Origin of the sequence: Collinsella aerofaciens (genome assembly GCF_009876115.1) — a bacterium.
In the GTDB taxonomy this organism is placed as follows: Bacteria; Actinomycetota; Coriobacteriia; order Coriobacteriales; family Coriobacteriaceae; genus Collinsella; species Collinsella aerofaciens_N.
The window spans coordinates 1-57,671 of sequence record NZ_WWSY01000007.1; the positions used below are offsets into that span (position 1 = coordinate 1).

Sequence of the window (57,671 nt, forward strand, 5' to 3'; positions counted from 1 at the left end):
GCCTCTCGGCGGCCTTGCGAAAAACAAATCCAAGTTAGACCATTTCAAATGGTTCGATGTCTGCCCGGATGCGACACTGAATGTGTCCATCCTCGCAGTATCCGGTTCTCAAGGTGCACGCCTGGCGGCTGATCCGGTCCGACCGGGCCGCGCGGCAAGGAGATATATTGCCAGACCGGAGGGGCGCCGGGGGCGGGAATCGCGCACTCCATATTTTGTTCACAAATGAATAGGTCCCTCAGTCGCATCACTGAGGTTAAAACTGAAGCATTGGCTTCTGATATTGGCGATGACCAGCTGGTTTATAGGTGTTAAGGCATCGGTCATCTCTGGAGCGCCACTTTACTCCAAAAGCATCAGCTATTTGTTTCCCGTCGGTAAAAGGCAGGTTTTGTTCGCCAAGCGTTCTTATATATAGAGAAGTTCGGGTTCGAACCCGTGGCGCGGCAACAAAAAAGCGACCAGCCGGAGCCGATCGCTTTCTATTCTATGCTGGAGCATCCAGAGGGGTGCTTCCGAACTCATTTTCTCGCTGCCATTCATGCTTTCGAAGCATCTTTCTGCAGCCCTCGTTGTCTATCCTCGCATCTCTCAGGTCTTCCGGAAATTCACAAGCAGTCTTAGGGTCAGTTTGTTTCTGCTTTCAGAGACTTGTTTGAGAGTTATTAAAGACAGTTCAAAACAATAAGTGAGACGCCATAAAGCAGAGCAAGATGTGCCGGATAGAAAATGTAGAAGAAATATTTGAGCTTCAGCCCTCGCTTGCCATTATAAAGATTGATAAGCAGCAACGAAACGACCGCGGCAGCAACATCAGGATTAAATACATTAGCTGTAGCAAACTCAAATCCGCCGCCAACTATATGGCATGACGAAAGGAGCACTGCGCATACTGCAGCAAAGAGCATCTTGGCCTTGCTGTCGTGGAATAAATAGAATGCAGCCACAAGCAGAATGCCATACACGCCGCCATCTAGTTTAGTGTATTCAGCTGCCAGTGCTATCAAAACAATCAGAGCAAATTCTGCGATGTGCCTCTTCCATTTTGAAAGACTTTGTATCTTTTCCAGAATAATCAAAAAGACCAAGGAAAGCAGGAGCTCACACATAACATTTTGTTGCCGAAGGTCGAATAGTTGCCCGGTTTGAACGAAATCGTATATGGGCTCCGCAATGATTGCGAAGACAAGCATATTTCGCAGGTACTTCTTTATGTCATGAGTATGCAAAAATCCCTCAACTATCAAAAAGCAAAATAAGGGAAATGCAATTCTGCCAAGAACATGAAGCACATCCGAAGCCTCGCTTAGAATCGCCCACTGCTCGTCTGATATCTGATTGTACGATGTGTGAGTCATGATTCCATTGGTCAGGACGATCCTGCTTACATGATCGAGAACCATCGAAATGGCCGCTATTATCTTTAATGTGCTGCCGCTAATTCCGTATCTGTCTGTTTTCATTTCGTTTTCCTTTCTTTGGGTGGGCCGTCGGGGGTTCAGCCTGCTCCGCAGGCGGCCGCTGCGGCGCTCCGCGCCCCGACGGGTTCGAACCCGTGCACCGGCAACAAAAAAAGCGACCAACCGGAGTCGATCGCTTTCTATTCTATGGTGGGCCGTCAGGGGTTCGAACCCTGGACCTTGGGATTAAAAGTCCCCTGCTCTGCCAGCTGAGCTAACGGCCCGCGGGTGGCATTGTACCACGGTCTGGGACTATTCCCAACTCCATTGGCCGTTCTGGAAAATCACAACTTCACGTCCATCAGGCGTAATGCCCGTAATATCGATGTCGTCCGTGCCGATCATAAAATCGACGTGCGTGCTCGAGACGTTAACGCCATGCTCCAGGAGCTCCTCCTTGGACATGTCATACCCACCCTCGATGCATTCGGGGAAACCGACACCTAGCGCGAGATGGCAGCTAGCGTTCTCGTCATAGAGCGTATCGTAGAACAGAACACCACTTTCGCGGATCGGCGTGTTCTTGGAAATGAGCGCGACCTCTCCCAGGTGAGCAGCGCCCTCGTCAGTATCGATGATACTTGCGAGCGTTGCCTTGCCCACGCGGGCGTCGTAGTCCACCACGCGGCCGCCCTCGAACTTAATCCAAAAATCTTCGACCTTATTGCCGTGATGGATGAGCGGCATGGCCGAGTACACGATACCGTCGGCGCGCATGCGATCGGGCGAAGTGAAGACTTCCTCGGTGGGAATGTTGGGGAAGAAGGGGTGCCCATCGGGCGTCTTGCCCTTGCCGCCGGCCCACTCGTGACCTTTCGTCATGCCAATCGTCAGATCGGTTCCATTTGCCGCGTTGTAATGCAGGTAGTCGAAACGATTGTCGTTCAGGAAACGCAGGTTCTTTTCGAATGCGGCGTCATGGAGTTCCCAGTCGCTCTCTGGGTCCTGGCCATCGGCGCGCGCGGTGTGCAGAATCGCATTCCACAGCTTATAGATTGCAACCTCATCGGCGTCTCCCGGGAACACCTCGTGCGCCCAAGCCACGACCGGAGCGCCGGCGATGCACCACGGATTGATGTTGTAATCCAGTCCACGGCGGAAAACTTTGCACTGCGTATTCCTCGCCTTTGATGCCGCGGCCGGCTTGGCTGGATCGATGCCCTTGAGGGCCGCAGGATCCGCACCCTCGATAAAGACAAAGCAGGCACCATCCTGGGCCAAGGAATCCAGCTGCATGCGCTTCCACTCGGGCGTCTGCTCAAAATAGCTTTTCTCGACATGCTCGTACGTGAGCCTCGTCACGGCATCATCGGCCCAAATGACCGTCACGTGGCCGGCGCCGGCAGCATAGGCCTCCGCGACCACCACGCGCGCAAACGGCGCGCACTCGACCGGAGACTGAACGACGACCTCCTGGCCGGGCTTGACGTTTACGCCCTTGCGGACGACCAGGCGCGCGTAGTTTTTAATCTTGGGCTCCAGGGCCTTCATGCCCTCCAGAGCCTCTTCGACCGTCAGGGCAGCTCGAATCATGTGCCACTCCATCTATCTATAGAACAGTAAAAAGGCGCGCCGCAAAAACGACGCGCCTTATATCTTAGCGATAAGTATGTATGCAAACGCTACTTCTTCTTGGAGTCCTTCTTGTCCTCCTCGGCAGCCGCGCGCTCAATAAGAGCATTGAGCTTGTTCTCGGACATGCCCTCGGCCTGCGCGCGGTACATGTTGCGCAAGGGACGAATACGAGCGAAGTCATAGATAAAGTCGCCCAAAATGATGACGTAGGACAAAACAATGCCGACCATCTGGACAGGGCTGGACACCATGCCAGCGGGAGCGAAGTACAGCGAGGCCCAAATTGCCACGCCGAGCACCATGCCAATGGCGAGCACAATCCACCAGATGCGACGGCGCTTGGTGTAGTCCTCGTCCTGCTTGAGGAGGATATTCGACACCGTATAGATGCGGTCCTCCTTGGCGCGCTGCTTAGCCTTGCGGGCGCGCTTCTCCTCTTTAGAGAGGCCCTCGAGGTTCTCGCCCTTCTCGAGCTCTTTGCGGCGTGCCTTAGACGAAGCCGGCACGACGCGAACGGAGCTCGCTGCTTGGCGGGCGGGCTTAGCAGATGCGGCAGACTTGCGCGCAACCCCGGTAACTTCGTGGGATTGCGTGCGCTTGTTCGTGGCGCTACGGGTACTCACTTATGCGTTCTCCTTCATGCTTGTGAACTGGGAGCCCGTGATGATCTGGAAGGCCTCGCGATAGCGCTCGGACGTGCCATCGATGACCTCGGCGGGCAGGTGCGGGGTCTCCCCCGTCATATCCCAGTTGGCCTTGAGCCAATTGCGGACGAATTGCTTGTCGTAGCTAGGCTGGATCTTGCCCTCCTCGTAGCTGGCAGCAGGCCAGAAACGGCTGGAGTCGGGCGTGAGACACTCGTCGATCAGCGTGACCTTGCCATCAATAACACCAAACTCGAACTTGGTGTCGGCAATGATGATGCCACGGGTCGCGGCGTACTCGGCGGCAGCCTTGTAGATCTTGAGGGAAAGGTCACGAATCTGCGTGGCGATATCCTCGCCCACGATCTCGCAGCAACGCTCGAACGAGATGTTCTCGTCGTGGTCACCGATCTCGGCCTTCGTGGACGGCGTGAACAGCGGCTCGGGAAGCTTGGAAGCCTCGGTCAGGCCCTCAGGCAGCTGGATGCCGCAGACGGTGCCGTTCTCGTCGTAGGTCTTCTTGCCCGAACCGGTCAGATAGCCGCGGACGATGCACTCGATAGGAATCGTCTGGGCCTTCTTAACCAGCATGGCGCGGCCAGCGAGGTAGTCACGATACTCAGCAAACTCCTCGGGGAAATCCGCCGGGTCGATGGAAACGAGATGGTTGGGGACGATGTCGGCAAACTTATCGAACCAGAATGCCGAGATGCGATTGAGTACCTCTCCCTTAAACGGAATCTCGTCGGGAAGAATGAAGTCAAACGCAGAAATGCGGTCGGTGGCGACCATCAGCAGGTTTTCACCGGCATCATAGATATCACGAACCTTGCCACGGGAATCCGGACGACGCTCCATCGTTGTCACGTGAGTCACTCCTTACCTAAATACGACAGAAATGCGGGTTCTTTCCCGCATGTTTTCGCAAACTCGGAGCGGCAGGGACGCGGCCCCTCCTTCACCGAATAACGAAAAGCTAGTGCTCCATTGTAGTAGATGCCGCGTCTGCCGTGTGCTCGCGGGGCAGATGAATTGTAAAAGTCGTACCCTTTCCAAGCTCCGACTCCACGGATATGTAGCCATGGTGACGCTCGACGATCTGCTTGGTCACGGCGAGGCCAACGCCCAGGCCGCCAGCTTCGCGGGCGCGGCTGGCATCGGCGCGCCAAAACCGCCCGAAGATGCGCGACAAATCGTCCTTGGCAATACCGATGCCGGTATCAGAAACGGCAATGCTGACGTGCTTGCGGTCACTGAGCACCGACACCACGACCCAACCGCCCTCGGGGGTGTAGCGCATGGCGTTGCTCATGAGGTTGATAACACATTGCGTGATCATGTCGGGATCGGCCTCGACGACATCGTCGTGACCCTGGGTCTCGTCCGCAAAACGCAGGCGCAGATCGCGGTCGACAAACAGGCGCTCCTGGGCATTAACGATGGAACGCACGAAAGGAACCATGTCCACCGGCTCAAGGTTGAGCGGAGCCGTGCTGTTTTCCATGCGCGACAGGTCGAGCATCTGCTGCACCAGACGAGCCAGGCGACGCGTCTCGGAAGCAACGGTTTCCAAATGCTCATCGTCGGTGGGATACACGCCATCCTGCATGGCCTCGACCGTTGCGAGCATGGCCATAAGCGGCGTGCGAAGCTCGTGTGCAACGTCTGAGGTCAGGCGCTTCTCGTGTTTCATATCCTTCTCGAGCGAAGTGGCCATCTCATCGAAGGTCTCACCCAGCTGATCGATCTCGTCATCACCGCGCAGTCCCGTGCGAGCCGACAGGTCGCCGTCACGGATTTGCTTTGCGGTACTGGTGATGCGATGAATCGGCTTGGTGAGCATGCGCGACACGAGCGATCCGATAACGACCGAAATGCAGATTGCAACAACCGCGGCGAGGGCCATGGCGTTAAAGGTCTTCTCCCTAAACGCAGAGTCCGCCTTGGTGAGCAGAGCGTCGGAGCCGATGGCCCACAGCTTTACCTGTCCGACATGCTCGCCGGAAGACGTTACAATCTCGACGTTAGCAACGCTATCGGAGTCGGTTGGAGCAGACGAGACCGGGCTATGCGATGCCCTCTTGCCGCTCGTGTCGTCGGTCGTAGCCTGGTTTTCGCGTACATCGGCGGTGGCGCTTGCCGAGGGCCAGGAATCGTCATAAACGATCACGCCCTTTTTATTGACGACCTGCATGCCCAGATCGTCGGAAACCAAACTCGACGTTGCGACCGTGCGCAGTTCTCCCGCGGTCCAAGAGCCGTTTTCCTCATATGAGGTTGCCAACTTCTCGGCAGCGGAATTTGCGATTTCGACGATATTGGAGCGTGTGTAATCCGAAAAGACCGTGCCCCACACAACAGAGACAACGCCCACCAGCACCAATACTGTCATGAGCGATGTCAGAGCAAAAGCAAGTGCCATGCGCGAGGGATAGCTCATCGTTGGCCGTGAATCGGAGCGAGGCGTGTTCCAACTAGCCTTGGAACCCGCCTCGCTCTCCTGCTTGTGCTTTTGTCCGATTTCAAAGCGCGCAGGTGTCATATGTGATTTCCCTATTTCTCGTCCGACTTATCGGTCTTGGCCGGAGCCTCGAAGCGATAGCCGACACCATGGACGGTGTAGAGCCACTTGGGCTTCTTGGGATCATCGCCCAGCTTGGCGCGAAGATTCTTCACGTGGCTATCGATAGTGCGCTCATAGCCCTCAAAGTCATACCCGAGCACTTTCTCGACCAGCTCCATGCGGTTATACACACGGCCGGGATGGCGGGCAAGCGTGGTGAGCAGCTTGAACTCGGAAGCCGTCAGATCGACTTCCTTGCCCTCGACCAAGATCTTGTGGCCCGAGATATCGATGACCAGATCGCCGAAGTCGAGTACCTCGACGGCGGGCTCGTCGGCCTGATGGGCACGGCGGAACAGAGCGCGAACGCGGGCGACGAGCTCGCGCGGCGAGAACGGCTTAATCAGATAGTCGTCGGCGCCGAGCTCAAGACCGATAATACGGTCCTCGATCTCGCCCTTAGCCGTCAGCATGATGATGGGGACATCCGAGGTATCGCGAATGGTGCGGCAAACGCGCTCGCCGGGGATCTTGGGGAGCATAAGGTCGAGCACGACCAGGTCGAACTGATGCTTCTCGAACTCCTCGATCGCGGACTGGCCGTCGCCGACGCCCACAACCCAGTAGCCTTCGCGCTCGAGATAGGCAGCGACGGCGTCACGGATTGCCTTCTCATCCTCGACCAGCAGAATCTTTTTTGCATCTGAAGCCATAACACGGCCCCCCTGTCTCAATTAGCTAAGAACAAGCCCATTTTAACGCACCTGAGCCCGCCAGATGCCGCTATGACGCGGCAGCTCGGCGGGCGGTACTCACAATTACAACGCGTTTATTCCCCTGTTGGCGCCTTTTTAACCCCTCTAAGCTTAAAGAGAGAATAGGCGTGCAGTGACTGTCTCTGGTATACCCTGGCTGTTGCGCACCGTGGCGTACGTAAGGAATGAGTCCGACTTTCCCGCCGTAGCTGGATAATCGCCATACTCCAAAGCGCGGTCGGGCGACAGCAGCGAGCCATAGGTCTTGGCAGAGGTGTCGATCAGGAAATGCGACGCCTGTACCTTAACAAGGTATTTATTCTTCTTGCCAGCCGCACATGCAAGCGGCTCGCGGGACAGGAAGAGATACGGCCCTCCCTCATTACCGATATACGTGCCCATGTTGCCCAGGCTGCCCACGCCACTATAGGCCGCCTCGATAGAAAACACGAAGGTATCGCCCATATATACGGCCTCGAAAGGCGAGACTGACGAGGGAAGAACTAGCTGGGCACGTTTGGTGTTGTTGCCGTCGGTCAGATCGATTGCCGTTATGCCGTAGTAGACGCCCTCGTCGTTGCGGACACGCGGCGAGATGGTCAAAATGCCGTCGCTCGCGCGCGGGGCCGATGCAAAGCGGCCCGTCGATTTCCAAATTACCTCGGCCTTGGATTCATCAAGCGAGCGACGATAGCAAAACGAATCACTACTCGTTTTATTGCCGCCTGCCGAAGGCATTTTATACCAGATGACCGATGACCCGAACGCCGTGAACAGGGGCGGATCATAGTCCTTGCCACCTCGATCGAGCTCAACCACGTCGCCAGAGAGCGAAGCGCCCGACAGATTTTGAGCGTAGAGCTTCCACGATGAATTGGCAAAGTTCATCTCAACCCACGCGAATACGCCGTCGCCGGCACGGACATCGTAGAATGCATATCCCGTGCCCTCGATAGGATCCTCGATTAATGTGGTAAGCGAGCCATCACCCAGGTTGAGCACACCGAGTGTGTTGGCGTGCAGCGCCGATGCGGGCGCCATCATCGCCGCGGCGTAATCGCCGTCGCAGTAGTACAGCAGCGTACCCAGAGGCAGCGTCCACGACGCCGCCGGCTCAAGATCGATGTCGACTGCCTCGTACTCATCCGTAATCGAGATGATCTTGGAATCGTCCTTGATAACCTGCGGCTCGCCGGCGGCATCATCGCTGGTGCCCGTTTTTTTCGAGCATCCGGCAAGTACCGTGGCAGCGCCCGCGGCAGCCCCACCGAGTACGAAGCCGCGACGCGATATTCCGTTCTTGATGTGATCGGCGATACCCATTAGGCGATCTCGGCGCGAGCGGCCTCGATAGCGCGTGTAAGCTGGTCGGCGCAGGAGGTCTTTTTCATACCGCAGGTATTACCGGCGAGAACCTCGATTACGCGATCGGCAGGAGCGCCCTCGACCAGCTTGGAGATAGCCTTGAGATTGCCGTCGCAGCCGCCGGTAAATTCAACGCCCATCACCTTGTTGCCGTCATCGGAAAGGTCAAGGTGAATATTGCGAGCACACACGCCCTGAGGCTTGTAATCAAACGAAATCATGCGATCCCCTCTCAGAATGTTATTCGAGACGACTATTATCCCCGTCTTTCCCTAAATGCAACGAGGCGCTTTGCCGGCAACACACATTACCAGCAAAGCGCCCTAAAAAGCTAACGTTATGCCCGAGCCTACTCGAAGCTCAGCTGCTCCAGACGATCAAAGACCGTGTCGATACGGGTGAGGAAGTCCCACGGATCAAAGATCTCGTCGAGCTTCTCCTGACTGACGGTGCAGCGCGGGTCGGCCTCGAGACGCTCCTTAAAGGTGGGGCCGGAGACACAATCCTGTACCTCGTGCCAGGTTACCATAGCGTTCTCCTGCACAATGGCGTACGCGTCCTCGCGGGTGATGCCCGTATCGACGAGGGCGAGCAGCACCTTGGAGGAGAAGATGAGGCCGCGGGTCTTATTGAGGTTGGCCATCATGCGGGCGGGATACAGCTGCAGGCCGTCGATAACGCGGATGAGGCACTGGAACATGTGGTCGAGGGCGATGAAGCTATCGGCCTGGGCGACGCGCTCGGCAGAGGAGTGCGAAATGTCACGCTCGTGCCACAGGGCGACGTTATCGAAGGCAACCTGGGCGTTGGACTTCACGACGCGCGACAGACCGCAGACTTTCTCCATGGTGATGGGGTTGCGCTTGTGCGGCATGGCTGAGCTGCCCTTTTGGCCCTTACGGAACGGCTCCTCGGCCTCGAGCGTATCGGTCTTCTGTAGATTGCGAACCTCGGTAGCGATGCGCTCACAGGTGGCCGCTGTAGTGGCAAGCACGCCGGCAAGGTAGGCATGGTGATCGCGGCTGATGACCTGCGTGGACAGAGGATCGTGGACCAGGCCCAGGTGCTCGCAGACGTACTCCTCGACGAACGGCTCGATGGAGCTGTACGTGCCGACAGCGCCCGAGATAGCACCGAAGGCAACATTCTTGCGGGCGTCCTCAAGACGATCCAGATCGCGCTTGAGTTCCCAGGCCCAAGAGCCAAACTTCATGCCGAAGGTCATCGGCTCGGCGTGGATGCCATGAGTGCGGCCGGCACAGAGCGTGTTGCGCTCCTCAAAAGCGCGACGCTTGCAAATCTCGCCGAGTTTTTTGACGTCCTCGATGATCAGGTCGCAGGCCTGGGTGAGCTGGTAGCACAGGGCCGTGTCGCCCAGATCGGAGCTGGTCATGCCATAGTGAACCCAGCGGCTGGGCTTGGGGTCGCCCTCGGGAACATCGGCATCGATGTATTCCTTCATGTTGGTCAGGAAGGCAATGACGTCGTGGCGCGTGACTTCCTCGATCTCATCGACCTTCGCCTTCTCAAAGTTGGCATGGTCGCGGATCCACTGGGCCTCGTCTTTGGAAATACCGATCTTGCCGAGCTCCGCCTGGGCCTCGCAGGCCAGAACCTCGATCTCCTGCCAAATGGCGTACTTGTTCTCGAGGGAGAAGATGTGTCCCATCTCCGGGCGGGTATAGCGATCGATCATAGCGGCTCCTTTTTGGTTATTGGCACGTTGGTCGTAACCTAACCATTGTACCGTGCGCAGGTGCAAGTATGGGCAGCAGGCATTAACCTAACATTTTGGAATTGGAGCGGGCAACGGGACGTCTGCGCATTTGCTTCGCAAATCCGCACCGGCTTCAGGCGAGCCCCTCAGCCTCACGAAGCCGCGGGGGAAGACTTTGTTGAATTGGCCGTCCCCATGTCTCCCGCACTCGATGGAGCGGGCAACGGGACATCCGCGTATTTGCTTCGCAAATCCGCACCGGCTTCAGGCGCCTGTCGGCGCCTTCGCCTGCTCGCTACAAACGCTTCGCGTTTGCTTTACGCTCGCACCCTGTCGGGTTCGAGTCCCGGCGCTTTATTGAAAAAAGCACGGCACCGTAATGGTGCCGTGCTTGTGCTTCTAGCTGGAGCGGGCAACGGGACTCGAACCCGCGAGTGTCAGCTTGGGAAGCTGATGCCTTACCACTTGGCGATGCCCGCTTGTGTGTTGGCTAGTATAACGCGGTTGTCTTGTTCGACACAAGGGTGGTGATGCTTGTTTTAGCTGTGGAGATTCGTTTGAAAATCACGCCAATTGTGGAGACGAGGACCTTTGACTTCCTGTTCTCCCTATCTTCTACCTGCACTTTTGCTTGATTGTTGTATTTGAGCTCAATTTGTCAGGAATTGGGCAAGCTTTTGGTCAGGCTCCGGTACTTACCCGCATGAACCTCGGGGGTAGCCTCATCCTACGCGTCGCAGCCTCCCCGTGCGGCGCACGAGGGATAAGGAGCAGCCATGTCCAACGCACCCACGCACTCTGTCCACAGCGCAATCGCAACAGGTCCGCTGCTCCTGCTCCTCTTCCTGCTTTTCGGCTGCCTGGCACCGGAAGCCGCATTTGCCGTCGATGGCTACGACCAGCTCGGCTTCCGCACTATTAGCGATGATTGTGGGCCCTTCCTCATCGGCAAGTATGAAGCTCAAGACGCCTCGATTGCCTACTGCATGAACCAGGAGCGCCCCGGCCCCACCAAGCCGGGCGGCCCATGGCTCAACTTTGATCAAGGCTGGGTGTGGCTCGACGACGAGTTCGCGGCAATCGTTTGTCACGGATATCCTACCGCCACGTCGTTTGGCGGTTACCATCTTTCACCCGATCGTGCCCGCGCCGCAACCCAGCTTGCCGTATGGATGCTCAACGGCACTACCCATGTCGACGGTACCTACTCTTACACGACCGCTCAGGGCAAAACCAAGAGCGGGCACTTTACCGCCGACGATGAAGTCGTGGCGGCGGCGCGGTGGCTCCACGACAGCGCAAAATCAGGAAGCATCAAAGCCGCTCCGCACCGCGCGCGGCGCTATCTAGGAGCCGTATCGGGCGGCAGCAAACGTCAGGACATGCTCTATGTACTGCCGGCGGTCTCTGTTTCCTTCCAAAAGCAGTCTGCAAACGCTGCCATTACCAGCGGAAACAATACTTATCAGTTTGCCGGGGCAACATTCGATGTTTTTGAGAGCGCCAGCGACGCACGTGTTGGCACCATCCAGATGGACAGCAACGGTCGGGCGCAAGCAACACTTCTGCCCAACACAGCATACTACCTAGTTGAAACGAAGGCGCCGGCCGGCTATGTCCCCCGCCACGATCGCATCGCCTTTACCACGGGGAATGACGGCGGGCGGGTCGCCATTGATGAACAGCCCGGCACCATCAACCTGCGTATCGTAAAACTCGATACCGCGACGAATGCCGGCCCCCAGGTAGGCTCTTCACTCGCAGGAGCAGAGTTCACGTGTGTGTCGCAATCAACCCCTGGATGGGCGCAAATCCTCACGACCGACGAAAGCGGTCGGGCCACCCTCGCCGATGTCCCCTTAGGAACCTTTACCATCTACGAATCAAAAGCCCCCGAGGGCTACCTGCCATCCAACGACAGCTGGACCTATACCGTTGGAGCCGACCAGCTCGGCGATTCAGGCGTGGTCGAGATCGAATCTCGCGTTTCCGATATCCCCATTGCGTTTAACCTAGAGATTTCCAAATTCAAGGATTACGGCAATAGCGACCAATCCGGCCTGGAGCAGCCGGCGGGTGGTGTTGTCTTTGAGGTTGTCAGCAACAGCTCTCAGCAGGTTGTTGGCACACTGACCACAAACATCTATGGCTTTGCCTCCACCAAAGATCAGCCCGAAGCATGGTTCGGCACAGGCAAGCGACCCGCCGGTGTCCACGGAGCCGTCCCATACGACCGTGCCGGCTACACGGTTCGCGAGGTTCCGGAAACCGTCCCCGAGGGTTTTAAACGTGCAGGGGAATGGACCGTCGGGGCCAATCAGATTTCCGACGGCGCCGAGCTTCAATATATCGTGGGCAACCACGCTCTGTCGACGCATCTCCAGATTGTAAAACGCGATGCCCAAACAGGCGCTTCTGTTCCCCTAGCCGGATTCACCTTCCAACTCCTCGACAGCAATCACGAACCTGTCTCACAAACTTGCTGGTATCCAGCACATGACGTAATGGACACCTTTACGACTGACGCGACCGGGACCGTCACACTGCCCGAATCGCTCGTGCCGGGCACCTATTATGTACGCGAAACCTCGGCCAAAGAGCCCTATCTTGTCGGCGAAGAGATCGAGGTAAACATACCCGCCGACATGAACCTAACGCCCGTTGCAGTCGCCTCGTATTATGACCACGCCGCGACCGGAAACATCAGGATCGTTAAAACCGATGCCATAGACGGCAGCAGCCTCGCGGGCACCGTCTTTGAGATCCGTGCCTCGGGTGATATCGTGCGCCCCGACGGTAGCATTGCCGCGCTCGACGGTGAGACTGTCGCGACCGTCACGACGGATGAAACTGGAGAAGCACGCGCGGACAACCTCCCGCTGGGACTTGGCACCGCACGCTACGAGGTTGTCGAGGCTCAAGCGCCGGCAGGCTTCTTGCTCGATCGGACAACCCATATTGTCGACCTTACTTATGCCGACCAGAAAACACCCGTTGTAGAAGCACGGCTTAACGTATCCGACGATTACACCAAGGTTGATATCTCCAAGGTCGATGCAAGCGGTGAGCAGGAAGTGGAAGGCGCACAACTCACCTTATATGGTCCCGATAAAACCGAAATAGACTCCTGGACCTCATCCGACAAACCACACCGCGTCGAACATCTTGCACCCGGCACCTACTCGTTGCGCGAAATGATGTCTCCGCGGACCTATGACCTTGCCGAGGAAATAACGTTTGAAATAAAGGATACGGGAGAAGTCCAAACCGTCGCGATGAAGGATGCGCCCATCGAGATCAAGGGACAGGTCGACAAGCGTCAGGAACTTGTCCAACCTATCGAAAAGGGCCTGTTGGCTAACGGCGATGGTAAAAACCGCGCCACGACGCAAACCAATAGTGATGGGCTTTTCTCCTATACCATCGATGCTCGAAACGATTCCGCTACTTGGGTTGATGAGTTTACGATTACCGATGATCTTGAGTGCGCCAAAGACGGCACAGCGAGATTCATCTCAATCGAAACCCCCGTCGCCATCGGCGACCTCAACGGTCTGTGCAACGTATGGTATCGCACGACGCCGTTGGACTCGACAGACGTCGGTGAGCCGGCAAACGCGACACTTGACGATGGGCACGAAAATCCTTGGCTTGAGTCCGACGAAGTAAAAGAGAGCCTTGGTGAGGACTGTCGCCTCGTCGATTACGACGGCTGGCGCCTCTGGAAGGCGGATGTCTCGACCACGGAATCCACCACACTCGAGGCGGAAGAGCTCGACCTTACACCCAATACCGTCGTAACGGGCATTCGAATTGAATACGGTGCGGTAGCCGCCGACTTTACGACTCGAAGCGATGCGGATTCTTGGACCCGCGATGATCTCAAAGATGAGCACGACGACCTTGACGATGCCAAAGCAATCCTTGGCACAGACGCTCGGGGCGCAGTCGTGCACATGCAGGCAACGTCGGCTTATACGCCCCAAACTGCACTCACCAACAGCGCACGCGTCGATCTTTGCCGCAACGGCGGCGGCGATAAACTTGAGTCACATGACGAGGACTGTGTCATTCAACGCTGTACCCTACCGCAGGACCTACCGGCAACAGGAGCAGTTCCCATCGCCGCTTGCATCACCGCGTTCCTGACCTCGGGTGCCGCAGCCCTATGGTTCGCTCGCCTTAGGTCGATCCCAAAGAAGCGCTAGCGCGATCAAAAAGCGGGCGAGCCAGTCCCCCGGCTCACCCGCTTTCAATCATGTAAATCGCCGTATCTACTCTGCAGACGAAGATCCACCATCAACGATTGCTTGCTCGGACTCAGGAATCCCATCAGCACCCGTACTCTGTTCTTGCTCCACCTCTTCGCTGATTGCGGAAGCGGGGGTCGAGCCCTTTGCGCCCACGATGTAGGCAGCCCCAAATCCTAACGCAATGGCAATCAAGGTCAAAATCACGTAGACAGGCCAATGGCGCTTAATATACGAAAACACGTTGACTCCTTAGAGCTCCGTCTACGAACGGCGGATAACCTCGGTCACGACCTCGGATACCGTAGCAATGTTCGTCGGGTTGACATTGTGGGGCAGGTCGTCCTCGGTACGAGCGCAAGCCAGACGCGTGCCGTCCACGCCGGCGATGGTAAGGGCTCGGCGGCTCGCCTCGAGCGCGGCATAGGCATCGGTCTTGGCATAGGGCATCTCGAGCGCGCCACAATCGACATGGAACGACTTGCAGACCTTGCTGACCAGGTTCATGATGCGGCGATCGCCCTTGAGCAGTTGTTGTTCGCCCTCGACCGTCACCACCGAAAGCCTACCGGCGCCGACGGATTCAAGATTGATAAAGAATACGCCGCGGAGCTTATCGCGATGCGAAGCCAAGAAGGCCTTCATGCCAGCGCCATCACAATCCGAGGCGCCCGTTGCCACAAACCAGATATCGTGACCGAGCAGCTCATCATCGCCCATAGAGGCGACAGCCGAGAGCATATCTTCGGAAGAAGCGCCATCGGAAGACGTAGCGCCACCCTTCCAGCCATCGTTATCGTCCTCGAAGTTATCCCACGAACCGATACCGCGACCGGACTTCTTGGCATCGTAATCGTCTTCGACGCCCAGCCAGTCACTCATGCTGTCCTGCTCGTTTTTCTTTTTACGGCCGAACAGACCACCCAGGCCGCGCTTACGAGACTTGGGTGCCGCCGGGGCGGGAGCCGAAATGGTCTCGATCGGCTGTGCGCCCGACGCAACGGGCATAGGAGGCGCAACGGGTGCCGATGTGGGTTCGGGGCCTTGGGCGGTAGCAAAGGGGTCGTTGACCTGTGCGGAGGGATCGGGAAGGTCGAACAGCGACGTGCGAGACGCAACGTTTGCCTGCTTCATAGACGGCAGCGACGGATCGGGGACCGAAGCCAGCGGAGACGAGGAAGGTGCAGGCGACGGTGCCGACGCCGGATCGGGAACATTCATCTGCGGGCGCGGCGATGCCTGGGAGGAAATCTGGGCCATAAGGGAATCGACCGTTTCGTCCTGGGTGGGAGCGACATTGGCAACCGTGGCACCGGAACCACTCGGGGTCGGCATGGTGAAAATCTGCGTGGAATAAGGCCTCGACTCATCCGTCTCGGGAGTCTCGGAAACCGCAGGCACTTCCTCCTGCTCGACCTCGGTCGAATCATCTTGCTCGGCTGCCGCGTATTGCTCTTCGTCAGAGTTGGCCTCGACGGGCTCGTCCTCGGCGGCATCTTGGATTTCGGCAGCATCAACAGGCTCGTCATCGTCTGCCGCGTCGCCCTGCTCATCGGAAACAGGAAGGGGCTCGGCAATCGCGGTGCCCTGTTTTTCAAACGTTATCGTGGAATCGAACTGCGCGGCATCAAACGACATGGTGCTATCGACGTGCTGCTGAGCCTCGAAAGACGTCGTCGCTTCAACAACATCCGCGGACGCCGGTTGCTGGGACTCAAAGGACGTTGTAGCTTCGGCGGCTTCGACGGGCGCGGACTGCATAGCCTCGTTCTGCTCGAACTCTTGCGCCGCGAGCTCACGTGCCGCCTCGGCTGCCTGCTGCTGAGCGATAGCCTCCTGCTCGGCAGCCTCGCGTGCGGCAGCGCGCTTCTCCTCGAAATCGTCGACAAATTTCTTGCCCTTTGCAAACGCACCCTTAAAGAAGTTGGAAGCGCTGGCACCAATCGACGAGAACGCGGATGCAATGTCGGCATGCGGCGTTGCCGCGGGAATCTCGGCCGAGAAATCAGTATCGCTCTCGTAAGACACGCGCCTCGGTTGTTCAACGTAATCGTCGTCAGACTCGTCCGCAACGTCTTGCGCCGGTGCGGCGGGAGCCAAAATGTCCAGTCCTGCCGCGGGATCGAACGCGGACACCGCCTCGGGATCGGCAACGGCAGCGGTAACCGCGGCAGACTCATCATCCGCAGCGACAACGGGCGCAGGCGCAGCCACGACGGGGGCAGGCTCGGGCTCAAACGTTGGCTCCTCGCCCTCCTCGTAATCGAGCGTGCAGGACTCGGGAAGCATTCCGAGCGCACGGATGGCATCCGAACCAAAGCGGATGTTGCCGGCGGCGTTGCGATAGAGCTTGGGCTCGGGCTCGGCAGACTCCTCCGCCGGCTCGGCAGCGGGAACCTCGTCATTGAACTCTTCGGCTTGGGCAGCCTGATTCTGATCCTCGGGCACGATAGCGCCGATCAGCGTCTCGTCGGCAGACGCACCCTCAAAGCCCTCGATTTGCTCGTCGAAAGCCTCACCCTGTTCGGGCTCGGTCTGAGCGTCGGGAGCAATCGGCTGACCGAATTCGTCCTCGGCGTAGGTAGGCTCTTCATACTCGATGGTGTTGCCGTAGTCGTTTTGCTGCTGGGCCGCGGCATATTCCGCCGCTGCGCGCGCCATTTCCTCGGCACGACGCTTCTGCTCCCCAAAATAGGTATCGAACGGAACATCGTCGGGAAACTCGTTTTCGCCCTGGAAGGGAGCAACGTTGTCCATAACGCCGAGCATAGCGGCGACAGAAGACTTGTTGCACACCGCGCCAGACGTATAGGGAAGAATGTGGCGGTTAGAGATGATGTTTACCGCGTTGGCGAGTGCAACGAGGGAAGCGAGGATCGCGACAATCCACAGCAGAACCTTGAGCGCGCCGGGGAGCGGCAGAATACGCAGGATGGCAACGGCAGCGGGGGCAACCGTGGCAACGGGCAACAGCTTGGCGATGAGCGCACGATACGAAGCATAAGGCTCGCGGGCGAGCAGCTCAGCACGGGGAGAGTCGTAGTGTGCGACAACGACCACCGGGCGGTTACGCGGGGACGCGAGCGGGCCCGAGGCCTTGTGGTAGGCGATGACATTTTGGCTCACGCCCGTCTTGCCCAGGCGCGAAACCACGGGGTGGCCCGTGCGCTCGAGCACGTAAAGAACGGCGCCGACAATGGCCAGCAAGGTGCCGACCAAGCCGATACCGCCGCCGATGCCCATCAGCAGGGCGCCGGCAAACGCAAGAATACCGGTAACGGCAAATGCCAACCTACTGGGCGCCGGGGCATTGAACTCCTGAACCTCGGGGTCAAAGCCGTGGTTGCGGAAGATCTGAGCGATATCTTCGGCAGCCAAGCGCTCTTCTTCGCTGCATGCCGGCGTAATGCCGGTGTTCTGCAGCAGGTGGTTAATATAGTTCTGGGTGTTCGCCATGTGCGCTCCACATCCATAATCCGACAAATAGGCCCAATGCATGCACATTAGAACCGTATATAGTCGAAAGTATACCCCGAGCGAGCGCAAACGACCGAATTCGGGCCATCTTAACGCCCCGAGCGGACAAGGATATAGCCTAATCTCCATATCGGACTAAAATCATGGCAGCAAACCACTTCTCATGCGAGGACTCTATGACGGCAAGCGACACGACCGAGACAATTAAAAAGGGAAATTCGGAGCCCAGTTTCGATAAAACGGCTCAGCGCATCCTCAATCTTTTCTTTGTGCTCAATAGCTCCCCCGAACCGCTGACGACCGAGCAGATCGTCTTGGATTCTGACCTGGGATATGGCTCGGGCAATATCGACTCGGATAAGCGCAAGTTTCGACGCGATCGTGACAAGCTGCTCGAACGCGGCATCTTAATCAAGGAGGTTCGCCCCACCGGCGCGCAGGAGACCGAGGAAAGCTCGTGGACAATCGACCGCGAGCACACGTTTGCGGCAGGCGGCCTCATTACCGCAGACGACGCCGATATCCTGCTCAACGCCATCGACCAGACACTAGCGGCCGGCTCATCCACTTTTGCCGCACCGCTTGCCGATATTCGCTCCAAGATTGCCTATCTCACCGGCAGGACGACGGTAGACGAGGCGCCGATCAGCCGCTCTCCCACCGTCGATGCGGTTTGGAGCGCCTTTGCCGAGCGATGCGCGCTGCGATTTTTATATCAGAACGGACGCGGCGAGCAGAGAGAACGTACCGTCTGCGTCTACGGCATGTTCGAGCGCGAGGGCGTGGCTTACTTCTGCGGCCTCGACAACGTCACCGACGACATCAGGACATTCCGCTGCGACCGTATCGTTCGCGCTTGGCGTCCTTCGAAGGCCTACGTCATCCCCGCGGACTTCAACCTCAGCGACTACCTGTTCTTTGAATTCGATTTTGCCGACCGACCGCCCGTTGCGGCTACGTTCTCGTTCGCCCCGCAGACGCAGATCGATATGATCAACGGTCTCACGCGTGGGCGAGGTGAGCTCGTACACACCGATGTGGGATGGACCTGGACCGTTGACGTGCGCGATCTTGAAGCCGGCGCCTCATTTTGCATGGCCCACGCCATGGACGGCATGAGGCCCGTGGCCCCCAAATCGCTCAAACAGGCGTGGAACCACCTCATTGAAAGGACGGTGCACGAGTATGCCCGTGCGTAAACTCACCAGCGAGCAGAGACTCTCGCGCGCCATCGACATCATGGAGGCCCTCTACGCCGCCGGCGAGAGCGGCATGACACGGACCGAGATTTGCAGTCGCTTTGACATCACGGGGGTATCGCTCGACGAGATTCTCGAGATCGTCTCGACGCTCGCGGACCGAGAATCGGGCGCGCGCATCATCTGCGAATGCCGCGGCGAGCGTGTGGTCCTCACCGGTGACGCCGGGCGTGTGCTACCGCTGCGCTTGAGTGCCGCCGAGGGCGCTGTGCTCAACCATGAACTTGAATCGTTGGGGATCGAGCCGCATACGGCAGCTCGGATTCGACATGCCCTTCTACCCGAAGAGCTCGGCTATAACCAGCGCGTCTTTGACACCGTCAACCACGGGTCGCACTGGCAGCAGCTGAGCTGCGCCATTCAGGACGGTGTTCGCTGCCGCATCTCGTATCGCTCGATGGACGATGCACGGCCACGTGAGCGTCTGGTCGACCCCTTGCGCATTACGGCAAACGGCGACCAAACATACCTGATTGCCTGGGACATCGCGGTCGATGAGCAGCGCACCTATCGCATGGATAAAATCGAGGGACTCGCCTTGACGGAAGACTCCGTCGTGCCTCATGCACCGGACGTCACATCCCTCCACGATTCCCTTGCTCGGACGCAGCGTAGCGCAAAGCTCTTGATGCCATTCGATATGGCGGAGCATCTGGACTGGGCCGGCATCACCCTAATCGAGCGCAGCGGGGCAGACATGGCAACGGTAACCGTGCATTATGGCTCCGAGCGTTGGCTACTGAGCCAGGTAATCGCAGCGGGCGGAGCCATCCGCATCTTGGATGACCCCGCCCTGTCAAAGCGTCTGTGCGATATGGCAAAAACCCTCGTCTGTCCGCTTTAGCGCCGCCGCTCGTGGCGTGCACGCCACAGTTGCAGATAGTGCCCAATCTGTGCCGATTCGATGCGCTGGTAGGAGCTCGTGGGCAGCGACGTTAAGAACTTCTTTCCGTAGCCCTTCGTCACCAGGCGCGGGTCGGCCAGAATCAGCACGCCGCAATCGGTCGACGAGCGGATAAGGCGGCCGGCCGCCTGCTTGACCTCGAGCACCGCCTCGGGCAGCGAATAGCGCGCCCAAGCGCGGTCTTCACGCAGGTTGCGCTCGCACGAGAGCGGGTCCGTGGGGCTCGAGAACGGCAGCTTGGGAATGATGACGCAGCGCAGCGTCTCGCCGCTGGCGTCGAATCCCTCCCAGAAGGCCTTAAGCGCAAAAAGCGATGAAGTCGGCTCGCTGATAAACCGGTCGCGCAGGCGACGAGGAGATGAGTTGCGCTGCTGGCAGTTGAGTTCCAGACCCGCACGGGCCATCTTGGGCTCAACGCGGGCGTACAGGTCTTCCATGTCGCGCCGATTGGTGAACAGTGTGAGCACCGATCCGCCCATGGCAAGATGGGCGTCGACCAGCACGCGCTCGAGCGCCGTAAGATAGCTCTCACGATCGCGCGGATCGGGGATATCACCCGCAACGACTACAGCCATGTTCGAATCGAAGTCGTAGCTCGAGTCCAAGTGCAACGATGAGGATGTTGAAGCACCGATGCGATCGAGGCCGACCGCGTGGTTAAAGTGTTCAAAGCTTTTGGACACCGTCATGGTCGCCGAGGCAAAGATAGCCGTGTGAACCTCGGGCAGCCACTCGGTTGCCAAGGCCTCGCCAATGTCGATGCGCTCTGCGGTCATTGACTCTCCGCCGGCACGCAACCTGCGATTGACCTGCAGCGAATACACGTAGTGTTCATCGGTGCCGTCAATGATGAGTTTGAGGTTCTCGGCCAGCTCGTGCAAGCGGCGCGAGATATCACCCAGGTCGACAACAACCTCGGGCTTGTCGGCGGCGACGGCTTGCACCAGCGCGTCGACGCTCTTGTCAGCCTGTTCCAACGCGTCGATGGCAGCGTAGGCCGACTGTAAGAAATCATGCCAGTCGTCAGATTCGCGCAGTTCGGGGCCAATCCATAGATTGGCATTGTCATAACCCCCACGGGCACGGCGGCCGAGCTCGCGAACGCCATCGAACACGTCGGCGATTGCCATGCTCGCGCGCGCAACCGTCGACGTCGCCTTGGCAGTAAGGCCCAGATAGAGCGTAGAGCCCTCGGAGGTTGCCAAATCACGGGAAACCTGGCTTAGCGCGCCGGTGCTCGAGCCACCCAGGCGCTCAAACAGAACGCGTGACTCGTCCGCCGACACCACGCGCGCCCACTGGCGGCGCGCCTCGCGCTCGATGGAATGGGCCTCGTCGATTACCCAATGACGAATCGGAGGCAAAATCCTGCCCTCGGCCGCAACGTTGCGGAACAGCAGGGAATGGTTGGTGACCACCACATCGGCATGCGCCGCACGACGGCGAGCGCCGTGGACCAAACATTTATCAGGGAAAAACGGGCAGAGGCGACGAGCACACTCGCGCGAGGCCGTCGTAAAGTCGGGGCGGTTGACGCTGCGCCACCGAATGCCAAGTGAGTCGAGGTCGCCATCGGCTGATTGGCAGACGTACGCCATAATGACCGCGACCGCCGTGAGCGTGTCCGCCGGATCGCGCTTGGTGGTAATCTCGGCCTGGCCGCGGCTCATGCGCTCAAGCTTGCGCAGGCACGGATAGTGGTCATACCCCTTGAGAGCGCAAAATGACAGACCACCGTCCAGTTGCTCGGCAAGTTTTGGCAGCTCATGGTACATGAGCTGGTCGGCGAGATTGTTCGATTTGGTCGCAATACCAACCGTGATGTTGTTACGGCGTGCTGCCTCGGCAAAAGGCACCAGATAGGCCATCGATTTGCCGACGCCCGTGCCCGCCTCAATTACACGATGAGTGCCCGTGACCAGCGCATCGCGGACCTCGAGCGCCATCGCAATCTGCTCATCACGCGGCTCGTAGGTGGGGTACATGCGATTGACCAGGCCACCTGGCGCATAGTCTGCCTCAATCTCCTCACGACTCGGCATCTTGAGGACCGGCAGTTCGTCGGCGTCCACCCGATCGTCGGCGCGATCGGCCTTGAGAACGTCAGCACGAGCGGCGCTGAGAGAGAAGATAGAACCAGGGTTCTGCCCTGCCAAGAATGAGAAGATAGGACGATAGGACCAAGGCACATCCGGATGCATGTCGGCTAGGCGCGCCATGAGGCCCTGGGGCAAGTCGGTGAGCGCCACGAGCAACACGCGCCATACGCCACACAGGGCGTCGACGTCGGCATTGGCACGGTGTGATACCGAGTCACAGCCAAACAGATCGGCCATAAAAGACAGCTTGTGCGAGGCCAGGCGCGGAAGCGCGATTCGCGACAGCGCCAGCGAATCGATCCAAATATCGCTCACGTTGACGCCGCCTTTGACCGACTCGATAAACGAGCGGTCGAACGTGGCGTTATGTGCGATCACCGGGCAACCACCGACAAAATCGGCGAGAGCGGCGACGGCCTCAACGGCCGACGGGGCATCTGCCACATCGGCATTTGTAATGCTCGTGAGCTCGGTAATCTCGGCGGGAATCAGTTGCTTGGGATGCACGAAGGTATCGAAGCGGTCGACGACCTCGCGGCCCGAAAGGCGGGCCGCCGAGATCTCGATCAGCTCATTGTCCTGCACCGAAAGACCCGTGGTCTCGGTATCGAGGACGATCACATCTTCCTCGATAAGGCCGAAGGACTGCGTTTTGGCGCGCTCGGCAAGCGTGGCATAGGAGTCGATGACAAACTGCGGCGTTCCTGACGAAACCGCGTCCTCGATTAGCATGCAATGCCCGCTCGACGAAGGCCCATACGGATCAGGCTGTCACAGACCTGCGGGAACGTCATATCGTCTGTGTGGCGAATCTCATCCGGATACAGCGACGTATCGGTCATGCCGGGAATGGTGTTGGTCTCGAGGATGACGGGGCCGTCCTCGCTCACGATAAAATCGCTGCGCGAGATGCCCAGGCAACCGAGGGCCTTGTGAGCAGCACAGGCAAGCTCCTGAGCGCGAGCGTAATTCTCGGGTGAAATCTGCGCCGGAATACGATGGATGTCCGTAGGGTCGACATACTTCACGTCCAGATCGTAGAACTCACAGTCCTCGGGCTTGCGAATCTCGACAATCGGTAGGGCGCGCACGTCGTCCTCGCCGTACACGCCGACGGTGATTTCGGTACCCTCGATGCACTTCTCGACCAGCACTTTGTCGCCGTACTCAAACGCCTTGGCAATTGCCGCGGGCAGCTCGGAGGGCTCATGGACCAGGGAAATGCCATAGCTGGAACCGTTGACGGCCGGCTTCACAAAGCTGCGCTCGCCACAAACCTCGACGATATGATCGATATCGACTTCATCGCCCACCTCGAGCGCAAGGCCGGGGGCAACGGGAATGCCCGCCTTGGCGTACAGGAGCTTAGAGACCTCTTTGTCGGCACCGCAGGCGCTAGCAAGCACGCCCGAGGCCGTGTAGGGGATACCCAGGGTCTCCATGGCGCCCTGCATGGCACCATCCTCGCCGCCGGCACCGTGCATGGCGATAAACGCCACGTCAAAGCCGCCGGTCGCCATGGTTACCATAAAGTCATCAGCGGCCGTATCGAGCAGCTCCACCGAGGTGTAGCCGGCTTCCTTCAGTGCCACCACAACGTTCTTTCCCGAATTGAGCGAGATCTCGCGCTCAGCGGAATGACCGCCCGCCAAGACCGCTACGTGCATGTTCTCTAGGCTTTTACCCGGCATGGGCAGACTCCTCCTCTATAATTTCTGCAGCTGATACCATATTGTAGCGATACCCTCTACGTTTCCCCAAAATCGAAAGGCTTCCATGAATCCCAGGACTAAATCTCAGGACATTCGCGACTTGAGCCAAAACGATATTCGCGAGCTCGTGGCCGAACTTGGCCAGCCCGCCTTCCGCGCGAAGCAGCTCATCGAATGGGTCTTCGAGAAGAACGTTTGTTCGTTTGACGATATGACCAACCTTCCCAAGGCTTTCCGCGAGCAGCTTAAAGAGGCTTTTGCCTTTGACACGCCCACTGAACTCACCAAGCAAGTTTCCAAAGATGGCTCGCGCAAGTATCTGCTCGAGTACCACGACGGCGTTTCCGTCGAGACTGTCGGCATGCCCCGTCGTAACAAGCTTTCCGTCTGCGTTTCCACCCAGGCAGGCTGCGGCATGGGCTGTGCCTTTTGCGCTACCGGTCTCAACGGCCTCAAGCGCTCTCTGACCGCTCAAGAGATCGTCGACCAAGTACTTCATGTATCCAACGACTTTGGCGAGCGCGCCACGAGCGTTGTCTTCATGGGCCAGGGCGAGCCGTTTGCCAACTACGACGAGGTTCTCAAGGCGCTGCGAATCCTCAACGACCCCGACGGCATCGGTATCGGCGCTCGTCACCTCACCGTCTCTACCAGTGGCGTTATTCCCGGTATTCGCAAATTTGCCGACATCCCCGAGCAATTCACGCTTGCCGTTTCCCTGCATTCCGCCATCCAGTCGACGCGCAATAAGCTCATGCCCGGTGTTAAGAAGTACACGCTGCTTCGCCTTCACGAAGCGCTTCAGCTCTACACCGAGAAGACTGGCCGCCGCCCGACCTATGAGTATGCCATGATCGAAGGCGTCAACGATACGAATCCCGAGATGCAGGCGCTCTGTGACTTCTGCGAGGGAACGCTGTGCCACGTTAACCTCATTCAGCTTAACGACATCGAGGGTAGCCCGCTCAAGCCGTCGCCGATTCATAAGGTTGAGGATCTTCAGCGCCGCCTTGAGTCTCGCGGCATCGAGACTACAATCCGTAATTCTCGCGGCAATGATATTGATGCCGCCTGCGGTCAGCTGAAGCAGCGCTTCAAAGTTCAGAAGAACGCATAGGGGAGTCGCACCTCAAAACGTTTCATGTGAAACATCGAACGGCCCCGGTTGTAGAATATGCAACCGGGGCCGTTTCATTTATTGACTTCGATTTTAACTCAGCTGCTACCTGTCCCATTTTTTACGGCCAAAATAAGGGGTCCTTGCCTCGTGAATCAGACAAGGACCCCTCAAAATATGCTAAGTAATTGTTAGGTACCTAATAGCCTACATTTTCCCATTGGTTACTAACCCAACCTTGATTAATCTTGGGATTCTTCGTTACCTGAGCCGTACGCATGGCAACATCTTCTGTCATAACATCCATTTTCTTCTTGGATGTATCGACAATATCTTGCGCACTACGAAGCAAACGACCTCGAAGTTCATCGTCTGTCGCGATCTTATAGCCAGCAAAGGCACCAGCCGCGACAGTCGTCGCCAATGCAATCGCAGTTAAAATCCTATTCCTCATCTTGGCCTCCTTGATCAAACTGAATCATTTCGCCAAGAATACGAGAGAGCTCTTCCTCGTCTTTAAACTCAATCTCAATCTTATTCTTTCCACGCGAGCTCTTAACACGCACGTTGGTATTAAAAACCTGACGAAGCACGCGGGCAGCCTTTTTAAAAGACTGAGGCGTTGCAGGCCTCGGCGTCTTAGGTGTCTCTCCGGCAGAAAACAACGGAGCAAGATTTTCTGTCGCTCTTACGGAAAGGCTCTCTGCAACAACCTTCTCTGCAAGTCGAATTCGAGCGTCCTCATAGGGAACTGCAAGAATCGCACGTGCATGACCAGCAGTAAGTTTGCCCTCAAAAATCATCCGCTGAACAACTTCAGGGAGATCGAGAAGGCGCAGCGAGTTTGTAATTGCAGAGCGTGACTTGCTGACTGCCTTCGACAATGCCTCCTGGGTCATACCGCTGGCATCGATAAGCTGGCGATAGCCCTTAGCCTCTTCGACGGGATTCAGATCAGAACGCTGAAGGTTTTCGATCAGAGCAAGAGCCAGCATCTCTTCATCATTAACATCTTTAATGATGACAGGCAGCTCCTCAAGACCAGCAAGCTTTGACGCTTGGTAACGACGCTCACCAGCGATGATCTCATAGCCGTTTCCATGCTTGCGAACCAAAAGCGGCTGCAAGACGCCATGTTCTTGGATTGATTCGCTCAACTCACGAAGTTCAGTTTCGTTAAAGTGAATTCGCGGCTGATTAGGGTTGGGAACGATATCCTCAATAGGTAGTTTTGTTTCAGATGCGGCATTCGAAGCCGATGAAGCCGAACCACCGGTCTCATACTCGGCCTCTGAGACCAAAGCATTGAGTCCACGTCCCAATCCGCCACGTTTCTTTACACTAGGCACGCTTGATCACCTCTTTTGCAAGGTTCATATATGCTTTTGCACCCTTATTTTGAGGTGCATAGGTAATTACCGGTTCCCCAAAAGACGGAGCTTCGGAGATTTTAACCGTACGGGGGATCAACGTCTTAAATGCCTTATCACCAAAGTACGATTGAACCTCCTCAACAACCTGATTCGATAGAGAAGTACGCGAGTCATACATGGTCATAAGCACACCGTAGGTGTCTAAGCCCTTGTTCAGACGAGATTTGACCATCTTCATTGACTCAAGCAGCTTCGTAACGCCCTCGAGTGCGTAATACTCGCATTGGATCGGAATCAAAACGCTGTCTGCTGCGGTCAAAGCGTTGATAGTAAGCAGGCCGAGCGAAGGAGGGCAGTCAATGAAAATAAAATCGAACTCGTCCTGAATCGGCTCAAGCAAATCTTTGAGACGGGTTTCACGAGCAATTGCGCTTACGAGTTCAATTTCCGCGCCTGCAAGCTGAATTGTAGCCGGAATTACGAATACCTTTTTGCAATTTGTATCAAGAACAAGCGATTCTGCCGGCACATCATTCAGCAATGCATCATAGATGCAGTGATCAAGGTCTTCTTTTTCAATTCCGAATCCACTGGTGCTGTTTCCCTGCGGATCAAAATCAACAATCAGTGTCTTACGACCCTGCTCACCCAGTGCTGCTGCAAGGTTTACAGCCGTCGTTGACTTACCGACGCCGCCTTTTTGATTGATGATTGCAATGATACGCGTGTCTTTTGCGCTCTTAGAACGCTTAACGTCGCGAAATCCCACGGTCCCTCCTGGTGTGTATTAAAGCTGTCAAACGGAGGATGTTTCACGTGAAACATTCCGAATCGATAGCAACTGCTATGTTTCACGTGAAACACTGCAAGCTGTTAGTAACCATTATGTTTCACGTGAAACATCTAGGCAAGCGGATTCTTCTTTGCCATGCCATTTGCACGAGGCAATGAAACGGATGCTGAATGACTCTTCTTAAGAACAATGAACTCCCTGTGACCCAAGCCTTCAGGCAAATCAATTGCGTCATTCAGAAGCAAAGTGAAGCCGCAAATCTTAGCTGCTGACATGCCGGAAGCAAGCTCCTCATCCGAAGGATTGCCCTTGGTGATAACAAATAGCCCTCCATCCTTCAGGTACGGAGCCGCATACTCAACAAGAATCGGTAGAGGGGCCAGTGCGCGGGCGGTTACAACGGAGAACTGCTTCTTATGGCTTCGAGCATATTCTTCAAGACGATCATGAACCGCATGAGCATGTTTCAATCCAAGAGCATGGACAAAGGAATTAACCGCATCAACCTTCTTGCCAACAGAGTCAATATAAGTAGCTTTACGATGCGTGGTTATGGTTAATGGAATACCAGGGAAGCCCGCACCTGTTCCCATATCGAGCAAAGCTCCCTCAGGAGCCTTATTGATATAGGGGAGCAAAACAAGTGAGTCGAGGATATGAAGTACGGCAGCATCTTCTACGTTAAGAATACGGGTGAGATTGGTTGTCTTATTTGTTTCTAGAACCAAATCCAAATGCTGGATACATTTCCTCAGCTCAATATCAGTTACGCTCAAGGAATATTCTTTGCAATAGGAAGTTAGGCGACTCAACATCTCGTCAGCCTGCTGATCGGTAAGTACAAACAACAGAAGCTCCTTTCTGACAAAAATCAGCGTATCGAGAACTTTTGACAAAAAAAGGGGACGTGGAAACCACGTCCCCCTAGCATAAGCTCGAGTAGATTATCGAGCAACAATCACCACATGGCGATCAGGGTCAGAACCCTCAGAATGAGTATCGACTGCATCGTTGCCACGAAGTGCAATGTGAACCAGTCGGCGCTCGTAGGCATTCATGGGCGGAAGCGAAACACTCTTATGAGTGCGGATGGCACGCTCGGCAGCAGACTGAGCCATGGAGGCGACCTTATCCTGACGGCGACTCTTGTATCCCTCGACGTCCACTACAACCGGATACCTAAAGCCAAGCTTGCGGCTCACCAGCAAAGAGAACATAACCTGAAGAGCATCAAGAGTGCGACCATGACGGCCAATGAGAACAGCAAGGTCGGGAGCCGTTACATCCAAAATCAGCTCACCCTCGTCGCCCTCATACTCATCGATAGGAGAGTTGGCGGCATCGAAGTGCGAAAGGATGGAACGCAGGATGGAAATCGCAACATCGGCAATGGTGTCGAGCTCCTCATCGGTCAGCTCTTCACCAGCCTTGTAGCGCTGTGCAATCTCGGGATAATCGCCCGCGACCTGCGGGGCAACCTCCTCAAGCATATCCTCGATGATCTCTTCAGACATAACGTACTCCAAAAGTTAGGTACCTAAATAAGATTGATATCCCACTACTTCTTCTTGTGCGGGCGCGGCTTCTTCTCGCGACGAGTGACCTCAACCTGCAGCGGAGCGTTCTTAAGACGCTCCTCCTCATCGGCCTTCGCCTTGTCGATGACCTTCTGCGTCACAAAAATCTGCTGGATAACCTGCCAAGCAGACGAGACGTCGTAGTACAGCAGAACACCAACGGGAAGGCTCCAGCCCATCCAAAGCATCATGACCGTCATGACAACGGCCATCATACGCATGCTCTGAGCCTGCTGGCCGGTCTGGTTGCGCGACATATAGAGCTGCGGAATCAGGGTCAGGACGGCAAACAGGATCAGGCAAACCAGCGCAGGCAGTGCAACCATAAAGCCATCGGCAAAGGAAGCGCTCGGCGTGGTGGTCAGGTCGGGCAGGATGTTGAAGAACGAGAACGTTCCGTTGTTAAAGTACTGCGGCAGGTTGCGCAGCAATGTAAACAGGGCGAACAGGATAGGCATCTGAATCAGCAGCGGCAGACAGCCAGCCATGGGGTTGAACTTGTTCTCGCTGTAGAACTTCTGCATCTCCTCGGCCTGACGCTGGGGATCGTCGGCATAGCGCTCCTGGATCTCGAGCATCTTGGGCTGCAGCACCTGCATGCGAGCCGTCGACTTGGTCGACTTGAGCATAAGCGGCGTCAGCAGCAGACGGATGATGACCACCAGGATGATGATGGACAGGCCCCAGTCGACCGCAAAGGTCTGGATGAGCTTGAGCAGCTCGAAAAGGATGTTAACGATCCAATCCCACATGTAAGTTTTCCTCCGATAGCGAGTGCCCGCTAGGGCACAGGGTCATAACCGCCGACGTGCAGGGGATTGCAGCGAGCGATGCGCCTCACGGCAAGCCAGCAGCCTCTCAAAACACCGTGCTTCTCAATCGCCTGGATGGCGTATTGCGAGCACGTTGGGTAATAAATGCAGGCGTCAGGCAATAAGGGCGAAATAACCTGTTGATATATGCGAATAGGAGCGATGGCAACACGTCGCAAAACGTGATTGCTCATCGCTCCTCCCCGGCAACGCCGGCGCGCTTCATAAGCGAACGCAACGCCTTGTCCATCTCCTGCGGCGAGGAAACCCTCGTCTTGGGAGTTGCAAACAAGATGATGTCATAACCCGCAACGGGAAATCCGCAGCTGCGGGCGGCCTCGCGCATCACACGCTTAGATCGGTTGCGCACGACGGCACAACCGAGTCGCTTAGCACCAACGAAGGCGACCCTTCCGGAGTCGCCTTCGCCAACCGATTCACATATGGTCATTCGAATCAGAGGGTGATTGAAACGACGCCCCTGACTGAACACATGCTCGAAATCTTGCCGAGACTTAATAGTCTTCATGCGAGATGTGTGTATCGCTGCTAGACAGTGAGACGCTTGCGGCCCTTGGCGCGACGACGGGCGAGCACGGCACGACCACCCTTAGTGGCCATGCGGGCACGGAAGCCATGGGTCTTGGCACGCTTACGCTTATTAGGCTGATACGTACGCTTCATCTTAAGTTCCTCCTGCTGCATTTCGAGTGTCCGCGGGGACGCGGACGCAGATATAGACACGTGAGCTTGAAGATTGTAGGGAAATCAATGTTCAAATGTCAAGAAATCAAAGGTAAAAGGTTGCGCAGTTCACACGGTTCCCCCATAAGCCAAGCTCGATTTAGCGGTGCATGGCAACTTTTCATGATATTTCATCGAGTTTTCAACGGGTCATGTTGGCAATGTTGAGAACTTTTCGTCCATTTTCCAAAGTTTTCAACAGGTTTTGAAAGTTTGTCGAAAGATGAGAAACATTGCACGGTGAGCTACTATTTGTTCGAAACCTTTTGGAAGATTGCGAGCGGCATGTCTGACGACTTTTACACCATGGTCGATTCCGGAGACCCGGCACCCGACAACGAGCACATCACCGGCGTGCGCGAAGAGCGTGACGAAGGTGAACAGACGACAACGCAGGCGCCAAAAGCCATGTACGCCGCGCGCATCGCCGTCTATGACGACATGCTGTCGACACCGCGTGTGATCGTCATCGATCCGCAAGATGTCCGCACGTATTTGGAAGAGACGACCAACACCGTCTACCAGTGCATGAAAGAACAAGGTGGCCATATCTCGCTCATGGTCATCCGCGAGATTGTCGAAAACTTTATCCACGCACACTTTGCAGAGCCCATCATCTCGATTCTGGACGGCGGAGACACCATCCGCTTTGCTGACCAAGGACCCGGCATCGACGACAAGGAACGCGCTTTCGACTTTGGCGTTACCAGCGCAAACAGCAAGATGAAGCGCTATATCCGTGGAACCGGAGCAGGGTTTCCCATGGTGCAGGAGTATTTGGAAAACGCCGGCGGTGCCGTATCCATCGAGGACAACATGGGCAACGGCACCGTGGTTACGGTAAGCCTGAACCCTAAACGCGTGCAGGAAATCGAGCGTGCCGGCGGACGCGGTGCTGCCGTGCGGCCCGAGACGGAGCAGCCCACATATCCCCTGCCGGGAGCTTTTGCGCAGCAGCCCATGGCAACGCAGCAGATGCAGCCCCCCGTGGGGCAGATGCAGCAGCCCGGAATGCTTCCCACACAAGAGCCCCAGGCGGCATCTATGTCGATGACGCCAAACATGCCAGAGGCCATGCCGCTGGCAGATCAGGATGCAGCAGCAATGCAGCAGGCGACGGGGGCACCGGGTGGCCAGCAAATGGGCTATCAGCCGTACCAACGGGGATATCCATATCAGCAGATGCCGCCACTGGGGTATGGCCAGCAGTTCCCGCAGCAGTACCAGCAGGGATATCAGCAGCCGTACCAGCAGATGCCGCAGCAGCAGTACAACCCCTGGGCCCAACAGATGCCTCTGCAGCCTTACCAACAGTGGCCTCAAAGTTTTCAACAGCAAATGCCGCCGATGCAGAGTTCTCAACAACCAGCAGCTCAAATGATGTATCCTAATGCAGCAAATCAGTATGCGCAGCCACAACCGGACGTGTTCGTAAGCGATCGCGGCAACGCCGCGCTGGGCTATCTGGCGCAAAATCAAGCGTGCGGTGCAACCGATCTGGCGAGGGCGTTTGGAAACTCGGCCCCCACTTGGTCACGCACGCTCAATGACTTGGCGCAGGCCGGCTTGGTCATCAAGCATGGCCAGAAATACCATCTGACCGAACTCGGCGCCGCTCGCGTGCGAGCTCAGAGCTAAAGAACGGGAGAGACAGTGGACGAGGAAGCAAGCATCATCCTGGGGGATGCCATCGCCTTTTGCCAGCGCGACGGCCAAGATGCACGCCTCATCAACATGCTGGGGCAATCGCGGGCCATAAGCCTGACCGAAGATACGCTCACGATCGAGGCCCCCTCGCGCTTTGCCATCGCGCAGCTCAAAAAGCATCAGCCGACTATTGAGGCCTATCTGGAAGAAATCGCCTTTGCACCGATCGCGCTCGACATCGTGGCACCGCAAGGCGCCGCAACGGAATCCGCTGCCGCGACGGCGCCCGCCACGGCTCCCGCCGCTTCCCCGGCGGCACCGACCTCCGCAGGCGACGTGCCGACAATCGAGCACCAGCACAGCGATGTTTCCCGTGAAACCATGGCACCGTTGCCGACCGCGGCGGCGACGTCAACGAACGCACCCGTCACGCACATGCCTATCGCTCACGACGCAGCGGCGGGCGCGGATTCGGGCATTGCAATCAAGAACACGCTCTCGGCCGATGATTTTCGTCGCATGATGAACCAGATGAAGGGCGGAGCGCCGACTAAATCCACGCAAGCTGCGACCCCCGCTTCACCCATACCGGCGCCGACCGTGCCGGCCGAGCAGAATACGGATGGAGCCCCGCTCGCCGCGAACTCAAAATTTACCTTTGAGAACTTTGTCTACGGCCCCGAAAACAGCCATGCCTATCGCTCGGCACTCAAGTTTGCCGCCCTCGCGGACGAGCGCGGCACATGCACATCACTGTTCATCTACGGCAAATCGGGCCTGGGCAAGACGCACCTGCTGCTTGCCATCAAAAACGAGCTCGCCGAGAAGTCGCCCGAGATCAAGGTCAAGTATGCCAACTCCCAGGCATATCTGGACGACCTGATGACCGAGTTCGACCGCCAAAAGAAGAGCAACGCCCCCATCATGCAGGCGTACCACGGCGTGGACGTGCTCATCATCGATGACATCCAAAACATCATCGGCAAGCGCGCGAGCGTGGACTACTTTTTCCAGCTCATGGACGAGTTCATCCGCAACAACAAGAAGGTCGTCATCGCGGCAGACCGTGCCCCCAAGGACCTGAGCATGGACGAGCGTCTGACCAGCCGCTTCAACGCCGGCATGCTCTGCCTGGTCGCAGAGCCCAGCTACGAGATGAAATACAAGATCTTGCAGCGCTATTACGAGAACACCATCGTCGCCGCTCCCGAGGCAGGCGACGACTCGCTGCTGGCGGCCTATGGGGGCGACGGCGGACACCTGACCGACGAGCACTTTAAACACATGGCCGAGGTCTCGGGCACCAACATCCGCGAACTCGAGAGCTTTTGCGAGCGCTGCGCCGGCGAGGCGGGCGACCGCGAGCGCGAGGGCGGGGAGCTCACCTTTGACGATATCGACGCCATCGCCAGCCAGTACTTCGACACATCGGCCAAAAAGATCAACGTCCAGACGGTTCAGTCCGTCATCGAAGAGCAGTACGGCGTGACGCACGAGGAGCTCATCGGCCCGCGTCGCAACGCCAATATCGCCAAAGCACGCCATATCGCTATCTACCTGGCCATCGAGATGTGCGAGATGACGACCACGGCGGTGGGCGCCGAATTTGGCAACCGCAACCACTCGACCGTCAGCACGAGCTACAAAAAGGTCCAGAAGATGATCCAGGAAGACCGTACCGTCACCGAAGACCTCAAATCGCTGCGCGATAAAATTACACTGCGCTCGTAGGGAAATAGAGACACCTGTTGAAAACTTGTCGAAACCATGGGCATAAGGTGTCTAAAACCCAACCCGCGGTGGTGAAAAGTTTTGCGCAGGTTTTGAACGTGGAAAACCACCCCCGTTGCACACAGGTTGCTGTCGATTCTCTTTCTGGGTCTGACCTGCGTCTTTGGGAGTAATCAACAGTTTCGTCAGTGCTATTACTATTATTAAGATATTTATATCTAAAGAAAGGTATTAAAAGATGAAGTTCACCGTCAGCCAGAGCTCGCTTACACAAGCCATCGGCGTCGTTATGAAGGGTGTCGCTTCGGCGTCCACCCTTCCCATCCTGTCGGGCGTGCTCGTCAAGGCGCAAGACGGCATCTTGGAATTCCAGACCTCTAACTACACCATCTCGATCCGTCATCGCATCGCGGCACATGTCGAAGAAGGGGGCGAGATGGTTATCCCTTGTAAGATGCTCTCCAATATCACCAAGACCCTCCCCGATGCCCCGGTCACCTTTGAGCTGTCCGAGCGCCAGGTGCTGATTGGTTGTGAGAAGAGCTCTTTCCGCCTGAACACGCTCGATGCCAATGACTTCCCCGAGTTTCCGGCCTATGCCATCGAGAGCGCCGTGGAACTGCCGACCGATATCTTGTCCGAAATGGTCGGCCGCGTGTGGCGCGTCACCTCGACTGACAAGGCCCGCCCCATCCTGGGTGGCGTGCACATGAAGGTCGAGAACAACACCGTGCGCCTGGTGGCGACCGATTCCTTCCGCTTGGCCGTGTGCGATACGCAGGTCGAGACCTCAACCCTCGAGGGCTCCTTTGAACTCAACGTTCCGGCCGACGCCTTTAACGACGCGCTGAACATCATGGCCAGCCAGGCGACCATCATGATCGGGGCTACCGACACCCAGGTCGTCTTTGAGGCCGGCAACACCACCTACGTGTCGCGCCGCATCGAGGGCGTGTACCCCAACTACAAGCAGCTCATCCCCGATTCGTGCGTGACGAGCGTCAAGATCGACGTCGCCGCCTTTAACGCCGCCCTCAAGCGCGTGGCCGTTATCGCGAGCGCCAACCCCGCCGTCAAGTTCGAGATCGATGTCGAGAACGGGCAGATGGGCCTGTCCTCCATTTCCAATGACCAGGACCTTGCGCAGGAGACGATCGATGTCGAGGCCGAGGGCGAGTCGGGCACCATCGCCTTCAACTACCACTACATCTTTGGCTGCCTCAATGCCCTGTCCAAGGAGAAGGAGATCACGCTGGAGCTCAAGAGCTACTCGCAGGCGGGCATCTTCAAGTCCTACGACAAGATCAACTACCTGTACCTGGTCATGCCGGTCCGCATCTAGCAACTGCCCTATGACCATGTTCGCCCGCGATCTTTCCGTCGCGCACTACCGCAGCTTCGATAGCTATCGCCTTGCCCTGGACGAGGGCGTGACGATACTTGCGGGACCCAACGCGGCGGGAAAGACCAATCTCATAGAGGCGCTGCAGCTGCTGACGAGCGGCGCCTCGTTTAGGCATCCGACCGCAGCCGAGCTCGTCCATGACGGCGTGGGCTCGTGCAAGGTCGAGCTGAGGCTCGAGGGCGACGGCCGCGTGCTTGATATGGGATTGAGCGCGGAGGACGGTAAACGCTCGTTTAGCCGCAACGGCAAGAGATGCTCTGCCGCCGGTGTGCGCGGGGTTCTGCCGAGCGTGCTGTTTTGCCCCGACCATCTGGACATGGTTAAGCGAGGCGCCAGTGTGCGCCGCGCCGCCCTCGACGACTTTGGCATGCAACTGAGCGCACGCTATGCCGATCTTGCGAGCACCTATGGTCGCTGCGTGACCCAGCGTAACGCCTTGCTCAAGGAGGCCTGGTGCTGCCGCGAGATGCTCGGCGCGTGGAACGATTCGATTGCCCGCGCGGGCGCGGCTCTGCTCGTGCACCGGTTGGCCCTGCTCGACCGGCTGGCGGGCCATGTGCGTACTGCCTACGGGCAAGTGGCGTCCGGTGAAGCCGCCAACGTGTCCTATGCGTCCACGCTGGGGGATTTGCCCCAGGTCGATGATCGCGAAGAGCTGAAGGGCTGGGCGTACGAGCGCATGCTGGCTGCCCTTGATGAGCACGCCGACGAGGAAATTCGCCGCGGCGTGACGTTGGTGGGACCGCATCGCGACGAGATTGAGTTTGCTGTGGCGGGTCGCTCCGCCCGTTCATTTGCCAGCCAAGGTCAGCAGCGAACGTTGGTTCTGGCCTGGAAGGTGGCGGAGGTGGCCGTGGCTCGCGATGTCCTGGGCACCGCCCCACTGCTGCTTTTGGACGACGTGATGAGCGAACTCGACGGCGAACGCCGCGGTGCTTTCCTGCGGCTGATCGGCGATGATATCCAGACGGTCATAACCACGACCAACCTGGGGTACTTTACCGATGACCTGCTTGATCGAGCCAAGGTGGTGAGCATGGGTGAGACGTGCTAATTACGAGCGCGAGAGCGAAACGGTCGCCTTCAGTGGCTTGTTGAACGCAGAGCGCCAGCGCATCCTGGCGGCTGCGACCCCTGAGCGCCGTGCGCAGATGGAGGCCGCCGAGGAGTCGCGCGCGGTCTATCGCGCGTGGAACGCGGTGTGCTCGGGCACGCGCGAGGGGCGGCATGTGACGGGCCTGCGCTACCTGCCCGAGTCCAATGAGCTGCTGGTATATCTCGACTCGCCCTCGTGGACGCAGGAAATGACGTTGTTGCGCGAGATCATCCGCGCGCGCATGGAGCGCGCCGGTGCGCATGTGGATGGCCTGGTGTTCAAAACCACCGCGCCCGGTCACACGCCGCCCGCCGCCAAGGAGCGCCTTCGCCCAGCGGCGACCGAGCGCCCGCCGGCCCCACACGCCGACCTCAGCGATGCCGAGCGCACCGAGATTGAGCGCCAAGTGGCGCCCATCGAAGACCAAAAACTGCGCGAGGCCCTCGAGAACGCCATGAGAGCCAGTGCCGAGTGGGCCAAGGGCGTGCAAAGCAAAAAAGAGCCTTAAATCGCATCTGGTGGCCTTGTAGAGCCAAATACCATCGTTCCCGAGGGTATTTTTTTACGATAAACTAGTAAGGCTGTACACATTTTCTTGACTGAAGGAGGACGTGTGGCAAACGAAAACGATTACGATGGCGGCGAGATTAAGATTCTCGAAGGTCTCGAGGCCGTTCGTAAGCGCCCGGGCATGTATATCGGCTCGACGAGCGCCAGCGGTCTGCATCACCTGGTGTGGGAGATCGTTGACAACTCCGTCGACGAGGCCATGGCCGGTTTCTGCACCGAGATCCAGGTGACGGTCCACGCCGACAACTCCATCACGGTCGTCGACAACGGGCGCGGTATCCCCGTCGACGAGCACCCTGTTAAAAAGATCCCGACGCTCGAGGTCGTCATGACGATTTTGCACGCCGGCGGTAAGTTCGATAATTCGGCCTATAAGGTCTCGGGCGGCCTGCACGGCGTTGGCATCTCCGTCGTCAACGCACTGTCCAAGCGCGTGGTCGTTCAGGTTCGTCGCGACGGCAACACCTACGAGATGGAGTTCTCGCGCGGCAAGACCGTCAAGAAGATGGAGGTCGTGGGCACCTCGGATTCGACGGGCACCACCGTCACCTTCTGGCCCGACGACGAGATCTTCGAGACCTGCATTTACGATTTCGATACGCTGCACAACCGTCTGCAGGAGACGGCGTTCCTCAATAAGAACCTCAAAATCGTGCTGACTGACGAGCGCGAGTCTACTCCCCACGTGGAGGAGTTTTGCTACGAGGGCGGCATCATCGACTTCGTCAAGTTCCTTAACGAGGGCAAGGACGTCCCCGAGGCCTTTAAGGAGCCTATCTACATCGAGGGCAAATCGGACCCGGACGCACCTGTGGCCAAGATGGGCGAGGTTGAGGTTTCCCTGCAGTGGAATAGCGGCTACGGCGAGAACGTCATGTCGTTTGCCAACGACATCTACACCCCCGAGGGCGGCATGCACCTTGAGGGCTTCCGCACCGCGCTCACCCGCGTGATCAACGACTATGCGCGCAAGCAGAACCTGCTCAAGGAAAAAGACGCCAATCTGACCGGCGACGATGTGCGCGAGGGCCTTTCGGCCGTTATCTCGGTCAAGCTGCCCGATCCGCAGTTTGAGGGCCAGACCAAGGCAAAGCTCGGCAGCTCCTATATGCGAGCGCTCACGCTCAAGATTGTGACCGACGGCCTTGTCGATTACCTCGAGGAGCATCCCAAGCCCGCTCGCGAGATCGTCAAGAAGGCGCAACAGGCCTGCAAGGCGCGCAATGCCGCCCGCAAGGCGCGCGAGGCGACCCGCCGCAAGAGCCTGCTCGAGACGGCGTCCCTGCCCGGTAAGCTCGCTGACTGCTCGGTGCGCGATGCCGAGCTGACCGAGCTCTTCATCGTAGAGGGCGACTCGGCAGGCGGTTCGGCCAAGGACGGCCGTCGCCGAGACATCCAGGCGATTCTGCCCCTGCGCGGCAAGATTTTGAACGTCGAACGCGTTGGTGACCATCGCGCGTTCTCGAGTGACACCATTCAGTCGCTGATTACCGCGATCGGTTGCGGCGTCACGACGAGTGCCGGCGACGGCGGCGATTTCGATATCACCAAGGCGCGCTACCACAAGATCATCATCATGACCGATGCAGACGTCGACGGTGCGCATATCCGCATCCTGCTGCTGACGTTCTTCTACAAGTACATGCGTCCGCTGATCGATGCCGGCTACGTCTATGTTGCCTGCCCGCCCATCTTTGGCATTAAGGTGCGCAACAAGATCCACTACGTGTATCCCAACGGCCGCCAGCCCGAAGACGAGATCCTGCGCGACACCATCCAGAGTCTGGGCCTGAACCCCGACGATAACGACGAGGACGGCAAGGCCAAGGACGGCAAGATTACCAAAAAGCGCAAGGGCTATACCGTCCAGCGCTACAAGGGCCTGGGCGAGATGGACCCCAAGCAGCTTGCCTCGACGACGATGGACCCCAAGACCCGCATTCTGCAGCGCGTGTCGATCGAGGACGCCGTGGTGGCGGACCGCGCCGTGCGCGAGCTGATGGGTTCCGAGGTCGGCTATCGTCGCGAGTACATCGAGAAGCATGCACATGATGCACGCTTCTTAGACGCCTAGCTTTCCCAGGCACCCCATCTTGCCCTTCAGGATTTCGGGCGCCGCACGCAAGGCGCGCGCCCTCATCCTTCAGGGCAACCTGGGGCACCTGGAAAACCTAGGAGGGTTATCCGGTGTTCCCGGTAATTCGTCTCCGTGGTAGGGAACTAATGGACCACGCAAACCATGAGGAGGTAACGTGGCAGACGATATCAACAATAACGAGGGTATGGGCGAGGCCGGCGATGCCGGCATGCCCGACGATTTGAAGCGCCTGCTCGCCCGTGCTGAGCAGGGCGAGGACGGCGATCCGGACGCCTATAACCCCGATGCCGATGATGATGAGGAAGAGGACGACGACGGTGAGCTCGAGGAGAGCTTTGGCGAAGTCGACCGTGGCGCCTCGGCCGGCGAGGATATCAACGGCGGCCAGCTCCAGATTTCGGAGTTCGGTCGCGAGATGAAGCAGTCGTTTATCGAGTATTCGATGTCGGTTATCACGGCGCGCGCCCTGCCGGACGTGCGCGACGGCTTAAAGCCGGTACACCGCCGTATCCTGTATGCGATGAACGAGAGCGGCATCTACCCCAACCGCCCACATAAGAAGTCGGCCTGGACGGTCGGCGAAGTTATCGGTAAGTACCACCCGCATGGCGACTACGCGGTCTATGAGGCCATGGTCCGCCTGGCGCAGTGGTTCTCCATGCGCACGCCGCTCATCGACGGTCACGGCAACTTCGGTAACATCGACGGCGACGGCGCGGCGGCCATGCGTTACACCGAGAGCCGCCTAGCAAAGCCCGCCATGGAATTGCTGCGTGACTTGCAGAAGGATACCGTCGACTGGCAGCCCAACTACGACGAATCGCTCGCCGAGCCTCAGGCGCTGCCTGCGCGCTTCCCCAACCTGCTGGTCAACGGCAGCCAGGGCATCGCCGTCGGCATGGCCACCAATATCGCCCCGCATAACCTCACCGAGGCGATCGAGGCAACCTGCTACCTGATCGATAATCCCGACGCCACTGTCGACGAGCTCATGCAGATCATGCCCGGTCCGGACTTCCCCACCGGCGCCATCATCATGGGCAGTGCCGGTATTAAGCAGAGCTACGAGACCGGCCGTGGCTCCATTACCGTGCGCGCCAAGGCTCACGTGGAGTCCACCAAGACCGGCCGCAGCCGCCTGGTCTTTACCGAGATTCCCTACATGGTCAACAAGGGCACCCTGCAGGAGAAGATCGCCCAGCTCGTCAACGACAAGCGCATCGAGGGTATCTCGGATATGCGCGATGAGTCCAACCAGAAGGGTATCCGTCTGGTCATCGAACTCAAGAAGGGCGTCATCCCGCAGGTCGTGCTCAACAACCTGTACAAGTACACCTCGCTGCAGACGACCTTTGGCGCCAACAACCTGGCGCTTGTCAACGGCGTTCCCAAATGCCTGAGCCTGCGCGAGATGCTGCAGCACTACATCGACCACCAGGTCGACGTCGTCACTCGCCGCACCCGCTTCGACCTTAAGAAGGCTCAGGCCCGCGCGCATATCCTCGAGGGTTACCTGATGGCCCTTGACCATATCGACGAGGTCATCAGCATCATCCGTTCCTCGCAGACCGATTCCGAGGCCAGCAGCCGCCTGATCGAGCGCTTTGGCTTTACGCCCGAGCAGACCACGGCCATCCTCGAGATGAAGCTGCGCCGCCTGACTGGCCTGGAGCGCGACAAGATCCAGGAAGAGCTGGACGGCCTGCGCCGCGCCATCGCCTACTACGAGGACCTGCTGGCGCACGAGGAGAAGATCCTGGGCGTCATTAAGGAAGAGATGCGCGAGATCTCCAAGAAGTTTGGCGATAAGCGCCGCACCGAGATCAGCCAGGTCGAGAAGGACCTGGACGTCGAGGACCTCATTGCCGACGAGGACATGGTCGTGACCATCACCCACACCGGCTATGTCAAGCGCATCCCGGTGGCCGCCTACCGCGCCCAGAAACGCGGCGGCAAGGGCGTGTCGGGCGTCAACCTCAAAGAGGACGACGTCATCGACGAGATGTTCATCGCGTCCACGCACGAGTACGTGCTGTTCTTCTCGAGCAAGGGTAAGGTCTATCGCCTGAAGGTGCACGAGCTGCCGGTGGGTACGCGCCAGGCACGCGGTACCGCGATCGTCAACCTGCTGCCCTTCGAGGAGGGCGAGAAGATCGCGAGCGTCATCAGCTGCCGCGAGTTCCCTGCCGACGAGTACCTGATGTTTGCCACCAAGAGCGGCATGGTCAAGAAGACCGTAATGAGCGCATATGACCGCAGCCGCCGCGACGGCCTGATCGCTATCAACCTGCGTGACGACGACGCGCTGCTAAACGTGCGCCGCGTGCGCGAGGGCGACAAGATTATTCTGGCCACCACCGCGGGCAAGGCGATCATGTTCTCCGAGGAGCAGGTGCGCGCCACCGGCCGCGATACTAGCGGCGTTCGCGGTATCGGTATGAAGGACGGTGTGAGCGTTCTGGGCATGGAAGTCACTAACGGCAACGGCGATCTATTCGTCATCACCGAGCGCGGCTACGGCAAGCGCACGCCGGTCGCGGACTACCCGGAGCAGAATCGCGGCGGCCAGGGCGTCTACACCATCCAAATGACCGAGCGTAAGGGCAACCTCGCGGCCATGAAGACGGTGGGCCCGCAGCACGAGCTGTTCATCGTGACGGAAGGCGCGACGGTCATTCGCGTCAAGACCGACGAGATCAGCCAGACCGGCCGCGCCACCCAGGGTGTCAAGATGATGACCGTCGACGACAACGACCGCATCTGCGCCGTAGCTCGCATGACAGCCGCCAAAGAGAAGCCCGAGGGCGAAGCCACAGAAGACGGCTCTGCACCCGAAGAAACCCCTGTCGATCTAGGCGACGGCAACGACATGCCAGAAGATCTCCTCGACGAGTAAGAGGCCCTAGCTGGTGAAAATCATCAGACTCCATATATTGGCGGTCGGCGCACTGCGCGCCGACCGCTTTTTTGAAAATCTTTGAACCCCACGTCGGCCCCGGCTGCCCGGCGGCATGCGAAGTCGATCGCGAGTTCCGCACGAGCCGGAGAGCACTTAATGTGCTCTCCGTGCGAGCAGGACTGTCCGAGCAGGCGACTTCGCATGCCGCCGGGCAGCCGGGGCGAACACCCCTCAAAGATTTTCAAAAAAGTTGTTGACGCGCGCGTAACGACTCGTCTAATATATCCCTTGCGCGATGGACCTGTAGCTCAGTTGGTTAGAGCGTCCGGCTGATAACCGGGAGGTCACAAGTTCGAATCTTGTCAGGTCCACCACTTTCTTTCGCAATAAACACCCCAGCGAGAGCCGAGTCGCCGCTGGGGTGTTTATTACTGTCTCCGTGGGGGTTTAGCTCAGCTGGGAGAGCGCGGGCTTTGCAAGCCTGAGGTCAGGGGTTCGATCCCCCTAACCTCCACCATGATGGACCTGTAGCTCAGTTGGTTAGAGCGTCCGGCTGATAACCGGGAGGTCACAAGTTCGAATCTTGTCAGGTCCACCACTTTCTTTCGCAATAAACACCCCAGCGAGAGCCGAGTCGCCGCTGGGGTGTTTATTACTGTCTCCGTGGGGGTTTAGCTCAGCTGGGAGAGCGCGGGCTTTGCAAGCCTGAGGTCAGGGGTTCGATCCCCCTAACCTCCACCATGATGGACCTGTAGCTCAGTTGGTTAGAGCGTCCGGCTGATAACCGGGAGGTCACAAGTTCGAATCTTGTCAGGTCCACCATCAAAACTGTGAAGAGCCCTGGGGCGTTGCCTCAGGGCTTTTTTCTTGTCTGCGATAAATCTCATTTTGGTTTTGTGTGCTGTGCGAAAGTTTGGGTAGTATAGCTATTCAATGCGGCGGGCTGCCGCGTGTTAACCGCTACGTACCGGAGGTGTTCCATGGTTCGTGTCGACATAGAGACCATCGTCATGGCCGCCGGTCCCGTGCCATCGCTTATCGTACTTCGTGAGCGCAGCAGCAAATCGGACTCGCCCGCGCCGCTGCGTTCCCTTTCCATTCAGACTGGTTCGTTTGAAGCTGCTGCCATCAGCCGCGGCATCGATAGCGGCCGCGCCGAGCGCCCGATTACCCATGACCTGCTGCTCGACACCGTCGACGCCCTGGGCGCCAAGCTCGAGCGCATCGAGATCGTTCGCGCCGAGCCGCCGGTGTTCTACGCGACGATCGTCGTACTGGCCGATGGCGAGGAGCGCAAGATCGACGCCCGTCCCAGTGATGCCATTGCCCTTGCCGTGCGCAGCAATGCTCCCATGTTTGTGGAGGACGACATCATGAATCGCCTGGGCACTGTTTCTACCCACGCCGAGGAAGTCGACGACGAGCAGGAGTTCGAGAAGTTCGACGAGTTCGTCCATACGCTCTCCCCCGATGACTTCTAAATGTCTGGCACGCGAGCGGAGAGGTCGCTGATGGGTACCCGCGTATCGGCTGAAGCGGCCGCCATCGCGCGTGAAGCCCAGATGCGCTCGGAGGCTTCTGAGGCGGCTCGCATTGCCTATGTGACGCAGGCCCGCACGCTTCGCGAGCGCCGCGGCTCGTTTATCAAGATGGTTGTCGTCTCCGCCCTTGTCGCGGCAATCTGCTCGCGCCTTCGTGGTACAGTTGGTGCGCTTGGGTTTTCGATTTCAACAGGCTTGGTAATCTGGGGCGTGGTCGATGCAGTAATGCTGACCAACCAGATCAAGGTACTCGACAAGCGCGCGATGGATATGATGCGCGCCCGCGACGCCGCCGCCAAGATTGCTGCCGAGGCACAAGAACTGTAACGACGCCGGACTCGATGGGAAGGTCTAAAGATGGCACAGGATATGCAGGACGCCGGTAACGTCTCCGCCGAGCTCGACGCCATGGTGTGTGACCTGATTGGTGCGTTCTTGGACGACCTTGCCGTCGGCGAGAATCCGGGCGTAGTTGTGGCAATTGAGGACGCTGCTTCCAACCGATATCTGGCGGCGCTCGATGAGGATGGCGAAGAGGCGTGCCTCGAGGCTGCCACCAACTTTATCTCCGAGCACAAGATGGGTCTTAAGGACGAGGGGCTGGGCCGCATCGCCCGTTACGCCATCGGCTACACCGGTTGTGTCGAAATTGACGGCGGCTATCACGACGCCCTGCTCGTGAGCTTCTTCGAAACCACGCTCGAGAGCGGTTTTTCGGCATACGTGCTGTATGAGGGCATGGGCGCCGGCGATGGTTTTATGTGGAGCGACCCTGAACCTGCAGGTGAGGAAACCTCTCTTATCTAAAATCGCTAAAATAAACGAGTTTTCGGTAAAAGGCTCAATATTCCCGCTGAGCGTTGTATCGCTGGGCGGGCCGCATACGCGTGCCGTTTGTATATGGATAGAAGATAGGGGAACTACATGCGCGTAGACAATCTGAGGAACATCGCCATCATCGCCCACGTCGACCACGGCAAGACGACGATGGTCGACAAGCTCCTGCGTGCCACGGACGCCTTCCGTGCCAACCAGCAGGTCGAGGACCGCGTCCTGGACTCTAACGACCAGGAGCGTGAGCGCGGCATTACGATTCTCGCCAAGAACATCTCTATCGAGTACAAGGACGTTAAGATCAACGTCATCGACACCCCGGGCCACGCCGACTTTGGCGGCGAGGTCGAGCGTGTGCTGCGTATGGCCGACGGCGCCCTGCTGCTGGTTGACGCTTTTGAGGGCCCCATGCCCCAGACCCGCTTCGTGCTGCGTCACGCTATCGACACCGGCCTCAAGATCATGATCGTTATCAACAAGATCGATCGTCCGGGCGCCAACCCCGAGAAGGCCTACAACGACTGCCTGGACCTTATGGCCGACCTGGGTGCCACCGACGACCAGCTCGAGTTCGCCATGGAGCACGTGGTCTACGCCAGCGCCATGAATGGCTTTGCCCGTCTTGACCCCAACGACGGCAACATGGACATGTATCCGCTGCTCGACATGATCATCGACGACATGCCCGCTCCCGAGGTTGACGAGAACGCCCCGCTGGCCATGCAGTGCGTGACCATTGACCACTCCAACTTCGTTGGCCGCATCGGCATCGGTCGCGTGTACTCCGGCACCATCCATCAGGGCGATCAGATCCTGGTCGTCAAGAACGACGGCTCCAGCGCCACCGCTACCGTCAAGCAGCTCTTTACCTTCGACTACCTGGGCCGCACCGAATGCCAGGAAGTCGGCGCCGGCGACATCGCCGCCGTCGTGGGCATCGACCGCACCGATATCGGCGATGTCTACACCGATCCCGAGAACCCCGTTGAGCTCGAGCCCATCGAGATCGACCCGCCGACTCTGTCCATCGTCTTTGAGGCTTCGACCTCCCCGCTCGTCGGTCGCGACGGCGACATCGTTGGTGCCCGTCAGCTCAAGGAGCGCCTGTTCAACGAGGCCGAGAACAACGTGACCATGAAGATCGAGGAGCTCGAGGACAAGAGCGGCGTCGAGGTCTCGGGTCGCGGCATCCTGCACTTGTCCGTTCTGATGGAGTCCATGCGTCGCGAGGGCTTTGAGTTCCAGGTTGGCCGTCCCCGCGTTCTGTTTAAGAAGGACGAGAACGGCAACAAGATGGAGCCCGTCGAGCAGGCCGTTGTCGAGTGCCCGGACGAGTACTCGGGCAAGGTCGTTGAGGTCTTCGGTACCTCCGGCGGCATCATGACGAGCATGGATACCTCGGGCATCGTGACGCACCTCGAGTTTAAGATCCCGACGCGCGGCATCATGGGTCTTAAGAACCGCATTATGAACGTCACCCACGGCGAGGGCGTGTTCTACCACACCTTCCTGGAGTATGGCCCCTACGCCGGCGAGATCGGTAACCGTCAGAACGGCGCCATGATCTCCATGACCACCGAGAAGGCCGTTGCCTACGCTCTGGGTACGCTGCAGGAGCGCGGCCAGCTGTTTGTTGAGCCGGGCACCGAGTGCTACGAGGGCATGATCGTGGGCGAGCGCAGCAAGGCTGGCGACATGGTCGTCAACATCGCCCGCACCAAGAACCTGGGCAACCAGCGTTCCTCGACCTCCGATATCTCCGTCCAGCTGGTGCCGCCTCGCACCTTCTCGCTGGAGGAGGCGCTGGAGTACATCGCCGACGACGAGCTGGTCGAGATCACCCCCAAGAACATCCGCCTGCGCAAGCGTCTGCTCAACGCCACCGACCGTAAGAAGGCTGCTGTCCGCGCCGGTCAGGTCAACAAATAAGCACTGGGGCTTATAACCGCCAATAAGAAAGGGCGTCGACCGCAATGGTCGGCGCCCTTTTTGGTGCAAGGGGACAGGTTACTTTGCACCACGGTGGAGGAGGTTATCCCCCCGAGTGGCTTTTCAGGCAAAGTTAAGTTGTTTAAACATATACATAATTCCACAGAATATAACTGCTTTAATGCAAAACCGTTAACAGGTAAATATCAACTGGTATTAAATTAAAAGACCTCTTTACCTGCGGTTTACATGATTGGTATCTATATTGTATTTTATGCATTGTGGCATAGACGAACCGTCTTAGAAGTTGCTCCCCAATGGGTTCTTGCAATGCGCTAGGTAGGTTCTCGTTGATGTTGGGGTTTGTGTTCGATCCGACGATTCGCCGTATTCCACACTGTGTTGTAGGAATTAGGGGACAACTATGGACGCACGCCGCTCACGGTCGCTGGGTATTGCGGCCCTGATCTTCATTTTAATTAACCTCACCGCCGCAGTTTTTCACGGCGCAGCTCCAGTGCGCGCCGATGACGTGACGACGCCGACGCCGATTGTGATTGATGAGACGACGGCGAAAGTTACGGTCGAGCTGTATACCGACGAGAACCGTAAAGTGCCTTTGGGTAATACTGCCGTGCTTTCGACCGACACGCTCTACGGTTCGTTTAGCGCGGACTTTAAGCCGAACCATACCCCGAGCTCGGCGCAAAACGTTGCGGAGTACTCTCTTCCGAGCAATGTTAAGTTATTGAAGGATGAAAGCGGGTTGCTCTATGACGGTTCGGGCAAAGAGGCTGTCACCTGGAAGTGCGAGAATAATAAGCTGATCTTCACTTTTGACCAAAACTGGATTAATACGAATCCGTCCGATGTTCATGTTGGTGTTGATTTTTCATTCAAGCTGTCAAATGAGAACGTTGGCTCCGGCGACACAACAAAAGTCGAATTTCCTGGAACGGCCGGAATTGACATTTCGACCAAAGACGGCGACGTTGCGGGAACGAAGGAGGGGAAGTTCTCTCAATCCGGCGGCGAAGGAAAAGTAACGTGGACTCTTAAGCTGGTGGTCGAGTCTTATGCTCACAATGTCCAGCTCACCGATGAGTTGGGTAGCAATTTTACGTTTGTGTCTGAATCGTTTAAGTTGAACGGCAAGACGCTCGAGCAACAGCCAAGCATTAACGGGCAGACCGCGACTCTTAATTTGGGGAACTTGTCCAAAGGGACTTATACGATTACCTATGATTCGGTTATGAACCCGAATGTTTCTGTGGACAACTATGTTTGGATTGATGAGCTCCCCGGTTCAAAAAACAACGCCACCTGGACTTGGGGCCAAAACAAAGAAAACTCGAATAAATGTGAAGGTCAAGCAAATAAGTTTCGCTATGACATGATTAACAAGAGCGATGGCACCGGAACGCCGTCCGATATCAAATGGATCGTTACGCTCAACAACGGTGATATCAAAACCGACATGAATGGCTATACATTCACCGACACGCTGGACGACAAGCAGACGTATACGGGTAATTACATCGTTTATAGGGGACTCTACGGGGAAGACGAGATCGCTCGCGGCGATCTCGATAGCTCCACTGGTAAAACGTTTAGCTATAAGTTCTCAGGTCTATCTGACACAGATAAGTACAAGCCCTATCGCATTGTCTATCACACTCAAATGAAAGATCAGGACTCGTATGACACGGTGAGCAATAGTGCGAATATCTCGCGTGACAATTCCGTTTCCGGCACGGACAGTGGCACGTTTACGCCGAAGCTGGTGGGGACGCAGATTGTAAAGAGGCTTTTGAAAGAACCTGATGCGGCGACAACAGGTCGGGCAACCTGGGAGCTTCGGATAGCGCTGGGCTCCATTGTTGATGCGATGAATCCGGAGACGGTTCGAGTGTTTGATACGTTCCAGACTGCTTGGAAGCAGAATATCGGCCCAGACGCCGACAGCTATTCCATTATGATCGGCAATGTCCCTTTGGAGCGGGGAACCGATTGGTGGTTCGATGATTACAATGATTCAACGTCGTTTGCAACCAAGAAGAACTTCAACCTTACCATTCAGATAAACAACAAGGTAAGGGATGCGCTCAAAGATAACCCAGATGCGGTGCTTACTTATATGACAAAATCCGACGCGCTTCCTGGCTGGTACTCCAATTTTGCATCAGTGGAAGTAAACGGTACTAAGTATTTCACGGACTTTATCTATTACTACGTCGATGTGGACTCGACTCCTAAGGTTGAGAAGCCCTCTGCGAAAACCGCTGTTTCCTGGCGTGAGGATTTCGACTGGAGTAAGATCGATGGGTCTTCCGAAAAAGGTGCATGGATCGTTGAGTGGACGGTCTATGCGAATAGGGCCAAGACGCCGGGAGGGGAGCCTTACGGCGCTGGCAAGCTTAATAACCAGCCGCTGAACGTCGTTGACACGCTGCCGAGTGGTATGAGCTATGTGCCAGGGTCTGCCAAATACTCGCTGTTTCAGAATCCGTATGACCAGAAAGCAGGTAACGGTACCGCCCAGCGAGAGAAGACCGTCGCCGACAGCCTACCCCCTGCGAACGTCAGTGATGACAAAGGCACCGTTACCTTCTCCATCCCCACGACGGCGCTCGGCAACTATGCTGGTTACGCTAAGCTTACGTATCAGACGGCGGTCAAGCGTGGTGAGCTCGATACCTCTAAGAACGAGGTGAAGTTCACCAACTTAGCCAGTGCCGAGTCGGGGAGCAAAACGTTCGACTCCGGTAGTGGGACCGTCACCATTAAGAACAACGTACTGCAAAAGACCGGCGACCAGGTCGCCAATAGCAACCGTATCAAGTACACCATCTTGGTTAACGAATCGGCAGTTAACCTTAAGAGCGACAGCGACTTCCTCGAGCTTGTCGATGTCATGGATGCCAAGTGCACGCTGGTGACGGATTCGGTCAATGTGTCCCAATACGATGGGACAGGCTGGAAGTTGCTTGGCTCTGACAAATGCCCCGTTTCCGCTAGGACCATTGAAGATGAAAACGGCGCGGCGTGTACAAAGATGACGCTCCGCGTGCCCGATAAGGAATATCTCAAAGTTGAGTACGAGGTCATTCCTGCGGGTAACGAGGGAGAAACGGTTTCTCTGAGCAACAAAGCGTCGCTTACGGGTGTCTATGACGGTGATACGGTCCATTCAAAAGACTGGGCTATTAAAAAGGCATCTGGTTTGGCTGGCGGTAGCGGTTACGGCGTAACGGTTACCAAGGTCGACGAGAGCGATGTCACAAAAAAGCTGCCCGGTGCTGAGTTCACGCTCTACGAGGTTGATATGGACAAGGCATTAGAGTTCGGCCTCGATTCTGCGAAAACGCTGATTCGGAGTGATGAAACAGACGAAACGGGCACGGTAACGTTCGGCACTCCTACGCAAAAGATGGAAGCCTACAAGTTGTATTGCCTTGAGGAGACCAAGGCGCCCGGCGGATACAATATTGCCCCTAAACCAGTGTGGATTCTGCTCAAAGGCAACAATGAGGACGACTATCAGAAGGCCCTTACTAAGGCGGAAGAGCTGAGGGCAAAGGGTGTCGACATTGACACCCCAACGGTGAGTACCGACATCACGGTCTATGATGCGCCCTATAGTGGTCAAGCTACAATTTCTGCCACCAAGATGCTCGAAGGCTCGACCTTGCAAGAAAGCCAGTTCGGGTTTGCGCTCAAGGACAAGAAGACCGGTAAGGTTCTCCAGACCATCAGGAACGGTGCGGATGGTGATATTAACTTTGTCTTGGATTACACCAAGACGGGGATCTATGAGTACGCCATCTCCGAGGTCATTCCCGCGGGCGCCGAGAACAACGTCAAGGACCACATCACCTACGACACGACCAAACATGAGGTTAAGGTTGTCGTGACTAATGGAGAAGGAAAGCTAAACACCGAGGTCACCTACGACAACGGCTCTACAACCCCACCGACCTTTACCAACAAGTATTCGACCACGCTTCCTGAGGCGGGCGGGGCTGGCTTGACTATGACGTATCTGGCTGGTGCATCGCTGCTGTGTTTTGCTGCGACATGGATGCATGCTCGTCGCCATCGCGATCAAGATCGAGGTGGTCGCCGTGAGTAGGCTTTGTCGCCGCTTGTTGGCTGCCGCGACGATAATCATGGTCGCTATTCTGTCTTTCGCGATTGCCCCTGGGACGGCTCATGCTACCGATACCAGTGCCATTACGGTGAGCGGTGCGGTTGCGACGCGGTATGACGCGTACCAGCTCTTTTCGGCGACCGTTGTCGGCGACGCCGATACTGACCAAAAAATTGCAACTGACGTAACGTGGGCGAATGACACGGTTCGTCAAGCTGTTCTTCCGATGCTTCATGATGCGGGGCTCGACAGCACGGTCTCGACGGCGCAAGCGGCTGCCGAATGGATGAATGTCGACGGGCGCATGACGACGGCGCTGACGGCAAAACTTGCCAGAGAAATTTGCAAAGTCGGCGTCCCTTCTGTGACCCTTAACGCGGGCACGGCGGCCGAGCTGCCCTGCGGCTACTGGCTCATCGTCGTCGCCGACGACGCCATCGCCCAAGGCGAGGTCGGCACCGCGCCGATCATGGCCCTGGTCGGCGGCAGCGCCGTAACCGTCAAGCCCAAGGCGGCGACGCCCAAGGTGGCCAAGCGCGTGCTGGAGGACAGCACCGCCGCCTGGGGCAAGGCCGCCGACGCCACGGTCGGCGACGACCTGTACTGGCGCCTCTCGGCCACGGTCCCGGCGGGACTCGCGGCCTACGACACCTATGCGGTGCAGTTCGTCGATACTATGGGCGCGGGGCTCGACCCCTCCAAGGTGGCCGCGAGCATGCACGTGTACGCGGCGGCGGGCGCGGACGGCGGCTTTGACGCCGTCGCATGTGAGGGCGGCAACGCCAACTCGACGCCGGCTAAAGGGTGGACAGACATTACTTCACAGTGCAGGGTTTCGGTCGAGGGCAATGCCTTCACCGTGCGCACCGGCGACCTGGTCGCCGCGCTCGGCGGGGCCGACGCCTTCGCCGCGGGCGCCCGCGTGGTTGCTGTCTACAATGCGCCGTTGGGGGCCAACTGCAATCGAGGCGCCACCAAGGGCAATCCCAACGAGGTCTACCTGCGCTACCCGCGCTCTCCTCTCGCCGACCAGTCCGGCGACGCCGGCTTCACCCGTACGCCGAGCGATGATGCGTGCGCCTACACCTGGGGACTCAGTCTGATCAAGCGCTCAAGCTCGGACGATAAGCCGCTCGCGGGCGCCAAGCTGCGCATCATCGATGACCGCGGGCGCATTCTAACGACTGACGGCTCGTGGTCGACGGATGCCGACGCTTGTGTCACCACGGACGCGGACGGCCATGTGGAATTGACCGGCGTGGACGCGGGCATCTATACCGTCGAAGAGGTCGCAGCTCCCAAGGGCTACACCGCCTTTGAGGGCAAACGTATGGTGACGGTTACGGCCGAGGGCCTGGACGTTAAGCAGGTGGCAGTCGCGAAGCCCAAAGTGACCGTGTCGGCCGAAAGCCCCCTGTGGGTTGATACCGCCGATGCCGGGACGGGTTCGATTGAGCTGTCGGTGCTCAACACCCCAAGCAAAGAAGCAAGTCGAGGCTTTATGCCCTCGACGGGAGATAGAACGTTGGTGCTGGTGGCGGCTTTGGCTGCCATCGGAGCGGCGGCTATTGTTGCCGCGCTCGTCATCAAGTGGGGAGGAGATCGCCGTGAAAAATAATTGTCCCCCCCCCCTTGCTCAATTGCGTACTGCCTCCGTAGCGAGTGACGCGCAGGCCTACCGACCTGATGATCATTGGTTTTGAAAAGTTACTAGAGAACCCTCCAAGAAAGAGGACCAAACATGAAGACAACCAAGAACATCGCCCGCCTGGCAATAACCGCCGGACTTACGGCAGCCCTGAGCCTCGGCGGCGTGATGGCGCCGGTGACCATGGCGTTTGCTGCGGAGGGCACTTCGGGCAGCATTACCATTAGCCAGGCCGAGGGAAACGATGGCACCACGTTTAAGGCGTACCAGATCTTTAAAGCCACGGTTACCGACACTGAAAACGGCAAAACTGCTCAGGACATCACGTGGTCGAGTGATGCGCTTGGAGTGAAAGTTGTCAACGCCATCAAGTTTAATTGGACTGGCTATAGCAACTTGAGTAATGATAAGCAGCTGTCTGAGAACCCTACGGCCCAGGAAGTCGCCGACTTCCTCATGGCGAATGCGGGCTCCACTACCGCTGGGTCGCCTGACGGGTCGAGCAAGGGAACTCGGATTAAGACCGACAATGTTCTCTACGCAGTCGCGAATGCTGTAAAGGACCAGACACCGGCTGCGTCTGATATCGCTGCCGGCGCCTCCTGGACTCCCGGTGCCGAGAACGGCAGCGGCTACTACCTGTTTGTGACCGACGGGGATAGCCTGGGTCCTAACAAAAAGAACACCGGCACGTCCCCGATCTTTGCAGTCGTGGGTGGTAGCGCCGTGACCGTTTGTGAGAAGTCCAACATCCCCACGGTTGAGAAAAAGATCCTTGATGATTCAAAGGTGACGGGCGGTGCCATTACTGGGGAGGCAGAGGCCAATTGGAAGGACGCTGCCGACTCCCAGATCGACCAGGAAGTGAACTATAGGCTTACCGGTACGATTGCAGATAACTACGACAGCTATGACTCTTATTCCTATAAGTTTATGGATCAACTGACGGACGGCCTTGATTACATCAATAGCTCGCTCAGCGTTTATGCGTTGAATAATGGTGTATATACCGAGATTGATTCGAGTAGCTACAATGTGGATGCCCCTTCTGAGTCAAATCATCGTGTTTTGACAGTTAACTTTATTGGAACCAAGGGTCTGAAGTCGGCCACCGCGAAAAATGGCGGAACGCTTTCGATCAATGCCAACACCAAGATTGTTGTCTTCTACAAGGCAAAGCTCAACGCAGAGGCGGTTATTGCAGGGGCCAACAACGAGCTGGAGGGCAACCCCAATACTGTTACGCTCGAGTATTCTAACAACCCCATGGTCGCAGGCACTGGCACCTCGGCGCCCGACACCGTCGTGGACTACACCTACGGCCTTCAGATTAATAAGGTTGACCTGGGTACTGAAGCGCCTCTCAAGGACGCTGAATTCACCATTACGACCAAGGGCGATGAGAAAAATGCGAAGGAGAAATATGTCGCAGCGGATGGCACGCTGAGCGATAGCGAGATCGTTCATAAGACGGGTGATGATGGTTCAATTCGCCTCACCGGTCTTGATGCTGGTACTTATACCGTGGCCGAGAAAAAAGCCCCCAATGGCTATACCGCGGTTTCGTCCTTCGATTTCACAATTACGCCGACAATTAATGAAGAGGGCCAAGCCTACAAGCTGACAAAGCTTGAGGGCACGCTTGATAGCAAGGGCCAGAACAACAAGATCATCGCTGGCCTTAATGATAAAAGTGCCGGAAAGGTTGGCGATAATAAACTTGATCTCAAAGAGGGCACCCTCACAAACACCGACGGCACCTTCAACATCACCGTTGGCGATACCAAGCAGATTAACCTCCCGCTCACCGGTCTTAATGGTGTGACCTTCACTTGGATCGCCGGTGGCGCGGTGCTGTGCATTGGCGTGGCGCATCTCATCCGTAGCCGTAAGCGCGACGACGGTTCTGAGGAGTAGCTGTTCGCCTCGAATATCAACACGAGCATGAAAAAGCGGGGCACCCGGTCGATGCGATCGGGTGCCCCGCTTCGTTTGTTGGTGCAAAGTAACCTGACCCCTTTGCACCGCCACAAAGGTGCTTGTCCCCTTTGTGGCGGTTGGCGGCTAAGCGGTGGGGAGTTCCGGCGTGTTAGTCGGCTGTTGCGGCTTGAGGTGGGCGTTGCGCCATATGATCTGGATGACGTAGCCGAGTGTGAAGACGAAGGCCACACCGCTGATAAAGCTGCCCATAAGAGGAAGTGCCGTGAGTGTTCCCGCGAGGATACCGCCCACGGAGGCCATGGCGAAGCGGTTCTGGTTGTGTCCGACCATGCGTGCGATCGCGGTGCCCGTGAATGCCGCCGAGACCAAAGCGATACCGATGATGCCGCACATGAGGGCTCCGGCGAGCGACAGGCCAGCAATCGAGACGATGAGCAGCAAAACGGCGGGGACGACGGCGACCGTGCCCAGAAGACCGCTTACCCACAGCGGCGCGGGCCGCTGATGGAGCATGCCTGCGGCGCCGGCGGTCGCGCGCGGAAAGACGAGCTCAAGGAGGATGGCGACAAAGCAAGTGGAAAGCGCTGCGGCAACGATGCCGCCGATCGTGTCGTTGACCGTAGAGGTGTCCTCGTTTTCGGTCCGGTCGATCTTGAGTGCTCCGACTTGAGCGCCCTCGGCTCGCTCGGGGTCTTGCGAGACATGGGCGTTCACCGTGCCAGTGATGCGGGCGTTCTTGCCCAGGATGAGCTTGTCGGCCCAAACCTCGACATCGCCCTCGACGGTGCCATCGATGGTCACCGTGTCGCCCGCAAGCGCTGCCGACTTGGTAGAGCCGCGCAGGGCAACCGTCTCGCCTGCCGCGTAAAAACAGTTGGCGGTGCTATCGGTGTTGAGCACGACGTGCTGGCCTGCCACCGTCACGCTGCCATCAACCGTGGTCTTGGCGATGTCGATAGTGCGCGCCGCCAGACGGACGGCGCCGCCCACCGTGCAGTCGCGGATCGAGAGGGTATCGCCCGCGGCGATGATATCGCGGTCGATGGAGGCATCGTCTAAGTTGAGGGCCTGACCGGCCCAGTACAGGTCACCCTCGACGCCGGACGGATTGACGTCACCGTCAGTCGCAAGTACGTTTCCTGCGGCGTCCGTGCCGGCGAACGACGCCACGGGAAGTGCGGTGAGCGCCAGCGCGATGAGCGCAAATAGCATGGCGATGCGGCCCCACGCGTTACGGCGCTGGGTCGACGGGAATTGATTGCGGGGCATAGTGAATCCTTCGTTAGATGCTCGATAGGTATCTAACAGGGTACCCAACGCGCGGGCGCTCTAAAAGAACCTCTCGGTTGCATTTCGAAGGGTTGTGCCGTGCTGTCTACTTTTTGCGATGCAAGAAGCGCGCGATGTCTTCCTCGGTGGGGCTTTTGATGTCAAAGCGTAGCGAGAGCCAGCGCAGACCCATGGTCACGACAACGCATACGACCAGCGCGGCGACATTGCTCACGAGGCCGCTCATGACGAGGCAGACATAGCTTGTCGATCCGGCAATGGCCGCGATGGCATAAAAGTTCGTACGTTGGAAAATGCCCGGTACCACGCCCATAAAGCCGTCGCGCAGCATGCCGCCGCCAACGGCGGTGAAAAAGCCCATCATGATGCACACGGCGGGCGCAAAGCCGTAGACCAGCGCCTTGTCTGCGCCGGTTGCCGCATAAATACCCACCGAGATGATATCGAGCAGGGGAATGAGTTTTTCGGGCTTGTCGACGATTGCCGGGAAAATGTAGATGATGGCCGCCGTGGCGATGGAGAGCGGTAACGCCATTGGTTGGTTGAGGATGTAGACGTTGCCCACCTGGAGTGTCATATCGCGCAAAAGACCGCCGCCCAGACCGCAGACCACCGCGAGCGCGACCGCGCCCACCAGGTCGAGCTTGTGCTCGCGCGCGACCAGCACGCCCGAGATCGATGCCGCGACAACGGCGAACATCTCGAGCCAAAATGGGATAGCGACCATGGCATCCGAAGCGTGTGAAGTAACGGTCATAGCGGCGACGACGGGCAAGATGGGGTCCTTCTGATTGCGAGTTTAGACAATGCCCGTACATAGTACATGGTTGGCGGCGATTGCGACCCTATTGCTCGGCAAACGGTAGGGGTTGGGTGCGGTCATAGGTACCAAACATGCACACCAGCCTCCAAAGATGTCGAAAAATGTCGTTTTTGGAGGATGATGTACATGTTTTGGCGCGGGGCGAGCGGGTGACGTTACTCGGAGGGCGTCTCTATGTCCTTCGTGCCCTTCCAGTTGCGGATAAGTGCCTTTCGCAGTTCGTTTTGCTTTCGCTGATACTCGGCATCCGTGCAGCGGGGCATACCGAGTGCTTCGCGGATATTGTTCATGGCACGGTGAAAAGCGAGTTGACTGGCAAATTGCGCTGAGGTGAGTGTGACGATGCGATAACCCATTTGGGCGAGCACAGCTTCGCGTTCCGCATCTGCTCCCTTACGGTCAGTCTCGTCGTGAAAGCCACCCTTATATTCGATGCCGAGCTCTCTGCGCTTATAGGTAATGAGGGCATCGATTTTGAGTGTTCGGGCTTTGGTGCAATGCCAAAGACGTTGAGGGATCTCGAGCGGTTGGTTGAGCTCGATGCCTCGAATGCCAACGCCGCCTTCGCTTGTTGGAAGTGAAAGGGCGATTGCCGACGCAGCCTCCATAGGCGAGACCGAGTGGTCGTAGACATGTCTGAGCGCGAGTCGCGCGCGTGTGGCACCGGGTTTGCCAGGGTGTTGATCGAGCAGTTCGACAATTTCGTCCTTGGAGGTGGTTGCTGGTTGCTCGGTATAAGGGTCAGAGGGATTAAGGCCCATGCGATAGTCGCCGCAAACTTCGTAGCCATACTCGAGGTATTCGATTCTATCCATCCACTCGGCGGCGAGCACGAAGGTGAAGGCTTCGTCGGTGATAAAGATGCCGGGCGTAAGCTCGTCAATATGGCCATAGGGTAGGCTTTGGCCGAGAACATGGCAAGAAACACCGTTAGTGCGAATTCGCTCGAAAGCAAACACTACGGAGATATCGATAGTCTTGAACATATCGGGCGGAATGCCGCAGTCGGTGAGGGCCTGTCGTATGCGCGCGATGCGTTGCTGGGTGGAGAGACCTCTTGCGCCTATCTGGTAGTCGTGTTGCGCGACCGCTTGAACCAGGCCTTGTGGCGCGTGATGGACGAGCCATGCAGTTTTATGCGAAATGAGAACAGGGGTATCCATTGGGGACCTCTCGCTCTGAGTCGATACCCAACTCTTATGTCCGTTGAGGTGGGGAAATATACCGGATGCTGGCAAAACGGTCGATCGTCCGCCGGGCACAATATGCAAAGGTGTACACCAGCCTCCAAAGATGTCGAAAAATGTCGGTTTTGGAGGGTGATGTACATGTTTGGGATGTTGGGTTGGGATTGAACGTGATGGGGGTGTGGGTTGAAGAGGAGGGATGTCCAAATTTCGAGCGGAGCTCAAAATTTATCCGGTCGGCTTACGCCGACCGCGCTGCGCTAAAAACGCGCCACTGGCGCGTTTTCTTTACGCTTTGCGCCCTGGCGGGTTCGAATCCCTCCTCCTTCGCCGTATTTGTTTGTAAGGGACTCAAAACAAAAAAGCTCCCGTTGTTGGGAGCTTTCTCAACCAAAATGGCGGAGGAGGAGGGATTCGAACCCTCGTGACCTTATACAGGCCAAACGGTTTTCGAGACCGCCGCATTCAACCACTCTGCCACCCCTCCGCGTGGGGTAAAAACAAAGCAGGCTCGAAGGCCTGCTTTGGAATTAACTGGCGGAGAGTCAGGGATTTGAACCCTGGAGACGCTTTTGACGCCTACACGATTTCCAATCGTGCTCCTTCGGCCACTCGGACAACTCTCCGTTAAATGCGAAAGTCAGTATACACGAGGAATCGCAAAGTGCAAACAGAAAAGTTGGCAT

General features: G+C 57.6%; 43 protein-coding genes and 9 tRNA genes. 23 read left to right on the forward strand and 29 right to left on the reverse strand.

Annotation, left to right across the window (positions count from 1 at the left end; genetic code table 11):
• Window positions 1-665: 665 nt before the first annotated feature.
• The 11 genes from GT571_RS05115 to GT571_RS05165 form a co-directional block, all read right to left on the reverse strand.
• Window positions 666-1,463 (reverse strand): TraX family protein, encoded by a 798-nt coding sequence (locus tag GT571_RS05115; protein WP_161155892.1) that lies wholly within the window; start codon window positions 1,461-1,463, stop codon window positions 666-668.
• Window positions 1,464-1,608: 145 nt separating this feature from the next.
• A tRNA-Lys gene (locus tag GT571_RS05120) sits at window positions 1,609-1,684 on the reverse strand.
• Between the two features lie 28 nt (window positions 1,685-1,712).
• Window positions 1,713-2,993, reverse strand: coding sequence for an aminopeptidase (locus GT571_RS05125; RefSeq protein WP_161155894.1), 1,281 nt, complete (start codon window positions 2,991-2,993; stop codon window positions 1,713-1,715).
• 89 nt (window positions 2,994-3,082) lie between these two features.
• Window positions 3,083-3,658, reverse strand: coding sequence for a hypothetical protein (locus tag GT571_RS05130; protein WP_161155896.1), 576 nt, complete (start codon window positions 3,656-3,658; stop codon window positions 3,083-3,085).
• Window positions 3,659-4,537 (reverse strand): phosphoribosylaminoimidazolesuccinocarboxamide synthase, encoded by an 879-nt coding sequence (locus GT571_RS05135; protein ID WP_035136481.1) that lies wholly within the window; start codon window positions 4,535-4,537, stop codon window positions 3,659-3,661.
• 118 nt (window positions 4,538-4,655) lie between these two features.
• Window positions 4,656-6,221, reverse strand: a complete 1,566-nt coding sequence (locus GT571_RS05140; RefSeq protein WP_040360026.1) for a sensor histidine kinase — start codon at window positions 6,219-6,221, stop codon at window positions 4,656-4,658.
• A gap of 11 nt (window positions 6,222-6,232) precedes the next feature.
• Window positions 6,233-6,955 carry a response regulator transcription factor gene (locus tag GT571_RS05145; RefSeq protein ID WP_006236208.1) on the reverse strand — a complete coding sequence of 241 codons (723 nt, stop codon included), beginning with the start codon at window positions 6,953-6,955 and terminating at the stop codon, window positions 6,233-6,235.
• A gap of 153 nt (window positions 6,956-7,108) precedes the next feature.
• Window positions 7,109-8,320: a twin-arginine translocation signal domain-containing protein gene (locus GT571_RS05150; protein ID WP_055310311.1), complete on the reverse strand. Its 1,212-nt coding sequence runs from the start codon at window positions 8,318-8,320 to the stop codon at window positions 7,109-7,111.
• Entirely contained in the window at window positions 8,320-8,583 is a 264-nt protein-coding gene (locus GT571_RS05155; protein ID WP_117848466.1) for a TIGR03905 family TSCPD domain-containing protein, read from the reverse strand. The genes GT571_RS05150 and GT571_RS05155 overlap by 1 nt, the downstream gene beginning before the upstream one ends.
• Window positions 8,584-8,711: 128 nt before the next feature.
• Window positions 8,712-10,058: an adenylosuccinate lyase gene (gene purB / locus GT571_RS05160; protein WP_161155898.1), complete on the reverse strand. Its 1,347-nt coding sequence runs from the start codon at window positions 10,056-10,058 to the stop codon at window positions 8,712-8,714.
• Between the two features lie 425 nt (window positions 10,059-10,483).
• Window positions 10,484-10,558: transfer RNA gene (locus tag GT571_RS05165), tRNA-Gly, on the reverse strand.
• Between the two features lie 297 nt (window positions 10,559-10,855).
• Between GT571_RS05165 and GT571_RS05170 the strand changes: the two genes are divergently transcribed.
• The gene (locus tag GT571_RS05170) at window positions 10,856-14,287 is read left to right on the forward strand and encodes a SpaA isopeptide-forming pilin-related protein (protein ID WP_161155900.1); all 3,432 of its coding nucleotides are present in this window, start codon (window positions 10,856-10,858) and stop codon (window positions 14,285-14,287) included.
• 66 nt (window positions 14,288-14,353) lie between these two features.
• On the opposite strand, the gene GT571_RS10000 is transcribed toward GT571_RS05170, so the two are convergent.
• On the reverse strand, window positions 14,354-14,572 hold the full coding sequence (locus tag GT571_RS10000) for a hypothetical protein (RefSeq protein WP_022094153.1): 219 nt from the start codon (window positions 14,570-14,572) through the stop codon (window positions 14,354-14,356).
• A gap of 21 nt (window positions 14,573-14,593) precedes the next feature.
• The gene (locus tag GT571_RS05175; protein ID WP_055287286.1) at window positions 14,594-17,785 is read right to left on the reverse strand and encodes a hypothetical protein; all 3,192 of its coding nucleotides are present in this window, start codon (window positions 17,783-17,785) and stop codon (window positions 14,594-14,596) included.
• 164 nt (window positions 17,786-17,949) lie between these two features.
• Here GT571_RS05175 and GT571_RS05180 point away from each other — a divergent pair, with 164 nt between their 5' ends.
• Together GT571_RS05180 and GT571_RS05185 are read left to right on the forward strand one after the other, a co-directional pair.
• A complete protein-coding gene (locus tag GT571_RS05180; RefSeq protein WP_196031402.1) occupies window positions 17,950-19,005 on the forward strand; it encodes a helix-turn-helix transcriptional regulator in 1,056 nt (351 codons plus the stop codon).
• Complete coding sequence (locus GT571_RS05185) at window positions 18,992-19,909, forward strand: helix-turn-helix transcriptional regulator (RefSeq protein ID WP_161155904.1); 918 nt, start codon at window positions 18,992-18,994, stop codon at window positions 19,907-19,909. The genes GT571_RS05180 and GT571_RS05185 overlap by 14 nt, the downstream gene beginning before the upstream one ends.
• Here the strand turns inward: GT571_RS05185 and GT571_RS05190 are convergent.
• The gene (locus GT571_RS05190) at window positions 19,906-22,800 is read right to left on the reverse strand and encodes a helicase C-terminal domain-containing protein (protein WP_161155906.1); all 2,895 of its coding nucleotides are present in this window, start codon (window positions 22,798-22,800) and stop codon (window positions 19,906-19,908) included. The genes GT571_RS05185 and GT571_RS05190 overlap by 4 nt on opposite strands.
• Entirely contained in the window at window positions 22,794-23,759 is a 966-nt protein-coding gene (locus GT571_RS05195) for a D-alanine--D-alanine ligase family protein (protein WP_161155908.1), read from the reverse strand. The genes GT571_RS05190 and GT571_RS05195 overlap by 7 nt, the downstream gene beginning before the upstream one ends.
• Before the next feature lie 85 nt (window positions 23,760-23,844).
• Here GT571_RS05195 and rlmN point away from each other — a divergent pair, with 85 nt between their 5' ends.
• Window positions 23,845-24,897, forward strand: a complete 1,053-nt coding sequence (rlmN, locus tag GT571_RS05200; protein WP_055287295.1) for a dual-specificity RNA methyltransferase RlmN — start codon at window positions 23,845-23,847, stop codon at window positions 24,895-24,897.
• Between the two features lie 199 nt (window positions 24,898-25,096).
• Here the strand turns inward: rlmN and GT571_RS05205 are convergent, their stop codons facing one another.
• The 9 genes from GT571_RS05205 to rpmH all read right to left on the reverse strand — a co-directional run bounded on the left by GT571_RS05205 (window position 25,097) and on the right by rpmH (window position 30,136).
• The gene (locus GT571_RS05205) at window positions 25,097-25,351 is read right to left on the reverse strand and encodes a hypothetical protein (RefSeq protein ID WP_149926478.1); all 255 of its coding nucleotides are present in this window, start codon (window positions 25,349-25,351) and stop codon (window positions 25,097-25,099) included.
• Complete coding sequence (locus GT571_RS05210; RefSeq protein WP_338400656.1) at window positions 25,341-26,246, reverse strand: ParB/RepB/Spo0J family partition protein; 906 nt, start codon at window positions 26,244-26,246, stop codon at window positions 25,341-25,343. The genes GT571_RS05205 and GT571_RS05210 overlap by 11 nt, the downstream gene beginning before the upstream one ends.
• Window positions 26,239-27,039 (reverse strand): ParA family protein, encoded by an 801-nt coding sequence (locus tag GT571_RS05215; RefSeq protein WP_022093800.1) that lies wholly within the window; start codon window positions 27,037-27,039, stop codon window positions 26,239-26,241. Before GT571_RS05215 ends, GT571_RS05210 begins: the two co-directional genes overlap by 8 nt.
• Window positions 27,040-27,173: 134 nt before the next feature.
• Window positions 27,174-27,911 (reverse strand): 16S rRNA (guanine(527)-N(7))-methyltransferase RsmG, encoded by a 738-nt coding sequence (rsmG, locus tag GT571_RS05220; protein WP_229030414.1) that lies wholly within the window; start codon window positions 27,909-27,911, stop codon window positions 27,174-27,176.
• A 96-nt stretch (window positions 27,912-28,007) separates the two neighbouring features.
• Window positions 28,008-28,577, reverse strand: a complete 570-nt coding sequence (locus GT571_RS05225; protein ID WP_022093802.1) for a Jag family protein — start codon at window positions 28,575-28,577, stop codon at window positions 28,008-28,010.
• Window positions 28,578-28,621: 44 nt separating this feature from the next.
• The gene (locus GT571_RS05230; RefSeq protein WP_035136499.1) at window positions 28,622-29,392 is read right to left on the reverse strand and encodes a YidC/Oxa1 family membrane protein insertase; all 771 of its coding nucleotides are present in this window, start codon (window positions 29,390-29,392) and stop codon (window positions 28,622-28,624) included.
• Window positions 29,393-29,421: 29 nt separating this feature from the next.
• Window positions 29,422-29,646 carry a membrane protein insertion efficiency factor YidD gene (gene yidD, locus GT571_RS05235; RefSeq protein ID WP_082222962.1) on the reverse strand — a complete coding sequence of 75 codons (225 nt, stop codon included), beginning with the start codon at window positions 29,644-29,646 and terminating at the stop codon, window positions 29,422-29,424.
• Complete coding sequence (gene rnpA, locus GT571_RS05240) at window positions 29,643-29,981, reverse strand: ribonuclease P protein component (protein ID WP_006236191.1); 339 nt, start codon at window positions 29,979-29,981, stop codon at window positions 29,643-29,645. Before rnpA ends, yidD begins: the two co-directional genes overlap by 4 nt.
• A 20-nt stretch (window positions 29,982-30,001) precedes the next feature.
• Entirely contained in the window at window positions 30,002-30,136 is a 135-nt protein-coding gene (rpmH, locus tag GT571_RS05245) for a 50S ribosomal protein L34 (RefSeq protein ID WP_019127408.1), read from the reverse strand.
• A 273-nt stretch (window positions 30,137-30,409) separates the two neighbouring features.
• Here rpmH and GT571_RS05250 point away from each other — a divergent pair, with 273 nt between their 5' ends.
• The 19 genes from GT571_RS05250 to GT571_RS05340 all read left to right on the forward strand — a co-directional run bounded on the left by GT571_RS05250 (window position 30,410) and on the right by GT571_RS05340 (window position 53,661).
• On the forward strand, window positions 30,410-31,834 hold the full coding sequence (locus GT571_RS05250) for an ATP-binding protein (RefSeq protein WP_229025827.1): 1,425 nt from the start codon (window positions 30,410-30,412) through the stop codon (window positions 31,832-31,834).
• Window positions 31,835-31,849: 15 nt separating this feature from the next.
• Window positions 31,850-33,574: a DnaA ATPase domain-containing protein gene (locus tag GT571_RS05255; RefSeq protein ID WP_152068595.1), complete on the forward strand. Its 1,725-nt coding sequence runs from the start codon at window positions 31,850-31,852 to the stop codon at window positions 33,572-33,574.
• A 238-nt stretch (window positions 33,575-33,812) separates the two neighbouring features.
• A complete protein-coding gene (gene dnaN / locus GT571_RS05260) occupies window positions 33,813-34,916 on the forward strand; it encodes a DNA polymerase III subunit beta (RefSeq protein ID WP_152068594.1) in 1,104 nt (367 codons plus the stop codon).
• A 10-nt stretch (window positions 34,917-34,926) separates the two neighbouring features.
• Window positions 34,927-36,033, forward strand: a complete 1,107-nt coding sequence (gene recF / locus GT571_RS05265; RefSeq protein ID WP_006236184.1) for a DNA replication/repair protein RecF — start codon at window positions 34,927-34,929, stop codon at window positions 36,031-36,033.
• Window positions 36,020-36,583 carry a DciA family protein gene (locus tag GT571_RS05270; RefSeq protein WP_152068592.1) on the forward strand — a complete coding sequence of 188 codons (564 nt, stop codon included), beginning with the start codon at window positions 36,020-36,022 and terminating at the stop codon, window positions 36,581-36,583. Before recF ends, GT571_RS05270 begins: the two co-directional genes overlap by 14 nt.
• 105 nt (window positions 36,584-36,688) lie before the next feature.
• Window positions 36,689-38,719, forward strand: a complete 2,031-nt coding sequence (gene gyrB / locus GT571_RS05275; protein WP_161155910.1) for a DNA topoisomerase (ATP-hydrolyzing) subunit B — start codon at window positions 36,689-36,691, stop codon at window positions 38,717-38,719.
• 208 nt (window positions 38,720-38,927) lie between these two features.
• Window positions 38,928-41,639, forward strand: a complete 2,712-nt coding sequence (gene gyrA / locus GT571_RS05280) for a DNA gyrase subunit A (protein ID WP_192934649.1) — start codon at window positions 38,928-38,930, stop codon at window positions 41,637-41,639.
• 300 nt (window positions 41,640-41,939) lie between these two features.
• Window positions 41,940-42,016, forward strand: a tRNA-Ile gene (locus GT571_RS05285).
• A 67-nt stretch (window positions 42,017-42,083) separates the two neighbouring features.
• Window positions 42,084-42,159 (forward strand) — tRNA-Ala (locus GT571_RS05290).
• A gap of 4 nt (window positions 42,160-42,163) precedes the next feature.
• Window positions 42,164-42,240: transfer RNA gene (locus GT571_RS05295), tRNA-Ile, on the forward strand.
• A 67-nt stretch (window positions 42,241-42,307) separates the two neighbouring features.
• Window positions 42,308-42,383 (forward strand) — tRNA-Ala (locus GT571_RS05300).
• A 4-nt stretch (window positions 42,384-42,387) separates the two neighbouring features.
• Window positions 42,388-42,464: transfer RNA gene (locus tag GT571_RS05305), tRNA-Ile, on the forward strand.
• A 158-nt stretch (window positions 42,465-42,622) separates the two neighbouring features.
• Window positions 42,623-43,123, forward strand: coding sequence for a bifunctional nuclease family protein (locus tag GT571_RS05310; protein ID WP_099432413.1), 501 nt, complete (start codon window positions 42,623-42,625; stop codon window positions 43,121-43,123).
• A 30-nt stretch (window positions 43,124-43,153) separates the two neighbouring features.
• The gene (locus GT571_RS05315; RefSeq protein WP_055251342.1) at window positions 43,154-43,510 is read left to right on the forward strand and encodes a hypothetical protein; all 357 of its coding nucleotides are present in this window, start codon (window positions 43,154-43,156) and stop codon (window positions 43,508-43,510) included.
• Between the two features lie 30 nt (window positions 43,511-43,540).
• Window positions 43,541-43,990: a hypothetical protein gene (locus GT571_RS05320; protein WP_161155911.1), complete on the forward strand. Its 450-nt coding sequence runs from the start codon at window positions 43,541-43,543 to the stop codon at window positions 43,988-43,990.
• 117 nt (window positions 43,991-44,107) lie between these two features.
• Entirely contained in the window at window positions 44,108-45,946 is a 1,839-nt protein-coding gene (gene typA, locus GT571_RS05325; RefSeq protein ID WP_006235837.1) for a translational GTPase TypA, read from the forward strand.
• Window positions 45,947-46,370: 424 nt separating this feature from the next.
• Entirely contained in the window at window positions 46,371-50,078 is a 3,708-nt protein-coding gene (locus GT571_RS05330; RefSeq protein ID WP_161155913.1) for a Spy0128 family protein, read from the forward strand.
• On the forward strand, window positions 50,032-51,714 hold the full coding sequence (locus tag GT571_RS05335; RefSeq protein ID WP_161155915.1) for a SpaA isopeptide-forming pilin-related protein: 1,683 nt from the start codon (window positions 50,032-50,034) through the stop codon (window positions 51,712-51,714). Before GT571_RS05330 ends, GT571_RS05335 begins: the two co-directional genes overlap by 47 nt.
• 123 nt (window positions 51,715-51,837) lie before the next feature.
• A complete protein-coding gene (locus GT571_RS05340; protein WP_161155917.1) occupies window positions 51,838-53,661 on the forward strand; it encodes an isopeptide-forming domain-containing fimbrial protein in 1,824 nt (607 codons plus the stop codon).
• Window positions 53,662-53,808: 147 nt separating this feature from the next.
• On the opposite strand, the gene GT571_RS05345 is transcribed toward GT571_RS05340, so the two are convergent.
• From GT571_RS05345 to GT571_RS05365, 5 genes are all read right to left on the reverse strand, one after another.
• Complete coding sequence (locus GT571_RS05345) at window positions 53,809-54,954, reverse strand: bactofilin family protein (protein ID WP_161155919.1); 1,146 nt, start codon at window positions 54,952-54,954, stop codon at window positions 53,809-53,811.
• Between the two features lie 106 nt (window positions 54,955-55,060).
• The gene (locus GT571_RS05350) at window positions 55,061-55,750 is read right to left on the reverse strand and encodes a trimeric intracellular cation channel family protein (protein WP_240136223.1); all 690 of its coding nucleotides are present in this window, start codon (window positions 55,748-55,750) and stop codon (window positions 55,061-55,063) included.
• 203 nt (window positions 55,751-55,953) lie between these two features.
• On the reverse strand, window positions 55,954-56,961 hold the full coding sequence (locus GT571_RS05355; RefSeq protein ID WP_161155921.1) for a PDDEXK family nuclease: 1,008 nt from the start codon (window positions 56,959-56,961) through the stop codon (window positions 55,954-55,956).
• A 420-nt stretch (window positions 56,962-57,381) separates the two neighbouring features.
• A tRNA-Ser gene (locus GT571_RS05360) sits at window positions 57,382-57,472 on the reverse strand.
• A 48-nt stretch (window positions 57,473-57,520) separates the two neighbouring features.
• Window positions 57,521-57,611, reverse strand: a tRNA-Ser gene (locus GT571_RS05365).
• Window positions 57,612-57,671: the final 60 nt, after the last annotated feature.

Excerpts from the sequence above, each read along its gene's own strand:
- GT571_RS05150 (WP_055310311.1), bottom strand. The coding sequence starts at position 8,320 with ATGGGTATCGCCGATCACATCAAGAACGGAATATCGCGTCGCGGCTTC.
- GT571_RS05190 (WP_161155906.1), bottom strand. The coding sequence starts at position 22,800 with ATGCTAATCGAGGACGCGGTTTCGTCAGGAACGCCGCAGTTTGTCATC.
- GT571_RS05345 (WP_161155919.1), bottom strand. The coding sequence starts at position 54,954 with ATGCCCCGCAATCAATTCCCGTCGACCCAGCGCCGTAACGCGTGGGGC.
- dnaN (WP_152068594.1), top strand. The coding sequence starts at position 33,813 with ATGAAGTTCACCGTCAGCCAGAGCTCGCTTACACAAGCCATCGGCGTC.
- yidD (WP_082222962.1), bottom strand. The coding sequence starts at position 29,646 with ATGAGCAATCACGTTTTGCGACGTGTTGCCATCGCTCCTATTCGCATA.
- GT571_RS05310 (WP_099432413.1), top strand. The coding sequence starts at position 42,623 with ATGGTTCGTGTCGACATAGAGACCATCGTCATGGCCGCCGGTCCCGTG.
- gyrA (WP_192934649.1), top strand. The coding sequence starts at position 38,928 with ATGGGCGAGGCCGGCGATGCCGGCATGCCCGACGATTTGAAGCGCCTG.
- recF (WP_006236184.1), top strand. The coding sequence starts at position 34,927 with ATGACCATGTTCGCCCGCGATCTTTCCGTCGCGCACTACCGCAGCTTC.
- GT571_RS05175 (WP_055287286.1), bottom strand. The coding sequence starts at position 17,785 with ATGGCGAACACCCAGAACTATATTAACCACCTGCTGCAGAACACCGGC.
- rlmN (WP_055287295.1), top strand. The coding sequence starts at position 23,845 with ATGAATCCCAGGACTAAATCTCAGGACATTCGCGACTTGAGCCAAAAC.
- GT571_RS05145 (WP_006236208.1), bottom strand. The coding sequence starts at position 6,955 with ATGGCTTCAGATGCAAAAAAGATTCTGCTGGTCGAGGATGAGAAGGCA.
- GT571_RS05185 (WP_161155904.1), top strand. The coding sequence starts at position 18,992 with ATGCCCGTGCGTAAACTCACCAGCGAGCAGAGACTCTCGCGCGCCATC.
- purB (WP_161155898.1), bottom strand. The coding sequence starts at position 10,058 with ATGATCGATCGCTATACCCGCCCGGAGATGGGACACATCTTCTCCCTC.
- rpmH (WP_019127408.1), bottom strand. The coding sequence starts at position 30,136 with ATGAAGCGTACGTATCAGCCTAATAAGCGTAAGCGTGCCAAGACCCAT.
- GT571_RS05140 (WP_040360026.1), bottom strand. The coding sequence starts at position 6,221 with ATGACACCTGCGCGCTTTGAAATCGGACAAAAGCACAAGCAGGAGAGC.
- GT571_RS05135 (WP_035136481.1), bottom strand. The coding sequence starts at position 4,537 with ATGGAGCGTCGTCCGGATTCCCGTGGCAAGGTTCGTGATATCTATGAT.
- GT571_RS05180 (WP_196031402.1), top strand. The coding sequence starts at position 17,950 with ATGGCAGCAAACCACTTCTCATGCGAGGACTCTATGACGGCAAGCGAC.
- GT571_RS05115 (WP_161155892.1), bottom strand. The coding sequence starts at position 1,463 with ATGAAAACAGACAGATACGGAATTAGCGGCAGCACATTAAAGATAATA.
- typA (WP_006235837.1), top strand. The coding sequence starts at position 44,108 with ATGCGCGTAGACAATCTGAGGAACATCGCCATCATCGCCCACGTCGAC.
- GT571_RS05230 (WP_035136499.1), bottom strand. The coding sequence starts at position 29,392 with ATGTGGGATTGGATCGTTAACATCCTTTTCGAGCTGCTCAAGCTCATC.
- GT571_RS05205 (WP_149926478.1), bottom strand. The coding sequence starts at position 25,351 with ATGAGGAATAGGATTTTAACTGCGATTGCATTGGCGACGACTGTCGCG.
- GT571_RS05320 (WP_161155911.1), top strand. The coding sequence starts at position 43,541 with ATGGCACAGGATATGCAGGACGCCGGTAACGTCTCCGCCGAGCTCGAC.
- GT571_RS05355 (WP_161155921.1), bottom strand. The coding sequence starts at position 56,961 with ATGGATACCCCTGTTCTCATTTCGCATAAAACTGCATGGCTCGTCCAT.
- GT571_RS05225 (WP_022093802.1), bottom strand. The coding sequence starts at position 28,577 with ATGTCTGAAGAGATCATCGAGGATATGCTTGAGGAGGTTGCCCCGCAG.
- GT571_RS05340 (WP_161155917.1), top strand. The coding sequence starts at position 51,838 with ATGAAGACAACCAAGAACATCGCCCGCCTGGCAATAACCGCCGGACTT.
- GT571_RS05195 (WP_161155908.1), bottom strand. The coding sequence starts at position 23,759 with ATGCCGGGTAAAAGCCTAGAGAACATGCACGTAGCGGTCTTGGCGGGC.
- GT571_RS05330 (WP_161155913.1), top strand. The coding sequence starts at position 46,371 with ATGGACGCACGCCGCTCACGGTCGCTGGGTATTGCGGCCCTGATCTTC.
- GT571_RS05335 (WP_161155915.1), top strand. The coding sequence starts at position 50,032 with ATGCTCGTCGCCATCGCGATCAAGATCGAGGTGGTCGCCGTGAGTAGG.
- GT571_RS05155 (WP_117848466.1), bottom strand. The coding sequence starts at position 8,583 with ATGATTTCGTTTGATTACAAGCCTCAGGGCGTGTGTGCTCGCAATATT.
- GT571_RS05315 (WP_055251342.1), top strand. The coding sequence starts at position 43,154 with ATGGGTACCCGCGTATCGGCTGAAGCGGCCGCCATCGCGCGTGAAGCC.
- GT571_RS05170 (WP_161155900.1), top strand. The coding sequence starts at position 10,856 with ATGTCCAACGCACCCACGCACTCTGTCCACAGCGCAATCGCAACAGGT.
- rnpA (WP_006236191.1), bottom strand. The coding sequence starts at position 29,981 with ATGAAGACTATTAAGTCTCGGCAAGATTTCGAGCATGTGTTCAGTCAG.
- GT571_RS05125 (WP_161155894.1), bottom strand. The coding sequence starts at position 2,993 with ATGATTCGAGCTGCCCTGACGGTCGAAGAGGCTCTGGAGGGCATGAAG.